Here is a 57,671-nt window from a genome sequence, read left to right on the forward strand (position 1 = left end):
GTAAACAAAGTCAACTTCAATTCCTTGATGGATAGCGTTCACACCTAAGATATTTGCAAAACCAGTTTCATCTTCACTTAACTGAAACGGAATGGTTTCTGTTCTGTCTCTCCAAGAAGTTCTGTATAAGTTAACATTAGCCGATAGTTTTTCACCTCTAAATCCGTAACCTAATTCAAAACTTAAGATTTTTTGATTTTCAGCATCATCATTGATATCTTCATTGTTAAAGTTAGGGAAAACAGCATCAAAATCTGCAGCTTTTTCAAAATATCCTAAATTAACAAAAACATTATGGTTACCTGTAATTCTATAGTTAGCACCACCTTTAGCACCAAAACCGAAGAAGTTATAACGATCTGTTTCTCTTAGAGGATCGTCTGGAGTGTATAGAAAATAATCAACTCTTTTATAAGATGTATTGGAAGCATTTAATGAGATAAACGTATTAAAGTTTTCGTTTACATCGTATTCTAATTGAGCAAAAGCACCTAACCATCCAACTAAACCGTCGTTGTAATAAGATACTTTATCACCAACTCTAGCAATTCCTGTTGGATTGTTTACATTGTCTTCATTAATGATGAATTGACCACCTAATAAATCGGTGACTTCTCTAAAGTGGATTCCTTTATAGTTTCTGTAATCTAATCCTGCAAGGAGTACTAAATCTTCCGATAAATCTGATTTCAATGTCGATAGAACACCGTACCAGTTATGATCATTACGAGACGCTCTTAAAGCGGCGCTAGAACCATTGGCTCCATGCGCAATGTTTTCGTCGACGATACGATCAAAATCTAATGGTCCAAACTCTCCGATTCGGTAATCAGAACTTGTAAATTTAAATCTTCCATCACCTTCAAATCCTGGAGTTTCAGCATCACTACCTAAGGTTCCGCCTCCACCTCCAGAGCCAAACGAAACATAAGCAGCAGTTGAGATGCTTGTGTTTTCATTTAAATCCCAGTAGTGATTTAATGATATTTGAGGTTTGTGGTAGAAGTTATCTTCAATAAAAGTCACTTGACCATTTTTATAACCCCAATCTGAGTTGTACTTGATTCCGTCTTCACTTTGTCTGTACGTTTCAATAAGGTGTCTGTTTTGTCTTTGACCATGACGTTGTTTTGCACCAAATGCTGTAAATGACAATTTGTGCTGGTCATTAATTTGTTTAGAGACATTAAGGAAATAAGAAACTGCATTAAACTGAGTTCCTCTTACATACCCATCTCCATCGGTTTTTGCAGCAGATACAGTTGCAGCAAAACCATTTTTCATAAGACCTGTCGAATAGGTAACTCCAAACTTTCTATAACCATCATTTCCTAAAGTTGTTAGAACATTACCACCCGCTTCGGCATCGGTAGTTTTACTTAAGATGTTAATTGTTCCACCTACAGATGGCACCGCAACTCTAGCAGCACCTAAACCTCTTTGTACTTGCATAGAACTTGTAACGTCTCCTAATCCAGCCCAGTTACTCCAGTAAACCTGACCATTTTCCATGTCGTTTACAGGAACACCGTTAATCATAACAGCAACATTTTCTGAATTAAATCCACGTAAATTGATACGTCCATCTCCAAAACCACCACCAGATTTGGTAGCATATACACCTGGAGTCGATTTTAAAACCTCAGGGAATTCTTGGGTTCCTAATTTTAATTGAATGTCTGCAGCTCTTACTGTAGATACAGCGACAGGTGTTTTTCTGTCTACAGCTACAGAAGCAATAATTTGAACCTCTTGTAGTCCAACCTCACTAGGAGTTAATGTGATTGTGCCTAAATCTTGATCTCCAGAAAAAGCAATAGTTTGCGAATTATAACCCACAAATGTGATTACGATTTCTCCTGAATTAGATTGCGTTTTAAGGGTAAAATTTCCATCAAAGTCGGTATTTGTTCCGTTTGATGTTCCTTTTACAATGATATTAGCGCCAGGTAAAGGTTCGTTCATGTCTGAACCAACAATTTTACCAGTAATTGTGCTTTGAGAAAAAGCAAATGTAGTGCACAACAGAACTACAAATACCAATAAACATTTTGAAATTTTTTTCATTGTTTAAGAATTATTTAGAGTTTTAATTTTCGGCAAAAGTACACCTGAATAAGGGATCCTATATTACCACAATGTTAACTTTTTTTAACATTTAAAATTACTTAAAATTTTCTTAAAATTTGAAAATATAAGGATTTGAAATCCACAAGTATTTAACAAAATCAGCTCAGATTCTTGTAGTATTTAAGAAGGTTTTGGGTGGAATCGTCATGATTGTTGATAACATTGTCGTTTTTTAATTCTTCTAAAATAGAATTCGCCAATTGTTTTCCCAATTCGACTCCAAACTGGTCATAACTGAAGATATTCCAGATGATGCCTTGAACAAAAATTTTATGCTCATACATCGCAATAAGTTTTCCTAGACTTTCTGGCGTTAGTTTTTTAATTAAAATTGTTGTCGTTGGCTTATTCCCTTCAAAGACTTTAAAAGGTGCAATTAGATTGATATCGGCTTCAGAAAGTCCTTGGTCTTGCAATTCTTTGGTTGCTACTTCTAAAGATTTTCCATTCATCAAAGCTTCAGTTTGTGCAAAAAAGTTAGACATGAGTTTATCCTGATGGTCTTGGTTACCATGAAGCGGTTTCGCAAAGCCAATAAAATCAGCAGGAATAAGTTTAGTTCCTTGGTGAATTAACTGAAAAAAGGCATGCTGCGAATTGGTTCCAGGTTCGCCCCAAATAATTGTTCCGGTTTGATAATCAATTGTGTCGCCATTTCGATCAACACTCTTTCCGTTGCTTTCCATAATGCCCTGCTGCAGGTAGGTTGCAAACTGATTTAAATATTGAGAATATGGAATAATTGCTTCTGTTTCAGCATTAAAAAAGTTGTTATACCACACACTTAAAAGTGCTGTAATCACTGGTATATTTTTATCAAAGTCTTCTGTTTTGAAATGCTTATCCATTTGATGAGCACCTGAGAGCAACTTATCAAAATTATCGAAACCTACGGCCAGACTGATTGTTAAACCTACAGCGCTCCAGAGTGAAAATCGGCCACCTACCCAATTCCACATGGGGAAAATATTAGTTTCGTCAATACCAAACTCTTTTACTTTTTCAATATTAGTAGACACTGCAACGAAATGTTTTGAAACGGCTTCTTTAGGTGCACTGTTTAAAAACCAATCCCTTAAGGTATTAGCATTTGATAAGGTTTCTTGAGTTGTAAACGTTTTAGAAACGACTACAAACAGGGTTGTTTCAGGGTTTAACTTTTTAATCACCTCATTAACATGATCACCATCTACGTTACTTACAAAATGTGTATTTAAATGATTTTTGTAATACATTAAAGAGTCTACAACCATTGCCGGACCTAAATCTGAGCCACCAATACCAATGTTTACAATATCTGTAAATGGTTTATTTGTATAACTTTTTAAGTCACCATTAATTACTTGATCTGCAAAGGATTTAATTTTATGCTTGACTTCAAAAATTTCGGGCATTACATTTTCTCCATCCACAAGTATCTGAGCATTTTCAGGGCTTCTAAGCGCTGTATGTAATACTTCTCTGCCTTCGGTCTTATTGATGACATCGCCTTCAAAATATTTACCTATAGCATCTTTTAAATCAACCTCTTGAGCTAAGTCTAAAAGCAAGTCAATCGTTTCTTTAGATATACGGTTTTTAGAATAGTCTACATAAAAATCATCCCATACAAGCGTCATGTCATTTGCTCTGTTTGTATGTTGTGCAAAAAACTCCTTTAGATGCTTATGTTCTATAGATTCAAAATGTGTTTGTAATTTTTGCCAAGCGGCAGTTGTTGTTGGGTTGATTGTTTTTAGTGCCATTATTGTATTTTGGACGTTAACGTTTCCTCTTCTGTTGGTAATTGAATTGCATTATCTTCAAATTGGATATTATCTAACTGCAATTTAAACGGTTTTATAAATTCGGTATAACTTGCTTTTAGTGAATCTGGAATCGATTCAGCAGCAGGTAATTTTTCTTTAAAAGGATCGACTTGCTTACCGTTTTTCCAAAAGCGATAGCAAACATGTGGCCCTCCCGTATTTCCGGTCATACCAACCCATCCAATCACGTCACCTTGTTTTACAAAATCTCCTTTTTTGACATTTTGAGCTTTCATATGTAGGTACTGTGTACTGTAGGTGCCGTTATGTTTGATTTTTACATACTTACCGTTCCCACCTCGTCGCGTAGATTCTGTCACTGTTCCGTTAGCTGTTGCTAAAATTTCGGTACCTATTGGCGCTGCAAAATCGGTGCCTCTATGTGGTCTTAATTTATAACCATAGTATTTGATACGACGATTTAAATTGTAACGGGATGAGATTCGGCTAAACTGAACAGGTGCTTTTAAAAAAGTTCGTCTTAAACTTTTGGTGTTTTCATCAAAATAATCTGAAATATTTTTGGTGCTATCGACTTTAAAATTGAAGGCATAAAACGGTTCGTTTTTATGTTCAAAATAAGCTGCATCAATACTTTCGATTCCGGCATAAATACTATCTTCAATAAAACGTTGATTGTATACAATCTTAAAACGGTCACCTTTTTGAAGTCTGAAAAAATCGATAGTCCACGCATAAATATCAGACATATCGTTAATTAACTGATACGGTAATCCTTGAGACTCCATGGTTTCTGATAAGTTATTCAATACAATCCCTGACGCTTCTTTTTGCACGATACTTATTGGCTTTTTGCCTTTATAAGCCTGAATAGAATCTGCCATTTTAATCACAACATAATCGATACTATTAGGTTGGTAAATAAAACATTCTGGTGTTTGAAGTGAGTCTTTTGCACATAATAAAGTATAAGGCTTACCTGCCTTTAGTTTCGTAATATCGAAACTGTCTTTTGTTTTTTCGGCAATATTGAAAATTTTCGGGTATCCTATATTGTTACGCTCTAATATTTCACCAAAACTATCACCAGCTTTTATGGTGTCTCTTTTAACAATATAATCCTCTAGAACAAAGCCAAATTCGCGAACAGGTTCTGGTTCAACAAATGCTTGTACTGGTGGTAAATCTTGTTTTTTATCATCTTCTTTACATGCGATAAAACCGATGCAAATAAAGAGTGCTATTACTAATTTTTTTGGTTGCATTAAAATTTTAAATTATACGTTTTCTCCCCAATTTTCTAATTCTTTTTCACTCCAAAGTTCTGGAAAAAATATGCGTTTTTGATATTTAGGATGCATGTATTTTTTCCAATCGCTACCTCCTGTAGCTTCTCCATCACCTGTTCCACTTTCAATATAATGTCTCGCTGCATTATAATGCGCCATTACCCAAGTAATATTCACGGTATAATCAAAGTGCCTCATAGCTTTGACTAAGTCTTTATCTTGCTGGTCTTTCTTTGGTAATTCTTTAAATCGCGACCATAAATTTTTGGTATTATAGGTTTGCATAAAACGGATAAAATCACCTTTATAGCGTTTTTCAAAATTGACTAAAAGCGTTGATTTTTTTCCGGTTTTATAATCTTTCCCTGCGGCTTGCCAATAAAGATGCTCAAAAGCGTGTTCAAACGGAGTATTTCTATCTATCGTTTTTCTAAATCTGTAATCTATGAGGTTGATGAGTTCTGTAGAAGCAAACTCAATCATTCTGTATTGCGCACTTTGAAATCCGCTAGCAGGTGTTAATGTGTACCTAAATTTCATGTACTGTTCTATTTCCATGCCTTCTCTCATAATATTAAATGAGGTGGTAAGCATATCAAAATAGCGGCTGACGCGCATGATTTTATTCTCGAAAAATTCGACATTTAAATCCTCTTTTTCTGCAACTTGCTGAATTTCCCATAAAATCATTTTAAAAATAAGTTCATTGATTTGATGGTAAGCAATAAAGACCATCTCATCGGGAAGTGTTGTACGTTGAATTTGAAGGTTCAAAAGTGCATCGGTTTGTATATAGTCCCAATAAGTAATAGGCTTGCTGTAAAGCAAGCCATATAAGTGGTCATCTGTATCTTGATCTATAGCTGTATACTTCTCTTGAAGTTGTTTTATAATAGTGTCAAAATTTTGTGCGTCATTCATGCGTATTAATCAAATTGAATCTGAAAAGAGTGTTTAAGCCCTTTAAAGGCTTCTAAGTTAGCTTGTAATGAGCCAACGGCTAAATCGGCTTTAATTTTTAGTGGAATTTTATTATCGTCTGCACTTACCCAAAGGGTTAAACTTTCTTGTTCTTTAAAGACACGTCCAGCCATAACATAAGGTCTAAACTTTAGAGTCTTGACTTTGCCAAATTCGGTATCTATGGTTTCACGCCCTAAAAACTTTAGTTTAAAGTTATAGTTTTCTTCGTCAAAGAACATATTGAGTGTGACTATTTCACCGACTTTTATCTTTTTGGTGTCGTAATTATTTCTAAGGTAATAAAAGGCAGAGACCATATCCTGAACATCCTTTTCTGTTGCAATGGTCTTTTTTGTTTTGTATTTTTTATTTTCAACAAAAGCCTGTTGTTTTTCGTGATCAAAGTCGATTTCAATATCTTTAGTATGACCGCCTTCATTGATTTTTCTAATGAATTTATAGGGCATTCCTGTTTCCTTATCGATATAACTTTCATACCTGTCTTTCACCTTAAAAAACCATTTAATAGCTCCTGTTGTCCAGCCTTTACCAACAACGTGGTATACAGGTCGGCCGTTTATGGTAGACTCTTTAACCTCGAGTGTTGCATTTCCTGCTTTGAGGAAATTACTGTAACTCATTTCAAATTTAAACCATTCCCCTCCTTGATACGCGCTTTTCTCTTGGGCCAACGAGATTTGCATGCAACATAGAACACCAACTATAAGTAGTAAATTTTTCATTGTTGTAATTATTATAAATGAAACTTTTAGTGTTTCATTTTATTGTTCAATAAGGAGAATTACAATTACTATTCCAAAAATATAAATTTTATTGAAATCATGGTGAATAAAGCTGTTAAGTTCTGTTAGAATTCAAAAAAAACTCCATCAAAATTAGATGGAGTTTATAATGCTTGAAATTAAAGACTTACAATGTGCCGCGTTTGGCTTGTTCTCGTTCTATAGATTCAAACAACGCTTTAAAGTTACCAGCGCCAAACCCTTGAGCGCCCATTCGTTGAATGATCTCAAAAAACAAGGTAGGTCTATCTTCTACTGGCTTTGTAAATATTTGTAGCAGGTAACCTTCTTCGTCTGCATCGACAAGAATAGACAATTTTTGAAGTTCTTTTATATCTTCTTTCATCATATCCATATGAACGCCTAAACGTCTTGGAATATCGTCATAATAGGCTTGCGGTGGTGGTGGTAAAAACTCAACACCACGTGCTTTGAGTTGGTCTACTGTTTTTATAATATCATCAGTAGCTACTGCGATATGTTGTACGCCAGAATCTTCATAAAAATCCAGATACTCTTCAATTTGTGATTTTTTAGCCGCTTTTGCAGGTTCGTTTATAGGAAACTTAATACGACCATTTCCATTACTCATTACCTTACTCATAAGTGCTGAATATTCGGTGTGAATTTGTTTATCATCAAAGGATAGAAAGTTCACAAACCCCATGACATCTTCATACCACTTCACCCATGTATTCATTTGTCCCCAACCAACATTACCAACCATATGGTCTATATATTTTAATCCGACAGGTTCTGGGTTATAATCTGATTCCCATTTTTGAAATCCGGGCATAAACACACCTTTGTAGTTTTTACGTTCTACAAACATATGTACTGTTTCTCCGTAGGTATAGATTCCAGCTCTTACAACTTCTCCAAATTCATCGGTCTCCACCACAGGTTCCATATAAGACTTCGCTCCTCTTTTGGTCGTTTCTTCATACGATTTTCTAGCATCATCAACCCAAAGTGCTACAACTTTTACACCATCACCATGCTTTACAATATGATCGTTTATTGGAGAACTACTGTTAAGTGGTGTTGTTAATACCAATCTAATTTTATCTTGCTTAAGCACATAACTAACTGAATCTTTAGATCCAGTTTCTAGACCTTTATAGGCGTAGGATTGAAATCCGAATGCCGTTTTATAGAAATGAGCCGACTGTTTAGCGTTTCCGACATAAAATTCTACATAATCTGTCCCTAAAAGTGGTAAAAAATCTTGAGCATCTTCAAAGATTTTTTCCAATCCGTAATCGACACTTTTTACTTCTTTTGCCATAATATTTCCTATTTTATTTTAACGTTCTTCCTTAGAAATGACACTTCCGAAGGAATTCTTTTAATATTAATTTATACTGTCTAGAGGCGCTGTTTCTACCTCTATAATTTCGCCATCATCGATTCTGATAGAATCTATACTGATGGTATCATTCCCATATTCATAAGTTTCTTCATCATGATACAGGCTATCACTATCCCATTCATAGTGGTAATCATCTCCATTGCGCTGAATCTCATATACATCCTTAAACATTTGAGATGCCATAACACCATAAAATGCAAAGTAAACGATATAACCAATAATCATTGCTGCTCCCAAAATTAAAGCGATAAGATTTAACACTTTAGCTGTACTCACATTACTTTTACTTTGAGGAGTATACACGTCGGGATTAGAATGGTATTCTCTCAAACTTTTATTACACATAACCAAGCCTATAATCCCCAAGACTAATGGCACAACGGCAAAAATTCCGCAGCAACAACCTGCAAGAGCAATAACTAATCCGATAATTCCTAAAATCATTGCAGTAGGATCTGCAGGTAATTTATTGTATGACATATGTTTTATTTAATGTTCTAACCAAGATTTAAAATAATCTTCGTCTGCTATTTTAAGCGCTTCTTCAGTGACTTGTAAGGGTTTAAAAGTATCAACCATTACAGCCAACTCATCGGTTTTTACTTTTCCAATGCTGCGTTCTGTTGCACCTGGATGCGGTCCATGCGGGATTCCTGCGGGATGCAGACTAATATGACCTGCATCGATATCATTTCTGCTCATAAAATCACCATCAACATAGTATAGCACCTCATCACTATCTATGTTGCTATGGTTATAAGGTGCAGGAATGGCGTCTGGATGGTAATCATATAATCGAGGCACAAAACTACACACAACAAATGCATCGGTCTCAAATGTTTGATGTACTGGTGGCGGTTGATGAACGCGTCCTGTGATAGGTTCAAAATCATGAATTGAAAAAGCATAAGGATAATTGAAGCCGTCATACCCAACCACATCAAAAGGATGAGACGCGTAAACCATATCAAAGATATCGTTTTGCTTTTTGATTTTCATTAAAAACGCTCCGGATTCGTTATGAGTTTCCAACTCATAGGGTTGTCTTAAATCACGTTCACAAAACGGAGAATGTTCTAGTAATTGTCCGAACCAATTTCTGTAGCGTTTAGGCGTGTATATTGGTCGGCGAGACTCGACAATAAAAAGTCTATTGTCTTCGGTATCAAAATCTATTTTGTAGATAATTCCTCGAGGAATAACGAGATAATCACCATATTTAAAATCTAAATTCCCTAGATGTGTTCTTAGTTTTCCTGAGCCCTTATGAATAAATAAAAGTTCGTCGGCATCAGCATTTTTATAAAAATAATCTGTTGTAGATTGCTTTGGAGCCGCTAAAATAATAGTACAATCGCTATTGGTGAGTATGGCTTTTCTACTTTCTAAATAATCGTCTTCTGGCTTTACTTTAAATCCATGTAATCGATAAGATTGAATATGATTTGCTTTAGCAATTTTTGGTGCAACGCTGTATTGTTTTTTAATAGCTTTGACCTGTGTTGGTCGTTGTTCGTGATAACTATTGGTCGACATCCCATCAAAACCTATAGTTCCGAAGAGTTGTTCATAATATAAACTCCCATCGTCTTTACGAAATTGAGTGTGTCTTTTTTGTGGAATTTTTCCTAGTTTATGATAAAAAGGCATCTTTTTTTAAGTTTAAAAATTGATTCGCTTATACGGTTAATACGTATAAAATAAGTGTGTTTTAAAGATACAAAAAATGCTTACTTATTCAGGATTTCTCTTGATAAGAAAATGGAGATGACTTAATAAATCTTTGAAGATGAGATTTGACATGTTTCAAATATCGGGAAAATTTAGATTATGACAACTACAATGATTATAAATTAATAAACAGAGAAATTCAACAATTGGTTGCTTTCACTGTTTTTTTTGAAACAATCAACAATTAAATTCAGACTTTTAAAACCAAAATCCAATATTAAAATACCAAATGCTTTTACGCTGTTCTGGCGAATAGCTAAATTTTGCCTGAATGGGTCCTAAAAATGTTTCAATACCATAACCTAATGCATACCCTCTATAATCTGGCAAGGTAAAAGCTTCAGCAGATTCGAAAATATCATCACCAATATTTGCCCAATTAGCCTCTATCGTTAAGTGATTTTTAGGAAACAATTCATAATCGGCACTCATATAGGCTTTCACAAAATTATTACCTGTTAAGGATAAAAAATCATAGCCTAAAAAAGGCGTAAAATTGTTAATTAAGTTATTCCCATAACCACCAAGAGCAAAATCTAAAGTATTAGTTGATTTATCTCCAATCTTAAAACCACCACTAGTTTGTAAGTTAAAGCTTATTCGTTCAGAAACACTAAAGGCATAGCCTATATCGGCTTTAGCAATAGAAAACTCTTCAAAATCTTTATTAAAATGTGATGCTAATAAATAAGCATGAAAATCGCCATTGAAATAAAACCCGCTTGACGGATAATATTTATCGTCATAAGTATCTAATTTTAAACTACCAAAAGCACTAAAATAATCGGTGTTTTCGAATAAAAATTCATCGGTTTCATCGTCAATGGTGAGCGTTTCAGATTTTATTGTTAATCGTTTATGTTCGGCTCCTATGCTAAAAGCAAAGTCCTTTCTAAAGAGCGTTTGCAAATAAAACTGATTGGTCTGATCTCTTAATTTGACTTCTAATTTATTAATTCCGCTAACCGTCATTTGCGTCTCATCTAACAGTAATTCGGCATTGATATTTTTTTCAAATTGATTATAACGAGAACGCAATCCGACACTCCAATAAAATCCTTTATCGATGAGATACTCAAAATTATAACGCACATTATCACCCAATATCAAGTCTAATGAAGCCATATCGTTATTAAAAAGTAAGCGCTTTTTTGTCAGATTCACCAACGCAGCACTTTTATATAAGTCATCATAGTGTAATCCTAATTTTAAAAATGTGGTAACCGTATTTTCTTTGAGTTTAGCACTAAAATCATAGCCTTCCTTATCTTTAGATTTGACAAAATTATACTGAAACGCATCAAAATTATTGGTAGCCACCAAATTGTTTACGCCTTTGTCAAAATCGGCATAACTTACAGTTTCGTCTCCCTTAAGTTTTAATTTTCCTAAGATATAGGACCTGGTATAACGCTCATTTCCGGTCACACTAATCCCGTTAATTCTGATGCTATCTTTACTTGTTAAATCGAGTTCAGGTCTATTAAAATCAGGAGATGATTTTGAGAGTTGGCTTAATTGTGCTAATTGTTCTAAAGCCGCTTTTTTTCCATTTTCAATAATCTGTCTTCCTTCACTAAATGACACTACAGTAAAATCTTTAATATCTGGTTTGATATATATATCTGTCTTTTTAGACTTCAATTTCATATCATTAATCGTTCTAAAGTTATTGATTTGCAAGAGTACATCTGGTGCAGAAACCATCTCTTCACGAGTAGCCAAACCATCTTGAACATCGACACCAATAATGATGTCCATTCCCTTTGCTTTTAATTCATCTAAAGGATAATTATTAACAACGCCTCCATCAATTAGCAATTGATCGTCAATGTTTACGGGTTGAAACAACGAAGGAAATGCGCCACTAGCCGTTATAGCAAGCGGAAGATTCCCAGAATCCAGCACAACCGCTTTGCCTGTTTCGACATTGGTAGCAATACAAAAAAACGGAATGGGTAATTGCTCAAAATCTTCAATCTGACTTACATGTAAAGTAAGTTTAGATAATAGGTTAAAAACGTTTTGCCCTCTTGATAATGCCGAAGGTAATTTGAGTTTAAAATTGTTAAATGGCAAGGAGACAGCATACTTTTCGGAAATATCACGTTCGTAGAATGTTTTAGCCGAACGCGGTAAATCATCGCTTATCACCTTATCAAAATCTAAACTACTAAAAATAGAATCTAATTGCTTCCCTGAATATCCCGAAGCATATAATGACCCTATGATAGCGCCCATACTTGTCCCTGCAACATAATCGATTTTTATACCAAGACTGTCTATTACTTTAAGCGCGCCAATATGTGCAAAGCCTTTAGCTCCTCCTCCGCTTAATACCAAGCCAATTTTTGGTTGTTGGGTAGGCTGTTCTGTTTGCGCCCGCATTGAAAACGCAGATAAGATAATTACTATGATACAGATTTTATACTTCACTTTTTATTGTAATACTCTATTATTTTTTGTGCTCGGGCTACACCAACCACTTTTTCTAAATCTTCTTTTTTTGCTTCGGAAATACGCTTCACCGATTTAAACGCTTTCATTAAAGCAACAACCGTTTGCTCTCCAATGCCTGGAATGGTTTCAAGCTCTGTGGTTAAAGCACTTTTACTTCTTCTGTTTCTGTGATGTTCAATCCCAAAACGATGGGCCTCATTTCGCAGATGCTGAATCACTTTAAGTGTTTCGCTTTTCTTGTCTAAATATAACGGAATTGGATCATCTGGGTAAAATAACTCTTCCAAACGCTTTGCAATTCCGATGATAGCAATTTTATTCCGAAGATTTAAAGCATCCAAACTCTTTAATGCAGAAGAGAGTTGCCCTTTTCCGCCGTCTATAATAATAAGTTGCGGCAATGGTTGATCTTCATCTAAAAGCCGTTTGTAACGTCGATAAACTACTTCTTCCATAGAAGCAAAATCATCAGGACCTTCAACCGTTTTAATATTAAAATGGCGGTAATCTTTTTTGCTTGGTTTTCCATTTTTAAAAACCACGCATGCCGCAACAGGATTGGTTCCCTGAATATTAGAATTATCAAAACATTCAATATGTCTGGGCTCTTCAGATAGACGCAAATCAGACTTCATTTGTGCCATAATCCGATTGGCATGACGATCAGGATCGATTATTTTTACTTGTTTGAAACGTTCCATACGATAGTATTTTGCATTCCGAAGCGATAAATCTAAGATGTGCTTTTTATCACCAAGTTTTGGTATGGTTACTTTTACAGCTGCTCCTAAGTCAACTTTAAATGGCACGTAAATTTCTTTTGAATTAGAATTAAAGCGTTGTCTAATTTCAGTTATTGACAATTCTAACAGCTCTTTATCTGACTCGTCTAATTTCTTTTTGATTTCTAAGGTATGGGATCTAATAATGCTTCCGTAAGACAATTGTAAAAAGTTAATATAGGCATAGCTTTCGTCACTCATGATGCTAAACACATCTACATTACTAATCTTAGGATTTACAATCGTTGATTTGGCTTGGTAATTTTCTAAAATCTCAATCTTTTCTTTGATACGTTGGGCTGCTTCAAATTGCATCTCTTGCGCCAATTGCTTCATTTGGCTTTTAAACTGAGATAAAGAATCTTTAAAATTTCCTTTTAATAACGCTCTAATGGCAACAATATGCTTTGAATAATCTTCTTCGGTTTGCAAGCCTTCGCAAGGTCCTTTACAATTTCCTAAATGATACTCTAAACAAACTTTATATTTCCCTGCTTCAATATTAGCTTCAGAAAGATTAAAATTGCAAGTCCGCAATGCATACAAGCCTTTTATTAAATCGAGTAAGGTATGAACCGTTTTCATGCTGGTGTAAGGCCCAAAATATTCGGAGCCATCTTTAAAGACACGTCTGGTTGAAAACACTCTAGGAAATCGTTCATTTTTAAGACAAATCCACGGATAGGATTTATCATCTTTAAGCAGCACATTATAACGAGGCTTATACCGTTTTATAAGGTTGTTTTCTAGCAACAACGCATCGTTTTCGGTGTCAACAACAATGTGTTTTATGCTTGCTATCTTTTTTACTAAAACTCTGGTTTTTCCATTGTCATGCGTTTTAGTGAAGTAAGAGCTTACCCTTTTTTTGATATCCTTTGCCTTACCTACATAAATCAACTTTTCATCTGCATCAAAATATTGGTACACACCAGGTTGGTGAGGCAAGGTTTTGATTTGAATATCTAATGTAGGTTTTTCCATTGTTCCAAAGTTACTATTTAGTATTTAAAAGCCTTACTTTATCGCCTAAAAAATAGATGAAAAAAAGTTGTTTTTTAAATCATCTTAATGCGTACCTTGCGCCACTTTTTAAACCAAGTACATGAGCAAAAAAACGATAGGACGTGTTGACAAAGTCGACTTTCCTAAACTTAATTTAAACGCAATAAGCGTAAAAATAGACACAGGTGCTTACACCTCTGCCATCCACTGTTCGAAAATAATTGAACAAGACAACACCTTGATATGTGTTTTTGAAAGTAAAGAGCATCCAAACTTTAAAAGTGAACCTATTGTCTTTGAAAACTATACATTTACAGATGTTAAAAGCAGTAACGGATTCAAAGAAAACCGCTATAAAATTAAATCTGAAGTCATATTCTTTGGTAAAACTTATAAGATTAACTTAACTTTAAGCACTCGAGACGATATGAAATTTCCTGTGTTAATTGGTCGCCAGTTTTTAAGTAAAAAGTTTTTAGTGGATGTCAATCTGGAAAATGTTTCGTTTAACAGCACAAAAGCATAGTTAATGAATATAGTTATTTTATCAAGAAACCCACATTTATATTCTACCCAGCGCCTCATCAAAGAAGGTGAAGCTAGAGGTCATGAAATGGAAGTTATCGATCCGCTTAAATGTGATATAATTATTGAGAAAGAAAAGCCAACCATTTATTATAAAGATCGTTATTTAAACTATGTAGATGCTATCATACCAAGAATTGGCGCTTCGGTGACCTTTTATGGTTGTGCTGTTGTTAGACAGTTTGAAATGATGGGTGTGTTTACTATAGTGACTTCTGATGCTATTCAACGCTCAAGAGACAAACTGCGCAGTTTACAGCGACTAAGTAAAGCAGGAATAGGAATGCCTAAAACCGTATTTACCAATTATTCTCGTGATGTAGAGGAAGTCATCGAGCATGTAGGCGGAACACCCGTGATCATAAAACTCTTAGAAGGTACTCAAGGTCTGGGCGTTGTTTTAGCTGAAACTAAAAATGCTGCAGAATCGGTTCTTGAAGCTTTTAACGGCTTACAAGCACGAGTCATTGTACAAGAATTTATCAAAGAAGCTAAAGGCGCAGATATTAGGGCTTTGGTTGTTGACGGACAAGTAGTAGGTGCTATGAAACGCCAGGGTAAAGAAGGAGAATTTCGATCTAATCTTCATCGTGGTGGAAGTGCAAATATTATCAAACTGGATAGCGACGAACTCAAATTAGCGATGAACGCTTCAAGAGCTTTAAAACTTCCTGTTTGTGGTGTTGATATGCTACAATCGGCAAGAGGTCCTTTACTTTTAGAGGTAAATTCAACCCCAGGATTAGAAGGGATTGAAGGGGCTACCGGAAAGAATATCGCAAGAGCAATTATTACGTTTATAGAACGAAACCGCAATTAAATGAGTGAAAAAGAGGTTTTAGAAATCTTAGGAGAAAAAGTCCCTTTAGGCAAAAGTGCAACTGTAAGTTTTAACGTGGCTAAGTTACACACGCAAAACAGTATTGATGTACCTGTTATCATTGAACGCTCTAAAAAACCTGGACCAACAATTTTAATAACTGCCGGCATTCATGGTGATGAAATTAATGGTGTTGAAATTGTACGACAAATTATTGCTAAAGGTATTAACAAACCTAAAAAAGGAACTATTATTTGTGTCCCAGTAATTAATGTTTTTGGGTTTATAAATTTGAATCGTGAATTTCCTGATGGTCGTGATTTAAATCGTGTGTTTCCAGGTATAAAAGGCGGATCGTTAGCGAGTAGAGTGGCTTTTAAACTGGTGACTGAAATATTACCACATGCCGATTTGGTTATGGATTTTCATACTGGAGGAGCCGATCGTTTTAATGCGGCGCAGATAAGAATTATTAAAGGTGAAAAAAACTTGAAAGAACTCGCAAAAACCTTTGGAGCTCCTTTCGTATTGTATTCAAAAAACCTCAATAAATCCTTTAGAAATACTTGCTATAAACTAGGTATTCCTGTACTACTTTTTGAAGGCGGAAAATCTTTTCATATCGATTCGTCTATCACCAATACAGGCGTGAATGGTGCGAAGCGTATATTGCATCAATTGGGCATGCTTAATCGTAAATTTAAAGTGTCTCAGCCTAAAAAATCATGTGTGTTTATTTCTGAAAGTAAATGGATTCGCGCTAGCTATTCTGGCATGTTTAAATCCACTATAAGCATCAATACCAAAGTTTCAAAAGGCGATGTAATTGGGAATATTACAGATCCTTATGGTAGTTTTAACCACTTTGTTAAAGCACCAAATGACGGCTATATTTTTAATATTAATGAATCACCGATTATCTATCAAGGTGATGCCATTTTTCATATTTCAACTGCCTTAAAAAATGACTAAATCAGAATTACGGAAGGTCTATAAATCACTTCGGAAAACACTTTCTGAAACGCAAATAGAATCCCTTAGTTTAGACATTGCCAACCAGTTGCTTACCTTACCCATTTGGAAACATGAATTTTACCATGTTTTTTTATCAATCACCGAACACAAAGAAGTTAATACCGATTATATTTTGAATATCCTTTCTGGAAAAGACAAACACATCGTTATCTCTAAAAGTGATTTTTCAACACTTAAAATGTCTCATGTCCTTCTTACGGATAGTACAAAAATCAAAAAAAACAAATGGCTAATTCCTGAACCAGTTAACGGTATTCCTATCGCTTCCAGTCAGATTGACGTGGTCTTTATTCCCTTATTAGCCTTTGATGAATCGGGACATCGTGTGGGCTACGGAAAAGGATTTTATGATACATTTTTATCGGAATGTCAACCTGAAACGATTAAAATCGGACTCTCATTTTTTGAAAGTGTCGACCAGATTTCTGATGTATTTGAAGGCGATATCCGTTTAGACTATTGCATTACACCACAACAAGTGTATACGTTTACAAATTAATCGGTACAATTTTCACAATAAGTACTTCTCAAATAATCATCTTCTAACAACTGAAAGGTCACACCGCCTTCTCCAAAAGGATTAAAAAGCTTACAATAACGTGACTTATTCATATTTAGAGCGTTGAGCATAATCGTTCTATAATCTGAAGTTTTCGTTAATTCGGGATTGATAATGGTGAGATTTAAATAATAAAACAATAGATTCTCATCTATATCAATTCGCTTTGCTTTATCCTTTAAAAGCGCCACAGACAATTCTGTATTGGCATAATAACTAAAAAACTGAGCGAGGCTCAAATAGTCATAATCTGAGAGTTCAAATTTTTTGTAATTAGCTTCAATAAACGTCACCGCTTTATCCTTGTTGTCATAATCACGTTGACGCATTAAATCTTCGGCAATAATGATATGGTAATTTACCAGTAATCGTGCTATTAACTGATCATTAATCCCATAGTTTTTCAAAGCTTTTAATTCGGCTTTGAGTTTATTTTTATCGACATCTAGTGCTTTGTATCGCCATAATTTTAATTTAGTAACTACGATGTTATACTTGACACGCTTATCTTTTGGCGCTAATTTTTCTAGCTCAAGCAGTTCGTTGTAAACAATTAATATTTTAGGTGCTTCAAGCAGGTATTTATAGGCCGAAGTTTTATTTAAAAAAGCTACATATTTAAGCTGATTAGGGACTTCCATTTTGTTAAGCAAATCTGGAGAAACCTCTTTGTTTTTAAGCTTTTCAAACAACGAATTTTGAATCTTTTGAGCTTCATCTAATTCATCAGAAACTATAGATGCATTAAATTTATTTAAAAGTTCAGTAGCACTTAAATCTTTATAAACGTCTTTCTTTTCGAGTTCTAAAGTGACTAATGCTTTTCTGTGCTGTTTGAGAATCGGTTCCATTTCCGTAGCTAAAGCACCCACAAGTTTTGCCTTAATTTGCGCTTTACTTAAGTGTTTTAAATCTTCGTGTTTTGTGTTTTCAATAGCATTTAAAAATTCGACCCAATTCTCAGACGATGAGATAACGTTTGTAATAGAAGGTTTTTGAAACGCTTGTATTGCCGTAACAATACTTGACGCTCTTTGCTCTTGAAGCTTGATGTTGCGTTCTAAACTTCCTTCAACAGAAGAATAAGCTTTAATATGAATCGATTTGATATTAAAATCGGTTAAACGCAAGGAGTCATAAAGTGGTTTGATATCGTCTTGGGAATATTCCGATTTATTTTTCTCAAAAGGAATTTTAAACTTCAGCGTTTTATTTTTTAAGACGTAGCTTTCTTCTGAATTTGCTTTGATTTCTTTGGCATTATAAGTTATCGAATCCAGATACATCCCCATATCCAGCAAATCCCAAGGATAAGCTTCCAAATCATAAATTACATAATATTGACAGAGCGTTCTATCACTAAGGAAAAGGGTATTAAATTCGAGTTCTTTGTTAAGCAAATTGGCAGGAATACGTCCAACTAACACACGATAAAGGGTATTACCTGATTTTTTTAATCCGCTTTTAAGTCGTTTAGAAAATACTGGTGGTAATAGCTTCCCTTTAATTTGAACAGGTTCAATTTGACTCACATCACAGGCATAACGATCTTTAGCTACAATATCGATGGCAACCCCGTCATAAGCATTTACAAAAAGACTATTAAACCAGTCTTTGTCGTTGGTTTCAAAATACAAATTGGCATTATCGCGTTTAATTCCAAACTTAACTTCTTTAGGTCGGTTATAAAATGCCTGATTAAACTTTTGGCAACGTTCACTGTCATAATTAGTAAAATCAATACCATACAGATTTTGAGCCTCGGTTACATTTAAAAACGTAAAAGCAAGAAGCAAACTAAGCAGGTATTTAATTTTCATAATTTTAGAATTAAGCATTTTTAAATGCACGTTTATTGAAAAAGATTAGAATCCCAATACCTGTACTTATGGCCATATCTGCAATATTAAATACAGGATCAAAAAAGCTAAATGCTTTGCCGCCAACAAAAGGGACCCAACTGGGTAAATTGCCTTCCCAGATTGGGAAATGTAACATATCTACAACTTTACCATGAAATAAAGTATCATAGCCTTGTTCTGGTAAAAATGTTGCAACTTGCCCCGAACTGGAATCGAAAATAATTCCGTAGAAAACAGAATCGATAATATTTCCTAAAGCACCAGCGAGAATCAGAGCTATAGCAAATATTAATGTTTTTGAGCTTTTATTTCTAATAGAGATATTGAGCCAATAACCGATGCCAAAAACAGCTAAAATTCTAAAGACAGTCAGACATACTTTTGCTGTTCTATCGGAAATAAAAGACACAAAATCACTGAGTTTTGTTCCCCAAGCCATGCCTTCATTTTCTACAAAAGCTATATGAAACCAATCAAAAACAATGGTTTTATCGTTTAATGCAAAATGAGTTTTGATGTAAAATTTACTTATTTGATCAACGAGTAAAATAAGAAGTATTAGAAACGTAGCTTTTTTTAAGGACATCATTTTGTATTAGACCTCACAAAAATAGGATTATTATTGCAAACATTACTGTAAAGTTAGGGAACAAAAAAACGCCTCGTTGGAGACGTTTTAGATATCGTATTTATTGTCACTTAGACAATGTCAAGTACTGTTAATTATTTATTTCTGCATGTTTTTTGCTTCAATACTTAATGTGGCATGAGGCACAAGCTCTAAACGTTTTTTGTTAATGAGCTTACCTGTAACACGGCAAATACCATAGGTTTTATTTTCAATACGAATCAAGGCATTTTTAAGGTCACGAATAAACTTCTCCTGGCGGATTGCCAACTGAGAATTAGATTCTTTACTCATCACAGCACTGCCTTCGTCAAACGCTTTAAACGTAGGAGAGGTATCGTCTGTTCCGTTGTTGTGATCGTTCATATATGCACTTTTGATTAATTCTAAATCATGTTGTGCTTTGTCGATTTTTTCTTGAATCAATATTTTAAATTCATTTAAATCTTTGTCTGAATATCTTACTGTATTATCACTTGCCATAGTTCTATAATTTTTGAATAAATAATTTGGTATTTACATCATCAAAAGCAATTTCTATACCATTATTTAAGGTTTCTAAAATCTCTAATTCGTCGGTTAAAGTTTCGGTTTTAATATAGTCAATATTTGTTTCAATTGCATTTTCAATATGAACATCTTTTTGAAATTGAACCGCAATACGATCTGTTAATTCAAAACCAGAATCTTTACGCAAGTTTTGAATTCGGTTTACCAATTCTCTTGCGATTCCTTCTTTCTTTAAATCATCTGTTAATGTCACGTCTAAGGCAACTGTTAAAGCACCCGAACTTGCGACAAGCCATCCCTCAATATCCTTGGAAGTTATCTCAACATCTGATTGTTCTAAAGTAATGTTTTTTCCATTAACTTCAACGTCTAAACTACCATTTTGCTCGATTATTTTAATGTCTTCAGCTTTAAAACCGTTAATCACCTGAGCAACAGCTTTCATATCCTGTCCAAAACGTGGTCCTAAGACTTTAAAATTCGGCTTAATTTGTTTGACTAAAATATCGGAAGCATCTTCTAAAACCTCAACAACTTTGACATTGACTTCTGATTTAATTAAATCTGAAACGGCTAATATTTCTTCCTTTTGTTCTTTTGAATCAATAGGAATCATGATTTTTTGTAGAGGCTGGCGGACTTTAATTTTTTCTTTAGCTCTTAACGATAAGACCAATGATGAAATGGTTTGAGCACTTTCCATTTTACGTTCCAAACGCTTATCTACATAACGAGCATCAAAGGTTGGGAAATCTGCCAGATGTACACTTTCAAACCCTTCTTTTTGACTTACTGAATTTAAATCCATATATAAGCGTTCCATAAAGAAAGGTGCAATTGGAGCGCCTAACTTTGCGATGGTTTCCATACAGGTATATAAAGTCTGATAGGCTGAAATTTTATCGGTTTGATAATCGCCTTTCCAGAAACGCCTTCTGCTTAAACGCACATACCAGTTACTCAGATAATCTTGTGTGAAATCTGAAATCGCCCTGGCGGCTTTTGTTGGTTCATATTCGGCATAATACGCATCAACTTTTTGAATAAGTGTGTGCAATTCTGATAAAATCCAACGGTCAATTTCTGGGCGTTCGGCTAATGGAATATCAGCTTCAGCATAAGTAAATTTATCTAAATTGGTATATAATGTAAAGAAAGAATAGGTGTTGTAAAGTGTTCCGAAGAATTTACGTTTCACCTCTTCAATACCGTCTAAATCAAATTTTAGGTTATCCCAAGGATTCGCATTCATAATCATATACCAGCGTGTGGCATCGGCACCATAGGTTGCAAGCGTTTCAAAAGGATCGGTTGCATTCCCCAAACGTTTCGACATTTTTTGTCCGTTCTTATCCAAAACCAAACCATTAGACACGACGTTTTTATAAGCTACAGAATCGAACACCATCGTACCAATAGCGTGCAATGTATAAAACCAGCCACGGGTTTGATCGACACCTTCAGCAATAAAGTCGGCAGGAAATGACTTGTGATCGTCAATTAAATCTTTATTTTCAAATGGATAATGCCATTGCGCATACGGCATAGAGCCCGAATCGAACCAAACATCAATTAAATCGCTTTCACGTTTCATTGGCTGACCGCTTTGAGAAACTAAAACAATTTCATCAACGATATTTTTATGCAAATCGATTTTAGCATAGTTTTCTTCGGAATTGTTTCCTACTTCAAAATCTTCAAATATATCTTTTGAAAGCATACCAGCTTTAACGGCTTTTGCCATTTCTTGTTTTAGTTCTTCAACCGAACCGATACAAATTTCTTCTTTACCATCTTCGGTTCTCCAGATAGGCAATGGGATTCCCCAGTATCGAGAACGCGATAAATTCCAGTCGTTAGCATTGGCGAGCCAGTTTCCGAAGCGACCTGTTCCTGTAGATTCAGGCTTCCAGTTAATGGTATTATTTAAAGCTACCATTCGTTCTTTTACATCGGTTACTTTAATAAACCACGAATCTAACGGATAGTATAAAATTGGCTTATCGGTTCGCCAGCAATTTGGATAACTGTGTTTGTATTTTTCAACCTTAAAGGCTTTGTTTTCTTCTTTTAACTTGATCGCAAGTTCTACATCAACCGAACGTTCTGGTGCTTCACCATCTGCATAGTATTCATTTTTCACATACTTCCCAGCAAATTCTCCCAATTCTGGTCTAAAGCGACCTTGAAGGTCTACCAAAGGGACTAAGTTGCCGTTTTCATCTTTGACCAACATAGGTGGCACTTCGGGCGTGGCTTGTTTGGCTACCAACGCATCATCGGCTCCAAAAGTAGGTGCAGTATGAACAATACCTGTTCCATCTTCAGTGGTGACGAAATCTCCCGAAATGACTCTAAAAGCATCTTGCGGATTGTCGTTAGGTAAGGCATAAGGTAATAATTGTTCGTAGGTAATTCCGACTAAATCGGCACCTTTAAACTCTTTAACTACATAGTAAGGAATCTTTTTATCTCCCGAATTATAGGCTAATAATTCAGATTTATCTTCCACCAAATGAAACTTTCCGGAGAATTGGTAGTTCACTAATTTCTTAGCCAGAATCACATTCATAGGCTGAAACGTGTATTGGTTATAGGTTTCTACCAACACATAATCAATCTTTGGCCCAACGGTTAATGCCGTATTACTAGGAAGTGTCCAAGGCGTTGTCGTCCAAGCTAAGAAGAAAATAGTGCCTTCATTTTGTAAAAAGTCGGGCAATGAATTTTCGTTTGCTTTAAACTGGGCAACGACTGTGGTATCGGTTACATCCTGATAAGTCCCTGGTTGATTGAGCTCATGAGAACTTAAGCCTGTTCCTGCTTTAGGAGAATAAGGCTGGATAGTATATCCTTTATATAGTAAGCTTTTATTGTAAATTTGTTTAAGCAACCACCAAACACTTTCCATGTATTTTGGATCGTAGGTGATGTAAGGATCATCCATATTGACCCAGTAGCCCATTTTTTGTGTGAGATCATTCCAAACATCTGTATAACGCATGACCGCTTTGCGACAAGCAGCGTTATAATCTTCGACAGAAATGGTTTTTCCGATATCCTCTTTGGTGATTCCTAATTCTTTTTCGACACCTAATTCAATAGGCAAACCATGCGTATCCCAACCTGCTTTACGCTTCACCTGGAAGCCTTTCATCGTTTTATATCGCGGAAAAATATCTTTAATAGCACGCGCTAAAACGTGATGTACACCAGGTAATCCATTTGCTGAAGGAGGTCCTTCAAAAAACACAAAGGGCTCATTACCTTCTCGCGTGGAAATACTTTTTTCAAAGATGTTGTTTTCTTGCCAGTAGTTAAGAATGTCTTCTGCAACTTTTGGTAAGTCAAGTCCTTTATATTCAGGAAATTTCATCTGATAATTTTTATTTTGTTATTATGGACAGATGTAAACTTTAATCTTAGATATAATGCGAAATGCAAGTATCGTTAAACCAAAGTTTTAACGCTCATGATATCCTAGTTCTAATCGAGTCGCGAAATTAATGAATTTTGATAAATTTATCAGGATGTAGGCACAAAAAAGCGTGGAAAACTATGCAATGAAACCTGATGAAATGCACTATTTGAATTTCATTAGAAAAACACCAACTTAAAAACCAGTAGCAGTGCAATTAATAATAAGATTCGTTTTGTGTTTTTCATTTGAAACAGGATGACATAAGGTACTAGTATTAAGACCCTTAAATTTCTAAAAAGTCACACCTATTAAAATCTGCATTGATTATTTATGCGCTCAGATTAAGACGTCAATAAAAAAAAGCAAGGTTAAAAAACACTTGCTTCTTTTAGCGGTTTGTAGGTATCTAAACGATTATTAATTAATAATAACCTTTTTCGTTTTTATAGTTGTTGCCGTTTTGATATAGATCACATAGGTTCCTGTACTAAGGTTTGACACTTCTAATCCGTTGTCTAAACGTTGCGCACTAACATCGGCAAATTCTCTAACAGTTTGTCCTAAAATATTAATAACCATTAACTGTTCTGCATTGGTTTGAAGACCTTTGACAAACAACTTATCGGTATCGTTATTAAAATAAATTAAGTTGAATTGATACGTATCGTCTTCAGTTGATAAAGAGGCTTCTTCTTGAAATACAATTTCAAACCTATTGCTAAACGAACCTGCTTCAGAGCTGAACTCATAAGCTTGTTCATTTTTTAAATCAAAATAAGCACCCGTTAAATTATCCTTTAGATAAATGGCTTGATTTTCATCAAAATCTTCAAATTGAGTTGCTCTAATCTTGTAATTAAAGTTCCCTGAAGTTTGCAACGTTAATGGCACTATTTTTTCTGGAGTAATTGCAGCATAAGCTTGCATGGTCATTAATTTATCTTCAAAGTTAAGGTTAAGATCATCGGCATAGGCCTCTACATTTAAGGCATCATATCCATAATCGTAAGCATCTGAGGTAAACTCGCTAAAGCCTAAAAGAAGTTCGCGTCGTGTGGAAGGACCATCTACTGAACTAAATTCTAAACGTACTTTTTGCATGAGTTGTTCATCGATAGGATCTTCGGAAGTCGTTTCAGCTTCAGAAGTAGTTGCCGCAGTTCTAAAAAATGTTGAACCATCTTTATAGCTTCCATTCGCATCAGACTCTTTAATAAAGATACGTTGGTCATTTTCAAATACAATGGTGCCATCGGCCACAATTTCAACCATAAAACCTTGTCCGACAGGCAAGTATTTAGTAGGTGATTTGGTGCCATCTTGATTTCCGTTAGTAGCGCCTTCAATACCAACAAACTGGTAGGCTCTTACCGAACCTAATTTATTAACCTGAGCATAGCCACCATCGTATTCATTTAGGTTATGAGAAGTTCCACTCCATTGTTGCCACAATTGTAATGTTCCGTCAATAACACCTTCATTAGCATCGATAAATGCATGCACATCTAAAGCAGATGCATAAGGATTTCCTAATAAATAATCTGTTTTTGACTGGGCTGGTACAGATCCATTTCCACCTGTATCGGTAACGTTTATAGCAATAGTACCGTTATTTGGCTTGCCTTCAAATATAAACTGCTGGCTAGAAGCTGAAGTACCCGTTCCTTTTTGGGTATACCCAATACCAGGTTCTATAGCTGAGTTTTGGTTGAGCGCTTCATAATCGTAATAAGTTACTCCGTTTTTATAAGTGTATAACCATCGCGTACTTACTTTACCTGTTTCGTTATAGGCATTCGTAAATTGCACCTGACTTCCATCTCCTTTTTTCAGCATATTTAGCTTGTAAATAGAGTTGTTGGTATTGGTCGTATTGAGGTTGTTATCTGTTAGTGATGTTGCCTGAAGCGCTCCCACTGGAGATCCCCAATAATTATACCAATACACACTAGAATTACCCTCTTGGCGTCTTAAAATTTTACCTGTAGCTGACGTTACCAGATCACTTTTTGAGCCTTGAATTAGTTGAGAATCATTTAAAAGATCTATTGTTCCGTCAAGTTGTAAATATTTTGAAATATTGAGTTGTAGATCTATAGTTGAAGTTCCAACTGAAAGCACAGCATTGCTATCAACGATAACACCTAGTGCCAATAAACCTTCATAAAACCCTGGACTATTTGGCTTTGACAGTGATGTAGTAAATTCTACATCATGTTTAATATGATAAATTCCCCAGGTAACCACTTCATCATTACCAAAAGTTGCAGCTTGTGTAACCTCATCTGCAGGCACATACCAAACTGACCCATGTAACCAAGTCGATTTATCTTTCCAGTTTCCGTTTTGTTTGGTTTGAAATGGCATAGGAGCCGTTTGTTCTTCAATGGTTGTGATGTTAAACATTTTGGCATCATTCGCTTTTGAAGATTGGTCTAAAATGATATTAGTTTTGACATCAGTAAGCGGATAATATAATTCTAAGTCAGACCAATTTACAGCATCCATATTATTTTTAATTACAGATCCTCGAACCTGACTTGCATTGTTTTCAATCTCTTGATATACTATTGTTTTAATTTCATCTTCGGATAAATGCAGGTTAAAAACTCTAACCTCATCTATGGCACCTTTAAAAAATTCTGTAGCTAAAAGCGATTTAGAATTCCCCATTCTAAACAGTTCTTCTTCAGGAGTTATTGAACTTTCAAAGGCGACGGCATCAATCAAACTTACCGAAAACACTTCTTCACCATCTAAAAGTAAATAGGCTCTATTTTCAGAGAAAGACACGCTAACTGTAATATGTCTCCATATATGACGTGCAATTCCGGTTGTACTTCTATACACATTCTTACTTGATGTGGTATTATTAGAACTAACGTAGCTTATTTTAGCTCTAATTGCTTCATCGGTAATAAAAACTTCGATGGCATTATCTTCTCCTAAAACAAACTTTTTGTTTAAATCTGAGGTATCAGAATCACTTTTAACCCAAGCCATTAGCGTAACACCATTGGTATTAGATTGAGACACTGATGAAAATATTGAAGTCCCAACCACATGATCATTAATCCCATCAAAATCTAATGTTGCGGAAGCTGGCGGGTTTATATTGAATAAATCGCGATAATCTAAGTCACCTCCTGAATATAAATCGCCATCCGTATCAGGTAACGTAGATAAATCTGAAGGATTTTCAATCGCTTCATTGACGTCTAGAAAGCTATCATTAACATCATTGGTTTCAAAATTATTATCTAAACCATCAGCATCAGTATCATTTCCAGAAAGGGTGTTTGCCATGCCATTTTCCTGAATATCAGGAATAGTATCATTATCTGAATCTAGATCTAGATAATCAAAAACAGCATCAAAATCGGTGTCTTCAGGTTTTAGTGTGGTTCCGTAATTATCATCAACTCCATCACCATTGCTATCGGTCATAGAAGTACCAATTCCACTTGGTGAGATATAAGTTAATGTTGGTTGCGCTTCGATATTATCTGGAATCCCATCATCATCTGCATCAATATCGAGATAATCATCATTTCCAGTACCATCTGTATTGGTAGGAATTGTACCTGTACCAGCAGTAGCAGGAACCCCAAAAGTAATTGCAGATTTTCCAATAACACCATCGGCATGTCCATCATTATCTTTATCAGTTCCACCTGATTCGAGTACATCGGTGATACCATCATTATCACTATCTAAATCTAAGTGGTTTGGTATTCCATCTGAATCGAAATCAAGATGAGCACAAACTCCCGAACTATTTAAAGTACAAAAATCGGCATCTTTATAATTTGGGATGCCATCAATATCATGATCTGCAGAAGGGTCAATACCACCAGATTCAACAACGTCTAGTATCCCATCGTTGTCATCATCTAAATCGTCAATATCACTTAAAGAATCTTGATCGACATCTGGAAATGTCATAATGAAAAGTTTTCCGTCACCATCATCAACAGTAGATGATGTTAATTGTACTTTAGTAATTGTAGAACCAAAAGGCGCAATATCATCAAGATAAAACAGCGCAATACCAATAGTTCCACCTGTATCTACAACACGGTCACTCAACCAATAATCTGATCCAGCAATTGGCGGATTTACAGCTCCAGGTGTTCCTAAGTTATTAGATGATCCTGTGCCACCAAAACCGTATTCGGTATTTCCTTGATTAACAAAAGTTTCACCAAGCGATTGTTCGGTTGTGCCTCCAAATGGAATTCCAAAAAACTCAAGGTGGTAACAGTTATTAGAATTACGCTCAGTAATTGCAATTAAACCACTAGAGTTTGATTTAATCCCTGCGCCATAAAATAAAGTTTGACGTTGGGCATCTGTTGAGTTTTCGGCATCATAATCATCACAAATATTATCGCCATTTCCATTCGTCTCAAAGTAGTTGTTTAAGTTCAAAGATTGATAAGCAGTTAATGCCGAAACACCCCAAGTTGCACTTGAACTCGTGCTTTCTACGACCGTACCATTTAATCTAATTTTGTTCTTGTTATGTCCTCCGGGTCCCAATTGCGTTAATTCATAAGCTGAAGGCACTCCAAAGTTATAGTATAAAGTACCATTAACCGTTATGCTTTCTATGGTTGCAGAATGATTTTTATGAGTTTGATTATCACTCCACTGGAAAGTAACTCCAGATTGAATACTTGGCGAATTGGTTTGCGACCTCCCAGAATAACCTAAGCTCAAGAATATTAAACAAAGAAAAAGTAATTTTATTTTCATAACATAAAGTATTGATAGTTTGGGACTATACGTTTTATGTTCTAAAATAAAATCTTTAGTTAAATGGATTTACTCTGAGGGAAGTGTTGATACATACGATAAAACTCATGATGTAGTTTTATTATATCTCATACAATATTAATGCATAGAAAAATAAGCACAAAAAGAAGCATTATACTATTCGTCAAAACACCAATTAGTGTCGACTAACTGAAAGCACCCTAAAATGAAGCACAAAAAACATCGATAAACGACATTCTTAAAACACCTGAAATATACTTATTAATGAATTATAATTTTTTTCGTTTTGACAGCTTGATTTGTTTTTAAACACACCACATAAGCTCCTAAATTCAAGCCTTTTAATTCTAAACCTTGTTCTAAATCTTGAGCCGAAAGCTCTTTAAAATCTCTAACAGTTTGACCAAGCATATTAACGATCACGAGTTCTTGAACATTCGCTTGAAGTCCTTTAGCAAATAAAGTCTTTGTGCTATTATTAAAATAAATTAGAGTTGCATCAATATCTGTCACTTCTGTAGACAAAGTGCTTTCAGTTTGAAATACTATTTCAAATCTATTATAGAACGTTCCTTCTTCAGAATTAAACTCATAGGCTTCTCCACTTTTCAAATCAAAATAAGTGCCTGTCCAATTATCTTTTAAAAATATAGCTTGATCTTCTGCAATGTGCTCTAATACTGTCGCTTTAATCCTGTAGTTAAAATCACCCGATGTACGAAGCGCTAATGCTACTGCTTTATCTTCTGAAATCGGTCCATAAGATTGAATCATCATCAATTCGTCATTCAAAATGAGGTTTAAATCATCGTCGTTTTCATTTGAATTCTTGGCATCATAACCATAGTCATAGCCATCTGAAGTCCATGTACTAAACCCTAATAATAATTCGCGACGTGACGATGGTCCATCTACAGATGAAAACTCCAGACGAATTTTTTGCATCACTTCATTTTCTTCGGAAGTCGTATCATTTACATTTGAACTTGCTGCTGTTCTTAAAAATACCGATCCTGTATCTGACGTTCCGTTTGCATCTTCTTCCTTAACAAAAACTCTTTGACTATTTTTAAAAACAACGGTTCCGTTTGAAACAATTTCAGTAAGAAACCCTTGCGCTACTGGCAGATATCGTGTTGGTAATTTTGTGCCTTCCTGCGCACCACTATTCCCTCCGTCGAGACCAACAAATTGCGATGCTCTTACAGAGCCAATCTTATTAACAACAGCGTAACCACCATTGTAATCGTTTAAAGCATGTGAATTTCCACTCCATTGTTGCCAAAGCTGAATTGAGCCTCCAATAACACCTGCATTATCATCAATAAAGGCATGAATATCTAAAGCTGAAGGATAAGGGTTTCCTAACAAATAATCTGTTCTTGAAACTGCTGGTACTGAACCATTTCCGCCCGTATCTGTAACATTAATGGCTATGGTTCCGTTATTTGGTTTACCTTGAAATAAGTACTGTTGCTCTGAAGCTGTTGTTCCGGTTCCTTTTTGAGTGTAACCAATACCTGGCTGAAGGTCTGTATGTTGATTGATCGCTGTGTAATCATTATATGTGACACCATTTTTGTAAGTGTACAACCAACGCGTACTCACATGTCCTGTTTGATGGTGAGCCGTTGTAAACTGCACATTAGACCCATCATTTTCTTTGAGTAAATTCAATCTATAACTACTGTTATTGGCATTGTTTAGACCTGTATTATTATCACTTAAAGTCGTTGCGGCTTGGGTTCCTACTGGTGACGCCCAATAGTTATACCAATAGACATTAGCAGTTCCTTCTTGGCGTCTTAAAATCTGACCTTGAGAGGAGGTAACCAAATCGCTTTTAGCACCTTGAATAAGCTGTGAATCATCGCTGAGATCTAACGTTCCATTAAGTTCAAAATACCACGCATTTTCAACTTTATGATTCCCTTGAATTGTAAGTTTTTTATTGGTGTCAATCATCAGTCCTAAATGCATATGTGAATTTGCAGATGTGACGTCATTTTTAATATGTACAATACTCCAATCTTTATTTGTAGTTGCATCTTCAATATCCCAAACGGCTCCATGTAACCAGGTTGCTGTTTGACTCCAATCATTATCAGAAATCGTTTCAAAAGGCATTGGCGCTGTTTGCGCTTGCAACGACCTAATATTAGTAATCGTAAGCGCTCTCGAATAAAGCGAAAAATCACTTAAGGTATTTCCTTTGACATCAGACATAGGATAGTAAGCCAAAAGGCTTGTCCAAGCGACCTTAGACGCATTTGTAAAATCTACAATATCTTTATCGATAAGTGTTCCTTTTACGTTGCCTGAATTGTTGGTAATTTCCTGAAACACCATTTGCTGAATCTGATCTACAGACAAAGCTTTATCAAATACTCTTAGTTCATCTATTTCACCATTAAAATATTCTTTATTAGCAATATGACTTGAACGTCGTCCCACTTCAAAAGCACCATTACTAGCTGAAGTAACATCAATATTTGCTCCTGTTGTTACGGTATTAAATCCAAACAATTCACCATCAATATACAATTCAATACGTCCAGTTACAGACGAATACACGCCTGTGACATGGTGCCATTCATTAGTATTGATAACAGCACCTGTTACTGAACGGGTTATATTTCCATCGATTTTAGTCTGAAATCCTAATGTATTTCCGTGTTCGATAAATAAGCGACAACTTTGATCTTCACCAGCAATAGTCATGGTTCCTGATGCTGAAGGATCAATTTTAATCCAAGCCATAAGGCTTATCTGGCTCAAGCCATCAACAAAGCCTCTACACGTTAAATAATCGTTGATTCCATCAAAATCTAAAGCTGCAGTTATAGGCGGATTGGTATCAAACAAATCACGATAATCTACATCACCTCCACTAAGTAAATCGCTATCAGAATCAGGTAAAGTTGACGGATTATCAAGATCTTCATTCACATCAAAAATGGCATCATTTATACCGTTCGTTTCAAAAATATCATCTAAACCATCATTATCGGCATCTAATCCAGAAAGTGTATTTCCCATTCCGTTTTCGAAAATATCTAAAGTCCCATCATTATCTGAATCGTGATCAAGATAATCTGGAATACCATCACCATCTGTATCTACAGGCACGAGACCTGTTCCATAATTACTTGGAATTCCTGAAGCATTTACAGTTGCTGAAGGTGGTAAGTAACCCGTTGTTGTTTGTGCTTCAACATTATCTGGAATACCATCATTATCTGAATCGATATCTAAATAATTTGCAATACCATCACCATCAGAATCGGCTAACACCACCTGCGGATTAAAAAAATTGGTCACACACGAAAACTCTAAACTGTAATTTCTAACCACATAATTAATATTATTATGAGCTAAAATCCCCAAGCGCACAGTATAACTAGACAAGTCATAGTAACGTGCCGCAATATTTATATTGGGATTCGCATTAGAGGTTCCTGGGTAATTGATATTTCCTGATGTTGCTACTAAAAAGTTTTCTTCTTCGGTTATGGTTACATTGGTCGGACTATCAATAGCGTAACTTGTTGGAGTTTGTACTTTATCTTTTTCAGACAAGGTTGTATTTCCATCAATATCATTAAGGTTAATAAATACTTCGGGTACAACCACTGGCGTTGTGGTTCCTGATTCTACAAATTGCAAATTAAACTCTACATAGGCTTCCTGGCTAGGCACCATATTTAAAAACTGAACACCTGGTTTAAAATACGTAGGATTACTAGAGTTATCGTCTAAGGTGGTAACTGTAGCACCAACAAAATCAACAAGGGTTACTAAAATATCAACTCCGGTGCCAACATTTGCAAATCGAAACACTTCCCCTTCTAATAAAGTGGCTGCGTTTCCATCGCCAGACTCTTCTGTAGGAATCGCATTAAAATCAAAATTGACTTCTCCTCCACATTCTGGTCCGCTAGGAATAGCGCTACCTTGCTCTTCAATATCAGGAATACCGTCGTTATCAGCATCGGCATCCGAGGCATTTACATAGCCATCGTTATCGGTATCTTGAGACAAAGAAAATTGCGGTACAGCAAAGAGTATTAGAAAAAATACTGTATGTAGTAGTTTTAGCTTCATAGCACAATGGTTAATTTTAGACTTTTGTTGTCTGATAGATTTGTTTAGAGGGACATCTATTCGTTTATGCTGTAAATCAAACATTTCAATTCACCTCATATACAGTACAATAGTACGATTTATAGGCAATTGGACAATGCACTCACAGTGCTATTTAGATGAAGTGTTTGAGAAATTAGATGAAATGTAATTCGCAAACTATAAACGACTTAAAACAACGTTGATTTGTGAGTGGAATCGACTAAAAACAGAGATTTAAACGATATAATCTACTAAATCTTCTATCTTAGAAATAAGCTGAATCTTGATTCCTGTGTTCTTTAATGAAATCTTGTTGTATTTAGACACAAAAATGGTTGAAAACCCAAGTTTTTCGGCCTCCAAAATACGTTGTTCAACACGTTGAACAGGACGTACTTCGCCAGACAGACCGATTTCGGCAGCAAAACAAAAATCCTTTTGAATTGCGGCATCTTCATTGGAAGATAAAATGGCAGCAACAACGGCCAAATCAATTGCCGGATCGTCAACAGTGATGCCACCTGTAATGTTTAAAAAGACATCTTTGGCACCCAACCTAAATCCTGCCCGCTTTTCTAAAACTGCAAGTAACATATTAAGTCGTTTAGCATTAAAACCTGTTGCACTTCGTTGTGGTGTTCCGTAAACAGCAGTGCTTACCAAGGCTTGCACCTCAATGAGCAATGGACGCATTCCTTCTAAAGTTGCTGCAACAGCATTACCCGACAATTCTTCATCTTTTTGAGAAATCAATATTTCTGAAGGATTAGACACTTCCCGTAAGCCAGAGCCTTGCATTTCATAAATACCCAATTCGTTGGTAGATCCAAATCGGTTTTTATTGGCTCGGAGTATTCTAAACACATGATTACGATCGCCTTCAAACTGAAGTACGGTATCGACCATATGTTCTAAAATTTTTGGTCCGGCAATAGTGCCATCTTTGGTGATGTGACCAATGAGAATCACAGGTGTTGCCGTTTCTTTAGCAAATTTAATGAGCTCTGTGGTGCATTCTTTGATTTGAGAAATGCTTCCAGAAGACGATTCGATATAATCACTATGAAGTGTTTGAATAGAATCTATCACAACAATATCTGGTTCTAGTGCTTCAATTTGCTTAAAAATAAGCTGTGTTTTTGTTTCGGTAAGAATATAGCAATTGTTGGTCTCAGGTTGAATACGTTCGGCACGCATTTTTATTTGTTTTTGACTCTCTTCTCCTGAAACATATAAGGTTTTATAAGGTAATTTTAACGCTATTTGAAGCAACAATGTACTTTTTCCAATGCCTGGCTCACCTCCTAAAAGTGTTAGAGATCCTGGCACTAAACCACCACCAAGCACACGATTAAACTCCTGATCGATGGCATTTAATCTGGCTTCTTGAGAGGTGTCAATTTCATTAATTTTAAGCGGTTTAGACACTTGTTTTTTTGCCGAAGACGAAGTTTTCCAATCACTTTTTTCCGGTTTTTGAATCACCTCTTCGGTAATGGTATTCCATGCTTTACAAGCAGTACATTGTCCTTGCCATTTAGAGTATTGAGAACCGCAATTTTGACAAAAAAAAGTTGTTTTAAGTTTAGCCATATTCATCTTCCACGACTGTGGAAATCTTGAATTAAATTTCAGCTAAATTAAGATTTTTTAATTGATATCTTTAAACCAACTCATGATCGCTATTATTTTAAGCGTTACAATTTTTGAATGGAGATTTGAAAATATAAATCGCTTGGCTTTACGATAGAGCCATTCAAAAAAATAGTCGGTCGAATATATGCTAAGTTTAGTTTTCTTCATCATCCTCATCTTCTATTTCGGTGTCATCTTCAACCACTTTCAAGCCTTCAACATGCGACATAATAAATTCTCTATCGATATGTGCCATATCTTCTAAGCCCAATGCCGTTTCATATAACTTAAGGGCTTTTTTAGTCTTACCTAGTTTTTCTGCATAAAGCGCCATATAGTAAGTTCCGAAGGAAGAATTAGGGTTCAATTTATTGGCAAGCTTTCCTATTTTATAAACCGATTCAAGGTCTTCGCGTTTTTCGGCCACAGTAATTAATTGCTCCAGTTCTTTTTCAGAAATGGGTTTAAAGATTCCGAAGAGATCATCAATACGCTTGTAACGGTCTACAATATAATCGTCTAAAGTACCTTCATAAGGAACTACTTTTTCATTGAGTTCTTTATCATCCAATGGTTTATACAATTCAAAAATTTTATCCAAAGCCTTAGACAAAGCACCTGTAACCAACTGGTAATGCGTATCACCTTTTAATTCATCATAATAATAGGTCAAGTGCTGATTATCAATGGTTTTTAGCTGCTCATTTGTGGTTCTAACGGTTTCTCTAATGGATTTGATATCTTTATCTGAAGTTGCCATATAGTAGAAAATATCGTCTTCTAACCATTGTAAACGGGTTGCAACATTTTCATGCATAGTCCCTTTAAAATCTGGACTCAAATTTATATAAGCCTGAAAAACAGGTTCTTCATGAAATAAAAAGGCATTCATAAAATTGCCCATAAGGTTATGACCAACTGCAACTTTAAATTTACTGGTATTATAGTTGGCATCTATATGCGGAATTAATTCTTGCTCGACAAACTTATAAAAGCGGTCACCAGATTCAAACGGCAACCCAGAAACCTCATCAAAATAGCTGTCATAAAAACGTTCTTCACCTTGAATAATACCGACTATTATTGACTCTGGCATTTCATCAAAATGCGTTTGAAAACTCACTTGACCACTAACAGGTTCAAATAAATATTCGCCATCAAAAACAATGATAACAGGATGTTTTAATTCTGATTCTGGGTCGTAGTTTTTAGGGAGCTTAATCTTTAATTGTCGTGTAGAGTTAAGCTTTCGGGATTCAAATTTCTCATAGGTTACTTGCGCCGAAACTTGTAAGCACAACAACAAAGAGAAGATAAAAAGGTAGGTATTTTTCATCTTTAAGTAGGTTAATTTAGGGACAGTAAATATACCTAAAATAAGTTAAACTACTAATTTATTCGATGAAATGCACAATTTTGTTAATCCTGATCCTGAATATCGTAAATTAAATCTAATAACATGTCTTTAGAAATAAACTCAGATGCTTCCAACAATAAGCCAGATTGATAGCTTTGAAGTGCCTTTTTTGTATTGCCTATAAAGTCGTAATACTGCCCTGAATAATAAGCACTTATCATAGATTCCGAATATTCTTTTCGTGCAAGTTTTGACAAATTCTTGAGTGACTCTTCGTCATTTTTCTTTTTACTAGCGGCTAAAACAGCTCTAAGATCATTTTCGACGACCTTTTTTTCAAATCCATAGAAAAACTCAATGTCTTCATACTTTTTCATAAGATACTCATAAGGACTTCCTTCAAAAGTGAGCATTTTATCTTGATATTCTTTTCGGCTAATGGGTTTATATAATCCAAATATTTCATTGATCGCTTTAGGAATCCCCAAACCAACTAAAGAGTAATGATCGGCATCGGTAAAATCGTCAAATCTGTAATGCAATTTAGAATTATCAATCGCACTTAAACCTGTATGAAAGGCTAAAATATCTTCTCTTAAGCTTTTCACGTCATTATCGGCTGTAGCTAAGTAATAAAAGGTGTCTTCAGTGGTAGTCGACAGTTTTTCCTGTAATCGCGTAGCCATTTCTGGAGATAAATCGGGGCTAAAAGCAATATAACCTCTAAACAACGGCTTATCTTTAAAGAGCCAGTAATTAAGGAAATTAGCACTTTGATCATGCCCAACAACAATTCTGAACTCTGAGGTTAGATAATTACTATTAAGATACGGGATCAACTCCATTCCTATAAACTCAAAAAATTGTGATCCTCCTTCGTCTGAAGGGAAATTAGTTTCATCGCTATAAGACAAATCGGCATCTCTCGTTTTTGCTTGATTAACTCCAACAACTATGGCTCTAGGCATATCTCCCCAATAGGAGTGATAATCGGCATTTCCAATCATTGGTTCAAATAAATAATCGCCATCCAAGACAATAATTAATGGATACAAAATATCCCCTTCGGCATCATAGTTTCTAGGCAATTGGATTTTAATCTCTCTAGAGGTCCCTATTTTAGAAGACTCAATTGTTTCGTAAATAACCTGAGATGTAGCGCTTTGAAAAAACAGACTACATAAAATAAATAAGATAATTTTATTCATAACAAGCAAGGTTTATAATGTGGACAAGGTAAAAAATTATTTAATTCTATTGTAAATTGGCAAGTATATAAACGATAAACTACCAGCGATTATAATCATAATGGTTTGTGAAGACCACATAATCCACCCAAAGGCATAACTAGGATCTTTAGCAATTTGAAATGTTGTAAAAGCCGCCATGACAGCAGCTGGATAAACAAAAACACCTCCATTTGTTGCTGCAATCGTAAAGCTCGCCGATATAAACGCTACCAAAATAGCACCAATACTAACGTTGTCTAAATCTGGCAATGCGAAAGTGGTAACATAAAACATCAATACATACATCCCCCAAATAAATAAGGTATGTGCTATAAATGACCATTTATGTTTCATTTTGAAAATACTCAAAACACCTTCCTTTAGACCTTTTATAAATGTTTTGACTTTTACAGCAAACTTCGACTGGCTTCGCTTTATAAACACATACAAAACTATTAAAGCGAAAACGCCTAAAGCTCCTAACAGGAATAGTTTTTCAGGATGAAAAGATTGTTGCAGAAGATTTAGAATAAAATCAAACTCTAAAATCAATGTTATTGTAATGATACCAAGCATGACGATTAAATCGGCCATACGCTCTGCTACAATAGTCCCAAAACCCTTTTCAAAAGGCACATCTTCATAATTAGTTAATACAGCTGCTCTTAATACTTCACCAGATCTTGGGATGCCATAGTTTGCCAGATAAGTGATAAATACAGCCATGATACTGTTGGGCAGTTGGATGTGATAACCCATAGGTTCTAAGAGGTATTTCCAGCGATAAGCTCTGGACAAATGACTCAGAAAACCAAAAAAAACACCTAAGCCAATCCACCAATAATTAGCAGACTTAACATAAGGTATAATTTCATCAACAGGTAATTTGGAAAAGGTAAACCAACCAAAAAACACAGCTAAAGCTAGCGGAATTATTAACCTTAGACGTTTTTTAAGTTTAGGACTCAAAGTTTATTTTAAAAGATTAGTGGCTTCATCAGGAAAAACTAGAGAAGGCTTGAAGACTTTAGCTTCTTCAATATCCATAAACGCATAAGTAATTAAAATAAGTGTATCGCCAACGGCAACTTTACGGGCAGCAGCACCATTTAAAGTGATTTCACCACTTTGTCTTGGTCCAGGAATGCAATAGGTTTCTAAGCGTTCACCATTATTATTATTTACAATTTGAACTTTCTCTCCTTGAATAATATTGGCTGCATCCATTAAATCTTCATCAATAGTTATACTACCAATGTAATTTAGTTCGGCTCCGGTTACTTTTACTCTGTGAATTTTAGATTTTACTACTTGAATTTGCATGTGGCAAAGATAATTAATTTAGTGCGATATTGTCTATAAGTCTAATATCATCTGCATATACGGCTATAAATGCCCTATAGGTCTTTTTGTTTGATTTTCGTTTTACTGTTTTGAGTGTTTCAGTATCTGCTATGATAAAATATTCTAATACTAATAAGTCGTTTTTTGCAAATTGCTTTGTCACCCAATCTGTCACTTTATTAGCACTTTTTGTGCCAAATTTTTCTTTGGCAGCTGTTAATGTTTTGTAGATAAAAGGCGCTGCGGATCTATACGCTGGTTTTAATCTGGCATTACGAGAACTCATGGCTAACCCATCCTTGGCTCTATGTATTTTACAACCAATAACTTTTACAGGAAGCTTATGTTTTTCAACTAACTTTTTTATAATCATTAACTGTTGAAAATCTTTTTCTCCAAAATAGGCGGTATCTGGCCTTACAATTTCAAAAAGGCGTTTCACAATCGTACCGACACCATCAAAATGACCTGCTCTAAACTTTCCTTCCATTTCATGTTCTAAACCATCGTAAGAAAAAGATGTCGATTTTACATTGTCTCCATAGATATCTTCTACCGTTGGCGCATAAATTAGGATGCTGTCTTCAGAAATTTCCGAAAGCAATGCAACGTCACTATTTAAAGTTCTGGGATATTTCTCTAAATCCTTTTTGTTATCAAACTGCGTCGGGTTAACAAAAATACTTACGACAACATAATCATTGTTTTCTAAACCCTTGATAATTAAAGACGCGTGCCCTTGGTGCAAAGCTCCCATAGTGGGTACAAAACCAAGTGTTTTTTTTTCAGACTTTAAGTGGTCTACATGAGCCATTAAGTCTGTTTTGTTTTTAAATATCATCATTTCATAACAAAAGTTTAACGCCTGCAAACTTAATATTTTACTAGCAATCTGCATAAATTTTTGTAATTTTGCATGTTTTTTATTTTTAATTCCAAAAACGACAGATTTATGAAAGATAAGCGAATATTGTATGTGTCATCTGAGGTTGTACCCTATTTACCAGAAACTGAGATTTCTTCAATGTCATTTGAAGCTCCAAAAATGGTAAACAAACAAGGAGGGCAAATACGAATATTTATGCCTCGTTATGGAAATATTAATGAACGAAGACACCAACTTCATGAAGTAATCAGACTTTCCGGAATTAACCTCGTTATAAACGACTTAGACATGCCCTTAATTATCAAAGTTGCGTCGATTCCGAAGGAAAGAATACAAGTCTACTTTATTGATAATGAAGAATATTTCAAAAGGAAAGCAACACTTACCGATGAAGACGGAAAATTATTTCCAGATAATGACGAACGCGCCATTTTCTTTGCCAAAGGTGTTATAGAAACTGTTAAAAAATTAAACTGGTCTCCAGATATTATACACGTTAATGGCTGGCTAGCGTCCTTGCTTCCGCTTTACCTTAAAGAGTTTTATAAAAACGAACCTTTATTTACTGAAAGTAAAATTGTGACTTCTGTATACAATCAAAGTTTTGAAGGTGCGTTAGATAAGAACATGATTAACAAAGTGAAATTTGATAATGTTGAAGAGAGTAAAATTGAATCTCTAGCTGATCCAACTTATAACAATCTTATGAAGATTGCGATAGATCACTCTGATGCTTTAATTAAGGGATCCAATGAATTACCTAAAGAACTTGACACTTATTTAGATGCTATTGATAAACCAGTGTTAGAGTATTTTCCTTTAGAAGATTTTGCCGATCAGTATACCGAATTTTACAATACTAAAGTTTTAGATTAGTAAACACATTTATGAAAAAAAGAAAAATTGCCCTAAAAAACCTTGCGGTTTTATCTCTTATTATTAGTTCTTTTATTGCTTGTGATAAAGATTTTGCAAATATCGATTCTGATATCATTAATAATGATAATGCCACGCATTTTGATACCGATTCAAGAGATTTTAATGTAATCGCTTACACCAAAGCTTTAAGCCCTGTTCAAACCAATAACCTTCCGGTTAATTTACTTGGTGTTTATAAGGACGATATTTATGGCATGACAACTGCAAGTATTGTAGCCGAAGTTGCCTCATCAATCATTAACCCTACTTTTGGAGAGAATGTCGTTATGGATTCGGTGGTTTTAAGCATCCCGTATTTTAGTACTGCTACTGAAGTCACTGAAGATGGTGAAACCATTTACGAATTGGACTCTGTGTTTGGTGGTGACCCCATCAAATTATCACTATTTGAAAGCAATTACTTTTTAAGAGATTTTGATCCTTCAGGAGACATTAATGATTCGCAAAATTACTATGCGAATATGAGCACTGGAATCGATTTTATAAGCGCAAGCCAATTAGAAGCAGTTCCGCTAAACCTAGAAGGTGACGGTGAAAATAATGTTATTGAAGAGTTTACACCTAGTAATGTTCAAATACGCCTACTCGATGAGGATGGGGAACTAAGCTCCAGACTTATTCCTGGCTTGAGAGTCAAACTTGACACAACTTACTGGCGTACTAAAATCATAGACAAAGAAGGTCAACCCGAATTAAGTAATCAAAACAACTTTAATGATTACTTTAGAGGTATCTATTTTAAAGCTGAGGCCATCGGTATGGATGGTAATTTATCCGTTCTAAATTTAGCAGCATCTACTACCAATATTACCATTTATTACACCAGAGATAGTGACGTTGAAGGTGCAGATCCTTTTCAATCTACATATACTATCAGTTTTACCGGAAATCGTGTGAATTTTATTTCCAATGAGTTTGACATTCAAAATGGAAATGAAACGACAGGTGATGAGCTTCTCCGTTTAAAAGGCGGACAAGGTTCTATTGCTGAAATAAAATTATTTAATGGCGACGATATTGATGATGACGATACAACCGACAACCTTTTTGAAACCTTTAAAAATGAGTTTGTTGAAACGGATGAAGATGGCAATTTTGTAAGCAGCAAAAAATTAATCAACGAAGCCAACCTGGTGTTCTATGTTAATCAGGAATTGTTAGAAAATAATGGGCCTGATAGATTGTACATTTATGATATTGAAAATCAAACACCACTAACAGACTATTTTCAAGATATCGCCAATACCGTATTCCCAACATTTTCTAGAATTAGTCACTTAGGCAGACTTCAACGTGTTGATGACGATCCTTCAGGAAATGGGATTAAATACAAAATCAAAATTACTGAACATATCAATAATTTGTTATTAAGAGATTCTACAAATGTAAAACTCGGACTCGCAGTTTCAGGAAATATAAACCTCGAAAATAATACTTTACAATACGACATTCTTACAGGTACAGACCAAGAAGAAACGGTTCCTGTTAGCTCTATTATTTCGCCTAGAGGAACTATCTTATATGGTAATAATACTGGAGACGAAGAAAAAAAGCTATATTTAGAAATATTTTTTACTGAACCAAACAACTAAATCAATATGTGCGGAATTGTCGGCTACATTGGACACAGAGAAGCTTATCCAATTATTATTAAAGGCCTTAAACGTTTAGAATATAGAGGCTATGATAGTGCTGGAATAGCCCTTTATGATGGCAACGATATTAAATTATCAAAAACCAAAGGTAAAGTTGCCGATCTAGAATCGAAACTTGAAAAAGAAATTAGCACAAATGGTTCTTTAGGTATTGGACATACCCGCTGGGCAACTCACGGTGTTCCTAACGATGTGAACTCGCATCCTCATTATTCTAATTCAGGAAACCTCGTCATTATTCACAATGGAATTATTGAAAACTACGAATCCTTAAAAAAGGAATTAATTAAACGAGGATATACGTTTAAATCTGATACCGATACCGAAGTCTTAGTTAATTTAATTGAAGACGTTAAAAAAAATGAAAACATTAAACTTGGTAAGGCGGTTCAAATTGCTTTAAATCAAGTGATAGGTGCTTATGCCATAGCTGTATTTGACAAAAACAAACCTAACGAAATTGTAGTTGCCCGTTTAGGAAGTCCATTAGCTATCGGTATTGGAGATGATGAATTTTTTATTGCTAGTGACGCTTCTCCTTTTATTGAATATACTAAAAACGCCATATACTTAGAAGACGAAGAAATGGCAATTGTACGTCGCAACAAAGGCGTAAAAATAAGAAAGATAAAAGATGATTCATTAGTAGATCCTTATGTACAAGAACTACAATTAAATCTTGAACAAATTGAAAAAGGTGGTTACGATCACTTTATGCTTAAAGAAATTTACGAACAACCTAGTGCCATATTAGATACATTTAGAGGACGATTACTGTCTAATGAAGCCATCATAAAAATGGCTGGTGTTGAAGATAATATGAAAAAGTTCCTCAATGCTGATAGAATTATCGTTGTTGCTTGTGGAACTTCTTGGCATGCAGGCTTAGTTTCTGAATATATTTTTGAAGATTTGGCACGTATTCCTGTTGAAGTAGAATACGCATCAGAGTTTCGGTACAGAAATCCAATCATTACCGAAAAAGATGTCGTGATTGCCATTTCGCAATCGGGTGAAACTGCCGATACACTTGCAGCTATTAAGCTAGCAAAATCTAAAGGTGCTTTTGTTTTTGGTGTGTGTAATGTTGTAGGATCCTCTATTGCCAGAGAAACTCATGCTGGAGCTTATACGCATGCTGGACCAGAAATTGGTGTAGCATCAACAAAAGCTTTTACGACTCAAATTACAGTATTAACCTTAATCGCTCTTCGTTTAGCCAGAGCAAAAGGAACAATTTCGAGTTCAGATTACAGACATCATTTAATTGAACTGGAACTTATTCCTGAAAAGGTAAAAAAGGCTCTAGAATCGGATGATTACGTCAAAACGATTGCAGCTATTTACAAAGATGTCAATAACTTTTTATACCTAGGAAGAGGCTATAATTTCCCTGTAGCTTTAGAAGGCGCATTAAAACTAAAAGAGATTTCTTATATCCATGCTGAAGGTTATCCTGCAGCAGAAATGAAACATGGTCCTATTGCACTTATTGACGAAAATATGCCAATCGTTGTTATTGCAACAAAGAAAGGACATTATGAAAAAGTAGTGAGCAATATTCAGGAAATAAAATCTCGTAAAGGAAAAATTATAGGCATCGTAACTAAAGGTGATAAGCAAGTTAAAGAACTTGCCGATCATGTTATCGAAGTTCCTGAAACTCTAGAATCCTTAACACCTTTATTAACTACAATTCCTTTACAATTATTATCCTACCATATCGCTCTAATGCTCGGTAAAAATGTGGATCAACCACGAAATCTTGCTAAAGCTGTTACTGTAGAATAAAGTATATCCTACTACGCATATTAAAGGCTGAAAATGAATATTTTACATTTTCAGCCTTATTTTTTGTAAAATACGCATTATTATGGTGTGTTTTTTGTTAAAAACTATTATGCACGCATAATTTTTTTCGATTTTTTCATTTCAGTATCATTTAATTATTTATATTGCTTTATAAAATTTAACTAATTCCCTAAAATGAAGACAATTTTCAAGATTATGATGCTGTTTTGTTGTGCATTTACTTTTGCGCAAACAACAGTTAAAGGTAAAATTACAGACAATAATGGCGTTCCTCTACCTGGTGCCAACATTATTATTGTAGGAACAACTTCAGGTACAATTTCAGATTTTGATGGAAATTACACCTTAACCGTAGACCAAGAGCCTCCTTTCTCCATTCAAGTGAGTAGTGTTGGTTTTGATACGGTTACAAAAGAAGTGACTACCAACCCTCAAACCTTAGACTTCACCTTAGTTGAAGGAACCTCTTTAGATGAGGTGGTTATTTCGGCATCAAGAACTCCAGAACGTATTTTTGAATCTCCTGTAACGGTAGAACGTTTCGGACTTAAAGACATTAAGAATACAGCCTCTGCCGATTTTTACGATGGTTTAGAAAACTTAAAAGGTGTTGACATCAATACCAACAGTTTAACCTTTAAATCGATTAACACAAGAGGTTTCGCAACTTTTGCAAATACACGATTTATGCAATTAGTTGATGGTATGGATAATTCTGCTCCTGTTCTTAACTTCCCTTTGGGTAATTTATTAGGGATGACAGAAACCGATATTCATAGCGTCGAACTACTTCCTGGAGCTTCGTCTGCACTTTATGGTGCAAATGCTTTTAACGGTATTTTATTTATGCGTAGTAAAAACCCTTTTGACTTCCCTGGAATTAGTGGTTACGTTAAAAGAGGAATCACATCTCAGGAAGCTGCCGGAGATAATGCATATACCGATTTAGGTATTAGAATGGCTTATAAGTTTAGTGAAAAATTTGCTGCTAAAGTTAACTTCGGATACCTAAAAGGTACCGATTGGTTTGCTACAGATACTTCAGGTAAAGACACAGACAACCTTATCAATCCTAACAGCACCAGAGAAAACGATATTAATTACAACGGAATTAATGTCTATGGTGATGAAGTAAGTACCAATATTAGAACAGCTTCTGGCCTCGGAATTATTCCTAATGTAAATGTAAGCCGAACGGGTTATGAAGAAAGAGATCTTACAGATTATGAAGCCGAAAGTATTAAAGCTGACTGGGGCTTATATTTCCGCCCATGGGAAAATGATTTTGAAATTCAATATGTTGGTAAAATTGGATCTGGATCAACGATATATCAAGGTGGTAACAGATACTCTATCAGAAACTTCTTTTTACAACAACATAAATTAGAAATTAAAAACGATAATTTCTTTGTTAGAGGTTATGTAACTGAAGATAAAGCGGGCGATTCTTATGACATGTTTTTCACAGGAATTAACATAAACCGTGCTTGGAAAAGTGATGAAGATTGGTTTGGAGAGTATATCGCAACTTATGCTGGTATCGAATTATCTGGAAACCCTCAAGGTTTAACTACTGCCGAAAAACACGCTGCCGCTAGAGCTGTTGCTGATACAGGTCGTTTAATTCCGGGAACACCAGAATTTGAACAAACCTTTAATAGAATTACGAGCGATCCAGATTTAAATACAGGGTCTAGGTTTTCTGATAACTCTAAAATTTACCATGCAGATGCTAACTATAACTTTACACACCTTTGGGATGTTGCCGAAATCCAAGTTGGAGGATCTTACAGACAGTATAGTTTAAATTCATCGGGTACCATTTTTACAGATGCTGATGCTCCTATTAATTATTCTGAAGTTGGGGTATACACTCAAGTTCAAAAATCACTGGAACTTTCTGAAAGCGTAGATTTAAAATTAACCGGATCGGTAAGATATGACAAATCAGAATTGTTTGATGGTTTCTTTTCTCCTAGACTTTCTGCAGGTTTCACAATTGATGACAATCATAATATTAGAGCGTCTTACCAAACTGGTTTTAGAAACCCTACAACACAAGATCTTTATATTGGTCTTAACTTAGGAGTTATCAACCTTGTTGGTGGTGCCATCGATAATCCAGAACGTTTTGTAAGAAATTATGCTTTAAGTCCAACAGGTGCTGCCATATTAGGACAAAGTACAATCGACGTTAGTGGTCAAGGTGCATATACCAATTCATTCTTCTCAAGTTCTGTAAGTGATTTTAGTGGATCTGGAAACCCAGCAGACTTAGAAATTGCTAATTCTAATTTTGCTAAACCAGAACAAGTAAAATCTTTTGAGCTTGGTTATCGTGGAAAAATAGATAAAATTATTATTGATGCTTCGGCCTATTATAATGCTTACACAGATTTCTTATCAACCGAGCAAGTTATCGCTCCTTTCTATGGCGATGTACAATTACAACAAACAGCTCCAGATGGTGTAACGCCTCTAGCTGTTGCGGCTATTGCTAATGGTGATTTTGACGTTTACAGAACGTACACCAACTCTGAAGTTAAAGTTAACTCTTATGGTGCTGCAATTGGTTTAACTACTAAAGTCCTTAATGGGTTTGATCTCGGACTTAATTATACTTATGCTAAATTAGATTTTGACCAAGAAGCTAATCCTGATTTCCAAACGAACTTTAATACTCCAGAACATAAGGTAAAAGCCTCTTTTGGTAATACTGATTTATTTAAAAACTTTGGTTTCAATGTTGCTTGGAGATGGAGTGACACCTATTTCTGGGAAGCTGGTTTTGGAGACGGTCAAATTCCAGCATTTCATGTGGTAGATGCTCAACTAAATTATAGAGTTCCTAGCTTAAAATCATCATTTAAAGTTGGAGCGTCTAACTTATTACAAGACGAATACAGAACAGCAATTGGTACAGGTAATGTTGGATCAATCTACTATGTATCTTGGGTGATTAACAACTTATAAGAATTAAAAAAATACACTATAAAATGAAACATATTAAATATATACTAATGTCTGCCATTCTTATAGGCTTTACCGCTTGTAGTGATGATGACACAACAGAAATGACGGAAGAACCATTACCAGAACTAACCGCTGGTAATGCCAATTTTTCAACTTACGTCTCTTTAGGAAATTCGTTAACCGCAGGATTTACAGATAATGCCTTATTTATTGCAGGTCAACAAAACTCATTTCCAAATACTTTATCTCAAAAATTTGCTTTAGTTGGTGGTGGTAGTTTTACACAACCGCTAACTAGTGACAATGTTGGAGGTCTTATTTTAGCAGGAAACCCAGTGATTAATCCAGTTACTGGTGCAAGACTATTTGCCCCAAGATTGGTGTTTAACGGTTCGGGTCCTGCTCCGTTACAAAGTTTAAACCCAGCAGCCATGTCTACTACAGATTTTGCTTTAAACAATCCTTCAGGTCCATTTAATAACCTAGGAGTGCCTGGTGCTTTAAGTTTTCACCTTATCGCTCCTGGATATGGTAATTTAGCAAACTTTCCGGCTGCAGCCAATCCTTATGCCATTAGAATAACTGGAAGTACAGATGATACGATACTAGGATTAGCAATGGATCAATCACCATCATTTTTCTCTTTATGGATTGGTAACAATGATGTTTTAGGTTATGCAACTTCGGGAGGTGCTTCTGGTGCATTAACAGATCAAGCCACTTTTGATTTTGCCTATAGTACTTTAATTTCAACATTAACGTCTCAAGGTGCTCAAGGTGTTGTAGCTAACATTCCAGATGTAACTTCAATACCATACTTTACCACTGTACCTTTCGCTCCGCTGGACCCTACAAATCCAAGTTTTGGTCCACAAATACCAACTCTTAACGGTATTTTCGGACAATTAAATCAAGTCTTTGCATTTTTAGAAAGTCAAGGCGTTCCTAACGCTACAGATCGTCAGATTGTTTTTTCTGAAACCTCAGCTAGTGCAGTTGTAATTCAAGATGAAAGCTTAATGAATTTATCAACTCAAATTAGCAATGTATTGATGGGAAGTCCAACCTTTCCTGCTTTTGTAGAATCTTTCGGTCTACCAGCTGCTGCTGCTCAACAGGTAGCAGACTTATTAGGTTTAGTGTATGGACAAGCCAGACAAGCAACTGCCGATGATTTATTAGTACTACCTAGTTCTGCTGTCATTGGAACAGTTAATCAAGATTTCGCAGCATTTTTAGGAACACAAGGACTCCCACCAACTTTAGCCGCTCAATTTGCTGTTGAAGGTGTATCTTTACCTTTAGCCGATAATTGGGTATTATTACCTACTGAACAAGCTGAGATTGCACAAGCCACAACAGGGTTTAATGCTACTATTGCTGCTAGTGCCAGTCAGGCTGGTTTAGCTTTTGTAGATGCTAATGCTCTACTAAATCAATTAGATAATGGCGGCATTCCAACTGGAGAACATATTTTAACGTCTAGCTTAGTCACTGGAGGTGCATTTTCTTTAGATGGTGTTCATCCAACTGCTAGAGGTTATGCACTAATTGCTAACGAATTTATGAGAGCAATTGACGCTACTTATGGCTCTAATTTTGAAGCTTCAGGTAATTTTGTAGATGTTGGTGATTATCCAACAAATTACTCTCCTGCCTTACAATAGAATACCACAAATTAGAAACGAAAAACACCTTCAAACTGTACTTCAGAATGAAGGTGTTTTTTTATACACAAAAAAGCATTAAAAATTACTTTAGTTTTAAATTAAAAGACATATCTTTGCAGCGCGAAAAACGAATGTTTTTTCAATCGAAATATCTAAACATTAAACACATAAGTAATGTCAAAAGTTACAGGTAAAGTTGCACAAATAGTAGGTCCAGTTATCGATGTTGAATTCGGAGCTGGTGCTGAACTTCCAAAAATCTATGATTCTTTAGAAATTAAAAATGCTGATGGTTCTATCTTAGTACTAGAAGTACAATCTCACATTGGTGAAGATACTGTACGTACAATCGCGATGGATTCGTCGGATGGTTTAAGTAGAGGAACTGAAGTTACTGCAACTGGTGCTCCTATTCAAATGCCAATTGGAGGCGATATCTACGGACGTCTTTTTAACGTTATTGGTGATGCCATTGATGGTATTGGTGATTTGCCAAAATCTGGTGAAAACGGTTTACCAATCCACAGACAAGCACCAAAATTTGAAGATTTATCAACATCTACGGAGGTTTTATATACTGGAATTAAAGTTATCGATTTAATTGAGCCTTATGCAAAAGGTGGTAAAATTGGTTTATTTGGTGGTGCTGGTGTAGGTAAAACCGTATTAATTCAAGAGTTGATTAATAACATTGCAAAAGGACACGGTGGACTTTCGGTATTTGCTGGTGTAGGTGAACGTACTCGTGAAGGGAACGATTTACTTCGTGAAATGTTAGAATCAGGAATTATCAAGTATGGTGATGACTTCATGCATTCTATGGAAGAAGGTGGATGGGATTTATCTAAAGTTGATAAAACAGCAATGAAAGATTCTAAAGCAACTTTCGTGTTCGGACAAATGAATGAGCCTCCTGGAGCTCGTGCTCGTGTAGCACTTTCAGGATTAACGATAGCAGAATACTTCCGTGATGGTGCTGGTGAAGGTCAAGGTAAAGACGTTCTTTTCTTCGTCGATAATATCTTCCGTTTTACACAAGCGGGTTCTGAGGTATCTGCATTATTAGGTCGTATGCCTTCTGCGGTAGGTTACCAACCAACATTAGCAACCGAAATGGGTGCCATGCAAGAGCGTATTACCTCAACAAAAAGAGGTTCGATTACTTCTGTACAAGCGGTTTACGTACCTGCAGATGATTTAACCGATCCTGCGCCTGCAACAACCTTTGCTCACTTAGATGCAACAACAGTATTATCTCGTAAAATTGCTGAGTTAGGTATTTATCCTGCTGTGGATCCTTTAGATTCTACATCAAGAATTTTAACTGCTGATATTTTAGGTGACGAACATTATGATTGTGCACAACGTGTAAAAGAGTTATTACAACGCTATAAAGAATTACAAGATATTATTGCCATCTTAGGTATGGAAGAATTATCTGAAGAAGATAAAATGGCTGTAGGTAGAGCAAGACGTGTACAACGTTTCTTATCACAACCTTTCCACGTAGCTGAGCAATTTACAGGAATTCCTGGTGTCTTAGTTGATATTAAAGAAACAATCAAAGGATTTAACATGATTATGGATGGTGAATTAGATCGCCTACCAGAAGCAGCGTTTAACCTTAAAGGAACTATTGAAGAAGCTATTGAAGCTGGAGAAAAAATGCTTGCTGAAGCATAAAACTAGTAGACAGTTTACAGTCTCAGTTTAAACTGAATACTGCATCCTGAATACGCAATACTGAATAAATTATGTATTTAGAAATTGTATCACCAGAAGCTACATTGTTTAGTAGTGAAGTAGACTCTGTTGTTGTGCCTGGCGTTAACGGCGAGTTTCAAATGTTAAACAATCACGCTCCTATTGTTTCGCTATTATCATCTGGTACTGTAAAAATTCATACACATACGCAATCGCATTTAGTGTTTGATGAATTACACGCCTCTATTATTCCTCATATTGATGATGATAAGGTTTTGACAGTGAAAATCAATTCTGGAACTATTGAAATGAAAGATAATAAAGTCATTGTTTTAGCCGACTAAAGCAAGACTTCAATTAATAATAAAAAACGCCAAACTTAATGTTTGGCGTTTTTTATTTCTAAAATCACAATAGCGTATTATACCTTTTTAATCACATTCGTTACAATACCCCAAATTAAAAAATTATTGTCTGCTGTTATATTGATAATAGGATAGTTGGGATTTTCGGGCTGTAACCACACTTCTCCATCAGACACACGCAAACGCTTTACTGTAAACTCACCATCTAAAAAACATACGGCTATTTTATTATTTGAAGGTTCAAGACTTCGATCTATAACCAACAAATCATTATCTTCTAATCCTGCACCAATCATAGATTGCCCACTCACACGTGCATAAAATGTAGCTTCTCTGTTTTTAACAAGTTCTTCATCTAATGACAAGCGTTGCTCTTTAAAATCATCTGCTGGAGATGGAAAACCTGCAGAAATTCCTGCATCAAAAAATCGGGCATCTGCACCTTCGACAGATTCTGGTGTGAAGAAGCTTAGGCTTCCTGAATTTTGTGTGATCATAGTTTTAATTTATTTTACAACAATAATATCATTAATATTCGTGGTATATCGTGGTGATAATCGTTCTTGACGCATTTTCCAAGTGCGCTTTAAATCTTGATTAGCTAATTTAATTTTATGGCTTTTATACTTTCTGTTTAAGGTATCTATAGATTGCATTAAAGGTTGGTGTTTAGGATTTTCGGCATCAAACAAATGCAGTTGATGATTATCGGTTGACACCAAACCCGTAACAATAACACCTGCTCTTTTATACTTAATTCCGCTTTTAAAGATAGCCATTACGGCGTCAACTGCACAATGACTTATAATTAAAGATGAGTTTGTTGGATACGATAAACTCACACTTTTACTCGCACGATGTTGCTCTAACTCTTTTTTATGCCGATCACTGCTTAACATCACAATAATCATATGGCAACTCGAGCCTTGTTTTCGTAGTTTTTCAGCACAGGTTGTTGCAAACGTAGAAATACGTTCTTTAATATTATCGATATCCGAATAGGTGTATTCAAAACTTCTGGTGGTCGCAATGGCTTTCTTATTTTTAGGTTCGTCTAATAAAATTTTAGACTGCCCTTCTAAATCCTTTTTTAATTTCCATTCGGTAATCGAAAAGGTTTTGCGAACCCAATCATCAGATAACTGAACAAAATCATAAGCCGTTTTGCAGCCTTTAGCTTTTAGCCGCTTTTGTAAACCACGACCAATACCCCAAACGTCTTCAATTTTAATCCATTTTAAAGCTTTGATCCGCTTCTCTTCAGAATTGATCACATAAACACCATTGGTTTCCTTCGGAAATTTTCGTGCCACTTTATTAGCCACTTTAGATAAGGCTTTAGTTGGAGCAATCCCAACACAAGTCGGAATGCCTGTCCATTTCAAAATACGCAGTCGCATCTCATTTCCGTAGGCATCAAAATTATAACGATCAAAGCCTTTAAACTCCAAAAAAGCCTCATCAATACTGTACACTTCAACGTCTGGTGTAAACTGTCTCAAAATAGTCATCACACGACTGCTCATATCGCCATACAAAGGATAGTTTGATGATAGCACAAAAATTCCGTTCGCCTTACAAAAGCCTTCCCATTTAAAAATAGGAGCTCCCATTGGCAGGTTTAATGCTTTTGCTTCATCGCTACGTGAAATTACACAACCATCATTATTACTAAGAATAGCGACTGGTTGTCCTTGTAAATTAGGATTAAAAACACGTTCGCAAGACGCATAAAAATTATTACAATCTACAAGTGCAAACATATGTGTAAATATATAACAAATGTTTGAATTTTAAATTCTAAAACAGCTTTAGAATACTAAAAATTTAAGCTTCAACATACTCTAATATATCTGCAGGCTGACAGTCTAACGCTTCACAAATGGCTTCCAGCGTCGAAAACCGAATAGCTTTGGCCTTACCTGTTTTTAAGATTGAAAGGTTTGCAGTAGTAATACCAACAATGTCTGCGAGCTCATTACTTTTCATTTTCCGCTTGGCGAGCATAACGTCAAGATTGATAATTATTGGCATACTTATATGGTTAGTTCGTTGTCTTCTTCAGCTTGTTTTCCGCGCTTAAAAATTTCAGCTAAAATATAAAAAGCTAATCCTGCTGGAATTAAAAACGTAAATTCTGTCTTGAGTTCATTAAAAAAGTTAAAGGTAGAGTTCTCAATAGCAGCAAGTAAAAACCTTAATACTAAAACGCTAATTGTATACTGAATAAAAATATGGCCAATCTTTTCAAAATACTTAATATTCTTGTCACTAAAGTAATGCCCATTTTCTATTTCTTTCAGAATGGATAAAAAATAGGAAAACCCATAAATGAGATAGCCTTTCAAAAAAAACAAACCTATACTAATAATATAGTAACTCCATTGAATCACATTTTTTGACGTGAACCAGGATTCATTTTTATCTGCCGATTTTGCCCAATTTTGAAATTCCTTGAATTGATTAAAGTCAAATTCACGTAGATCATTCAGTAATATGGATACCGAAGATAACAAGACCACCCATGTAATGATGCTTAAAATAGTTGTTTTGTCTTTCATGATTATATTGTTAATTCGTTTTCTGATTGAATTTCGGCAGCACGCTTAAATAATGAAGCAATAATAAATACAACACCTGCCATAAATAAATAAGCTGCTGTATCTATATTAATTCGTGTAAAGCTCACTTTTGAATTGAGCCATGTGATATACGAATTTGCAATAACACCTATCACACCCACACTTATGGCGACATAACTTATCTTAAAAATTAAATCAATTACAACTGTTTTAAAAGGTTTGTTGTAATCTATGATTTTAAAAATCTTTATTAATAGGTAAAAAATATAGGCCTTTAAACAGGTAATTACTATCAAAAATAAGATTGTTACTGTATAATGACTTAAACTAAATCTATAGAGATTAGAAAAGTCTATTCCCATGTATAAGTTCTCTGTAGCCTTTTGAGTCACAAAAAAACTAAGTAACGATACAATGATGATCGCTCCTACCTTTATACAATAACCAATAAACACAATCCACGATATGATGTTCATTGCATTAAAAATTTGTTTTGTTTGCATTTTTATTATTGTTTAACGATAACAAATATATAAAAATTATTGATAAACAATAATTTTTTATCTAAAAAAGATAATTATATTGAGTTTAAAATCGTGATATATTCCATATTTCATTATTTATATTTGTAACCATGGATACACCCATTATTGTCTCAGAGCGCGAAAAATCTCTTTGGAAACTAGTATTCGCCGCTTTATGTTTCACCATATCTTTGGCGCTACTAGCCATTTTTATAATGCAATTTTATAGTGATAATCATCTTATCAAAAAATTAGCTTCTCAAGCATTCTATTTTTTTTACCTAACACCAATAGGCATTTCATTATGCGCACAGAAAAAAATTTATGTCGATTTAAAAAACACCAGATTTAAATCTTCATACGAGATTGGACCTTTAAAATTTGGGAAATGGGTGACGATTAAAAATTACGAATATGTATCGGTTTTCTTTGAGTTACTTTCAAATGGAACTCCTAAATTTAAAGTCAATTTATGGTGTGACAACAATCGTCATTTTAACCTATACAATAGAGACAATTATTTAGATGCATTTACCGTTGGCTACTATTTATCTGAAGAATTAAGCATAGATTTACTAGATGCTACAGTGCCAAATGATTATAAATGGATTGATAAAGCAGATTGGAAACGACAAATGAATGCAGATGCTTCCTAAAAAACTACAACATAAACTCGATACACGAAAGCAGGAAAACGCTTTCAGACAATTAGGACAACCTAATACGCTCACCGACTTCGCGTCAAATGATTACCTTGGTTTTTCGCAATCTAAAGAGCTATTTGATAAAACACATGCTATTTTAAAGAACTGTAATAAGGCTCAAAATGGAGCAACTGGATCACGATTATTATCTGGAAACCACAGCTTATTTCAAATTGTAGAACAACAAATAAGCGCCTTTCATAATTCTGAAACTGCTTTGGTTTTTAATTCTGGTTACGATGCAAACTTAGGTGTTTTCTCATGCGTTCCTCAACGACATGACATTGTATTATATGACGAATATTGCCACGCTTCTATTCGCGACGGCATAAACATGAGCAATGCCAAAGCCTTTAAGTTTAAACATAACGATGTAACAGCCATCGAGCAGTTAATGCTTCGTCACGCCCTACCTAATGCTGCATCAAATCAGAATATTTATGTGGTGACAGAGTCTGTCTTCTCAATGGATGGTGATTCTCCAGATTTAAAAACACTGGCACAACTCTGTAAAAAATACAAGGCCAATCTCATTATTGACGAAGCTCATGCCATTGGTGTTTTTGGAGACCATGGCTGCGGAAAAGTTCAAGAATTAAACCTAGAAAGTGCTGTTTTTGCACGAATTATAACCTTCGGAAAAGCCTTAGGTTGTCATGGCGCTGCACTACTAAGCCATAACGATCTTAGAGATTATATTATCAATTTTTCGAGACCCTTTATTTATACGACTGCACTGCCTCCTCATAGCTTAGCCTCTGTAAAAGTGGCTTATGATGAGCTGCTGAATCAAATGAAGCAGAATGTTAGTAAGCTTCGGCAAAATATTACTGTTTTTTGTTCCGAAATTGAGCGCTTACAACTTCAATCCTTATTCATAACAAGTGATTCGGCAATACACTGTTGTACCATTTCGGGAAATGACAAAGTCAAGACTATTTCCGAAGCATTAAAACACAAAGGCTTTGATGTAAAAGCCATTCTCTCTCCTACTGTTCCTAAAGGAAAAGAACGTTTACGATTTTGTGTTCACAGCTATAATTCTCCAGACGATATAACGAAAGTTTTAGAGTTGTTAGCTACTTTTGTACGCGTATGAGTTCGACATTTACTACCATAGCAAGATTTCAATACACTACTGAAGCCCAAATCATAAAAGGGCGTTTAGAATCTGAAGGAATTGACGTCTTTTTAAAAGATCATCTCACTATAGACACCGATCCTTTAGTGAGCAATGCAATTGGTGGTGTTAAACTTCAGGTGCTTTCTAAAGACGCATTGAAAGCACAACATATTTTGAGTACAGTCAAAGCGTACACCATAGATGATGATGGGAATCCGGTTAATTGCCCAGATTGCAATAGCGAACAGATAGAATTATTTTCTACGATAACCGATTTTAAATCGTTTTTTTCGTTTTTAATTGGCTTTCTATTGGGTATATTTCCGTTTTATACACGCTACAAGTACAAATGTGAAAACTGCCGAAAAGAATTTAAACTAAAATGAACACCTATTTTATCACAGGAATTGGAACAGATGTAGGAAAAACAGTTGCTGCTGCAATAGTTACCGAAGCCTTAAAAGCCGACTATTGGAAACCTATTCAGGCTGGAGACCTGAAACATTGTGACACCAAAAAAGTAAAACAACTCGTTTCAAATACCACCTCTGTATTTCATAAAAACACTTATGCTTTACACACGCCTATGAGTCCGCATGCTGCAGCCGATATTGACGGCATCACCATAGATGTAAAAAAAATAAAAGCGCCTCAAACCAAAAACCACTTAGTCGTTGAAGGCGCTGGTGGCTTGCTCGTTCCTATCAATCACAAGCAGACTATAATCGACATAATACAACCCAATTATAAAGTTATTGTGGTTTCCAGACATTATTTAGGAAGCATTAATCATTCCTTATTAACCATTAATTTACTCAAAGACAAAGGCTACAATGTCTCTGTTATTTTTAGTGGAAACGCACATAAAACAACTGAAGACATTATCTCAACCATGACCAATGTAAACATTATTGGACGCATCGATGAAGAACCCTATTTTGATAAGAATGTGGTCAAGGAATATGCAGAGAAATTCAGAAAAAATTTAAAATAACCGTCACCCTAAACTTGTTTCAGGGTCACACAAATAATGAGATGCTGAAACGAGTTCAGCATGACGACTAAGGCATTACAAACACGCGATATGACATTAAGAGAACGCGATAAAAAACACCTGTGGCATCCCCTAACACAGCACAAAACACACCCAGATACCATTGCGATTGTAAATGCCAAAGGCTGTGTGTTAACCGATGAAGATGGCAACAGCTATATTGATGCAATTGCCTCCTGGTATACTTGTATGTATGGCCATTGTAATCCCTATATTACCAAACGTGTTTCAGACCAGATGCAGCATTTAGATCAGGTCGTGTTTTCAGGATTTACACATGAGCCTGCAATTAAACTTTCTGAAGCCTTAATGGCAATCCTTCCCAAGAACCAAAACAAAATTTTCTTTAGCGACAACGGTTCAACAAGTGTCGAAATTGGTATTAAAATGGCACTGCAATACCATTTTAATAAGGCTGATAAACGCAATACCTTGCTCGCTTTTGAAGATGGCTTCCACGGCGATACCTTTGGCGCTATGAGTGTGTCTGGCTTATCGGTTTATAACGGTCCGTTTGAAGATTTCTTTTTAGAGGTTAAACGCATCCCAACACCCAATGGAAAAAACCACGATAGCATTTTAAACCTGCTCCAAGATATCGTATCACAACATAAGGTTGCAGGTTTTGTTTATGAACCTTTAGTGCAAGGTGCTGCTGCTATGAAAATGCACGACGCTCAAGGCTTAAATAGCATTTTAAAATTCTGCAAAGCCAATAACATCATAACTGTTGCCGACGAGGTTATGACTGGTTTCGGAAAAACAGGCAGGCATTTCGCCTCAGATCATCTCGAACAAAAACCCGATATCATCTGTTTAAGCAAAGCTCTAACGGCTGGCTTAGTTCCCATGGCAATTACAAGTTGTTCCCAGGATATTTATGACGCCTTTTATAGTGACGATATGCACAAAGGCTTGTTTCATGGGCATACCTACTCTGCAAATCCCTTAGCTTGTACTGCTGCTTTAGCAGGTATAGAATTACTAACATCTAATGAGATTCAAAACAATATCAAACGTATTATACATTCGCATCAGGAATTTGGTAAGCAAATTAAAGCCCATCCCAAAGTAGCTTCGATTCGTCAAACCGGAATTATTTTCGCCTTAGATTTAAATCTCAAAATGGAGCGTTATGGCAATTTGCGCGACAAGCTCTTTAACTATTTTATGAGTCAAGGTGTCTGTTTGAGACCTCTAGGCAATACCATCTACATTTTGGCGCCCTACGTCATTACTAAAGAACAACTTCAAAAGGTGTATCAAGTAATTATAGAGGCTTTAGATAATATGTAGGGCGTTACCACAAGGGTCAGGCTATCCGCTATATCTTTTTAATTCAAAAATTAAAAAGGATGCCGCTTCTATCCTTAACGCATAAGTAGTACTTTTGCTAAACCATCATCTATTTAGATGACATTATTAGATTCAAATCAAAATGTTATGAGATGCTGAACTCAGTTCAGCAGGACCAACACCGTGAAACA

Annotated in this window: 44 protein-coding genes (2 of these 44 only partly in view); 17 read left to right on the plus strand and 27 right to left on the minus strand. The window is 35.3% G+C overall.

Annotation, left to right across the window (positions count from 1 at the left end):
- The 10 genes from N4270_RS02800 to uvrC all read right to left on the minus strand — a co-directional run.
- Nucleotides 1-2,067, minus strand: the 5' portion of a protein-coding gene (locus N4270_RS02800) for a TonB-dependent receptor (protein ID WP_260095276.1). Its footprint begins 507 nt before the window's first position; only the first 2,067 of its 2,574 coding nucleotides appear in the window; the start codon lies at nucleotides 2,065-2,067; the stop codon falls past the left edge of the window.
- A 161-nt stretch (nucleotides 2,068-2,228) separates the two neighbouring features.
- Nucleotides 2,229-3,875, minus strand: a complete 1,647-nt coding sequence (pgi, locus tag N4270_RS02805) for a glucose-6-phosphate isomerase (protein ID WP_260095277.1) — start codon at nucleotides 3,873-3,875, stop codon at nucleotides 2,229-2,231.
- Nucleotides 3,875-5,164: a peptidoglycan DD-metalloendopeptidase family protein gene (locus tag N4270_RS02810; RefSeq protein WP_260095278.1), complete on the minus strand. Its 1,290-nt coding sequence runs from the start codon at nucleotides 5,162-5,164 to the stop codon at nucleotides 3,875-3,877. The genes pgi and N4270_RS02810 overlap by 1 nt, the downstream gene beginning before the upstream one ends.
- A 12-nt stretch (nucleotides 5,165-5,176) precedes the next feature.
- Nucleotides 5,177-6,109 carry a tryptophan 2,3-dioxygenase family protein gene (locus N4270_RS02815; protein WP_260095279.1) on the minus strand — a complete coding sequence of 311 codons (933 nt, stop codon included), beginning with the start codon at nucleotides 6,107-6,109 and terminating at the stop codon, nucleotides 5,177-5,179.
- 5 nt (nucleotides 6,110-6,114) lie between these two features.
- Entirely contained in the window at nucleotides 6,115-6,894 is a 780-nt protein-coding gene (locus N4270_RS02820; RefSeq protein WP_260095280.1) for a DUF3108 domain-containing protein, read from the minus strand.
- A gap of 187 nt (nucleotides 6,895-7,081) precedes the next feature.
- Complete coding sequence (gene hppD, locus N4270_RS02825) at nucleotides 7,082-8,242, minus strand: 4-hydroxyphenylpyruvate dioxygenase (protein ID WP_260095281.1); 1,161 nt, start codon at nucleotides 8,240-8,242, stop codon at nucleotides 7,082-7,084.
- Between the two features lie 66 nt (nucleotides 8,243-8,308).
- Nucleotides 8,309-8,806 carry a CCC motif membrane protein gene (locus N4270_RS02830; protein ID WP_260095282.1) on the minus strand — a complete coding sequence of 166 codons (498 nt, stop codon included), beginning with the start codon at nucleotides 8,804-8,806 and terminating at the stop codon, nucleotides 8,309-8,311.
- 9 nt (nucleotides 8,807-8,815) lie between these two features.
- Nucleotides 8,816-9,976 carry a homogentisate 1,2-dioxygenase gene (locus N4270_RS02835; protein ID WP_260095283.1) on the minus strand — a complete coding sequence of 387 codons (1,161 nt, stop codon included), beginning with the start codon at nucleotides 9,974-9,976 and terminating at the stop codon, nucleotides 8,816-8,818.
- A 279-nt stretch (nucleotides 9,977-10,255) separates the two neighbouring features.
- A complete protein-coding gene (locus N4270_RS02840; protein WP_260095284.1) occupies nucleotides 10,256-12,445 on the minus strand; it encodes a patatin-like phospholipase family protein in 2,190 nt (729 codons plus the stop codon).
- Between the two features lie 44 nt (nucleotides 12,446-12,489).
- On the minus strand, nucleotides 12,490-14,283 hold the full coding sequence (gene uvrC, locus N4270_RS02845) for an excinuclease ABC subunit UvrC (RefSeq protein ID WP_260095285.1): 1,794 nt from the start codon (nucleotides 14,281-14,283) through the stop codon (nucleotides 12,490-12,492).
- Between the two features lie 121 nt (nucleotides 14,284-14,404).
- Here uvrC and N4270_RS02850 point away from each other — a divergent pair, with 121 nt between their 5' ends.
- The 4 genes from N4270_RS02850 to N4270_RS02865 are packed head-to-tail and all read left to right on the plus strand — an operon-like array spanning nucleotide 14,405 to nucleotide 17,243.
- Nucleotides 14,405-14,830 carry a RimK/LysX family protein gene (locus N4270_RS02850; protein ID WP_260095286.1) on the plus strand — a complete coding sequence of 142 codons (426 nt, stop codon included), beginning with the start codon at nucleotides 14,405-14,407 and terminating at the stop codon, nucleotides 14,828-14,830.
- Nucleotides 14,831-14,833: 3 nt separating this feature from the next.
- Entirely contained in the window at nucleotides 14,834-15,709 is an 876-nt protein-coding gene (gene rimK / locus N4270_RS02855) for a 30S ribosomal protein S6--L-glutamate ligase (RefSeq protein ID WP_260095287.1), read from the plus strand.
- Nucleotides 15,710-16,681 (plus strand): succinylglutamate desuccinylase/aspartoacylase family protein, encoded by a 972-nt coding sequence (locus N4270_RS02860; RefSeq protein ID WP_260095288.1) that lies wholly within the window; start codon nucleotides 15,710-15,712, stop codon nucleotides 16,679-16,681.
- Nucleotides 16,674-17,243 (plus strand): 5-formyltetrahydrofolate cyclo-ligase, encoded by a 570-nt coding sequence (locus N4270_RS02865; RefSeq protein ID WP_260095289.1) that lies wholly within the window; start codon nucleotides 16,674-16,676, stop codon nucleotides 17,241-17,243. Before N4270_RS02860 ends, N4270_RS02865 begins: the two co-directional genes overlap by 8 nt.
- Here the strand turns inward: N4270_RS02865 and N4270_RS02870 are convergent.
- The 12 genes from N4270_RS02870 to panC form a co-directional block, all read right to left on the minus strand.
- Nucleotides 17,240-19,123, minus strand: coding sequence for a hypothetical protein (locus N4270_RS02870; protein ID WP_260095290.1), 1,884 nt, complete (start codon nucleotides 19,121-19,123; stop codon nucleotides 17,240-17,242). The two genes, N4270_RS02865 and N4270_RS02870, sit on opposite strands and share 4 nt — an antisense overlap.
- 10 nt (nucleotides 19,124-19,133) lie before the next feature.
- On the minus strand, nucleotides 19,134-19,751 hold the full coding sequence (locus N4270_RS02875; RefSeq protein WP_260095559.1) for a lipoprotein signal peptidase: 618 nt from the start codon (nucleotides 19,749-19,751) through the stop codon (nucleotides 19,134-19,136).
- Nucleotides 19,752-19,892: 141 nt separating this feature from the next.
- A complete protein-coding gene (locus N4270_RS02880; RefSeq protein ID WP_260095291.1) occupies nucleotides 19,893-20,276 on the minus strand; it encodes a TraR/DksA C4-type zinc finger protein in 384 nt (127 codons plus the stop codon).
- 4 nt (nucleotides 20,277-20,280) lie between these two features.
- Nucleotides 20,281-23,679 carry an isoleucine--tRNA ligase gene (gene ileS, locus N4270_RS02885; protein ID WP_260095292.1) on the minus strand — a complete coding sequence of 1,133 codons (3,399 nt, stop codon included), beginning with the start codon at nucleotides 23,677-23,679 and terminating at the stop codon, nucleotides 20,281-20,283.
- Between the two features lie 462 nt (nucleotides 23,680-24,141).
- On the minus strand, nucleotides 24,142-28,482 hold the full coding sequence (locus N4270_RS02890) for a LamG-like jellyroll fold domain-containing protein (protein ID WP_260095293.1): 4,341 nt from the start codon (nucleotides 28,480-28,482) through the stop codon (nucleotides 24,142-24,144).
- Nucleotides 28,483-28,764: 282 nt separating this feature from the next.
- Nucleotides 28,765-32,607 carry a LamG-like jellyroll fold domain-containing protein gene (locus tag N4270_RS02895; protein WP_260095294.1) on the minus strand — a complete coding sequence of 1,281 codons (3,843 nt, stop codon included), beginning with the start codon at nucleotides 32,605-32,607 and terminating at the stop codon, nucleotides 28,765-28,767.
- 255 nt (nucleotides 32,608-32,862) lie between these two features.
- Complete coding sequence (gene radA, locus N4270_RS02900) at nucleotides 32,863-34,221, minus strand: DNA repair protein RadA (protein WP_260095295.1); 1,359 nt, start codon at nucleotides 34,219-34,221, stop codon at nucleotides 32,863-32,865.
- 196 nt (nucleotides 34,222-34,417) lie between these two features.
- The gene (locus N4270_RS02905) at nucleotides 34,418-35,599 is read right to left on the minus strand and encodes an esterase family protein (protein ID WP_260095296.1); all 1,182 of its coding nucleotides are present in this window, start codon (nucleotides 35,597-35,599) and stop codon (nucleotides 34,418-34,420) included.
- 83 nt (nucleotides 35,600-35,682) lie between these two features.
- Complete coding sequence (locus N4270_RS02910; RefSeq protein ID WP_260095297.1) at nucleotides 35,683-36,828, minus strand: alpha/beta hydrolase; 1,146 nt, start codon at nucleotides 36,826-36,828, stop codon at nucleotides 35,683-35,685.
- Between the two features lie 36 nt (nucleotides 36,829-36,864).
- Nucleotides 36,865-37,818, minus strand: a complete 954-nt coding sequence (locus tag N4270_RS02915; RefSeq protein WP_260095298.1) for a lysylphosphatidylglycerol synthase transmembrane domain-containing protein — start codon at nucleotides 37,816-37,818, stop codon at nucleotides 36,865-36,867.
- A gap of 3 nt (nucleotides 37,819-37,821) precedes the next feature.
- Nucleotides 37,822-38,172, minus strand: a complete 351-nt coding sequence (gene panD, locus N4270_RS02920) for an aspartate 1-decarboxylase (RefSeq protein ID WP_260095299.1) — start codon at nucleotides 38,170-38,172, stop codon at nucleotides 37,822-37,824.
- Nucleotides 38,173-38,185: 13 nt separating this feature from the next.
- A complete protein-coding gene (panC, locus tag N4270_RS02925) occupies nucleotides 38,186-39,037 on the minus strand; it encodes a pantoate--beta-alanine ligase (protein WP_260095300.1) in 852 nt (283 codons plus the stop codon).
- A gap of 108 nt (nucleotides 39,038-39,145) precedes the next feature.
- On the opposite strand from panC, the gene N4270_RS02930 reads away from it, so the two are divergent.
- From N4270_RS02930 to N4270_RS02960, 7 genes are all read left to right on the plus strand, one after another.
- Complete coding sequence (locus tag N4270_RS02930; protein ID WP_260095301.1) at nucleotides 39,146-39,955, plus strand: glycogen/starch synthase; 810 nt, start codon at nucleotides 39,146-39,148, stop codon at nucleotides 39,953-39,955.
- Nucleotides 39,956-39,966: 11 nt separating this feature from the next.
- Nucleotides 39,967-41,610 carry a DUF4270 domain-containing protein gene (locus N4270_RS02935; protein WP_260095302.1) on the plus strand — a complete coding sequence of 548 codons (1,644 nt, stop codon included), beginning with the start codon at nucleotides 39,967-39,969 and terminating at the stop codon, nucleotides 41,608-41,610.
- 6 nt (nucleotides 41,611-41,616) lie between these two features.
- A complete protein-coding gene (gene glmS, locus N4270_RS02940) occupies nucleotides 41,617-43,464 on the plus strand; it encodes a glutamine--fructose-6-phosphate transaminase (isomerizing) (protein ID WP_260095303.1) in 1,848 nt (615 codons plus the stop codon).
- Nucleotides 43,465-43,659: 195 nt separating this feature from the next.
- The gene (locus N4270_RS02945) at nucleotides 43,660-46,458 is read left to right on the plus strand and encodes a TonB-dependent receptor (RefSeq protein WP_260095304.1); all 2,799 of its coding nucleotides are present in this window, start codon (nucleotides 43,660-43,662) and stop codon (nucleotides 46,456-46,458) included.
- Between the two features lie 23 nt (nucleotides 46,459-46,481).
- A complete protein-coding gene (locus tag N4270_RS02950; RefSeq protein ID WP_260095305.1) occupies nucleotides 46,482-48,125 on the plus strand; it encodes a G-D-S-L family lipolytic protein in 1,644 nt (547 codons plus the stop codon).
- Between the two features lie 177 nt (nucleotides 48,126-48,302).
- Nucleotides 48,303-49,811 carry a F0F1 ATP synthase subunit beta gene (atpD, locus tag N4270_RS02955; protein WP_260095306.1) on the plus strand — a complete coding sequence of 503 codons (1,509 nt, stop codon included), beginning with the start codon at nucleotides 48,303-48,305 and terminating at the stop codon, nucleotides 49,809-49,811.
- Between the two features lie 71 nt (nucleotides 49,812-49,882).
- Entirely contained in the window at nucleotides 49,883-50,176 is a 294-nt protein-coding gene (locus tag N4270_RS02960; RefSeq protein WP_260095307.1) for a F0F1 ATP synthase subunit epsilon, read from the plus strand.
- 77 nt (nucleotides 50,177-50,253) lie between these two features.
- On the opposite strand, the gene N4270_RS02965 is transcribed toward N4270_RS02960, so the two are convergent.
- From N4270_RS02965 to N4270_RS02985, 5 genes are all read right to left on the minus strand, one after another.
- On the minus strand, nucleotides 50,254-50,694 hold the full coding sequence (locus N4270_RS02965; RefSeq protein WP_260095308.1) for a LexA family transcriptional regulator: 441 nt from the start codon (nucleotides 50,692-50,694) through the stop codon (nucleotides 50,254-50,256).
- A gap of 9 nt (nucleotides 50,695-50,703) precedes the next feature.
- The gene (locus tag N4270_RS02970; protein ID WP_260095310.1) at nucleotides 50,704-51,960 is read right to left on the minus strand and encodes a Y-family DNA polymerase; all 1,257 of its coding nucleotides are present in this window, start codon (nucleotides 51,958-51,960) and stop codon (nucleotides 50,704-50,706) included.
- A 64-nt stretch (nucleotides 51,961-52,024) separates the two neighbouring features.
- Complete coding sequence (locus N4270_RS02975) at nucleotides 52,025-52,231, minus strand: helix-turn-helix transcriptional regulator (RefSeq protein ID WP_260095311.1); 207 nt, start codon at nucleotides 52,229-52,231, stop codon at nucleotides 52,025-52,027.
- 2 nt (nucleotides 52,232-52,233) lie between these two features.
- Complete coding sequence (locus tag N4270_RS02980; protein WP_260095312.1) at nucleotides 52,234-52,758, minus strand: DUF2975 domain-containing protein; 525 nt, start codon at nucleotides 52,756-52,758, stop codon at nucleotides 52,234-52,236.
- 2 nt (nucleotides 52,759-52,760) lie between these two features.
- On the minus strand, nucleotides 52,761-53,282 hold the full coding sequence (locus N4270_RS02985) for a DUF2975 domain-containing protein (protein WP_260095313.1): 522 nt from the start codon (nucleotides 53,280-53,282) through the stop codon (nucleotides 52,761-52,763).
- Nucleotides 53,283-53,413: 131 nt separating this feature from the next.
- On the opposite strand from N4270_RS02985, the gene N4270_RS02990 reads away from it, so the two are divergent.
- From N4270_RS02990 to N4270_RS03015, 6 genes are all read left to right on the plus strand, one after another.
- Nucleotides 53,414-53,959, plus strand: coding sequence for a hypothetical protein (locus N4270_RS02990; RefSeq protein ID WP_260095314.1), 546 nt, complete (start codon nucleotides 53,414-53,416; stop codon nucleotides 53,957-53,959).
- On the plus strand, nucleotides 53,949-55,106 hold the full coding sequence (locus N4270_RS02995) for an 8-amino-7-oxononanoate synthase (RefSeq protein WP_260095315.1): 1,158 nt from the start codon (nucleotides 53,949-53,951) through the stop codon (nucleotides 55,104-55,106). Before N4270_RS02990 ends, N4270_RS02995 begins: the two co-directional genes overlap by 11 nt.
- The gene (locus N4270_RS03000; RefSeq protein ID WP_260095316.1) at nucleotides 55,103-55,516 is read left to right on the plus strand and encodes a DUF2007 domain-containing protein; all 414 of its coding nucleotides are present in this window, start codon (nucleotides 55,103-55,105) and stop codon (nucleotides 55,514-55,516) included. The genes N4270_RS02995 and N4270_RS03000 overlap by 4 nt, the downstream gene beginning before the upstream one ends.
- Complete coding sequence (gene bioD, locus N4270_RS03005) at nucleotides 55,513-56,124, plus strand: dethiobiotin synthase (RefSeq protein WP_260095317.1); 612 nt, start codon at nucleotides 55,513-55,515, stop codon at nucleotides 56,122-56,124. Before N4270_RS03000 ends, bioD begins: the two co-directional genes overlap by 4 nt.
- 90 nt (nucleotides 56,125-56,214) lie before the next feature.
- The gene (gene bioA / locus N4270_RS03010; RefSeq protein WP_260095561.1) at nucleotides 56,215-57,480 is read left to right on the plus strand and encodes an adenosylmethionine--8-amino-7-oxononanoate transaminase; all 1,266 of its coding nucleotides are present in this window, start codon (nucleotides 56,215-56,217) and stop codon (nucleotides 57,478-57,480) included.
- 183 nt (nucleotides 57,481-57,663) lie between these two features.
- On the plus strand, nucleotides 57,664-57,671 hold the 5' end (the start) of the coding sequence (locus tag N4270_RS03015; RefSeq protein WP_260095318.1) for a beta-ketoacyl synthase N-terminal-like domain-containing protein. 1,156 nt of this gene lie beyond the right edge of the window; the window shows 8 of its 1,164 coding nt (coding positions 1-8); the start codon lies at nucleotides 57,664-57,666; its stop codon lies beyond the right edge, outside the window.

Source organism: Psychroserpens sp. SPM9 (genome assembly GCF_025153525.1).
Taxonomy (GTDB): domain Bacteria; phylum Bacteroidota; class Bacteroidia; order Flavobacteriales; family Flavobacteriaceae; genus Psychroserpens.

What these genes read in the sequence shown, in the direction of transcription:
- pgi (WP_260095277.1), bottom strand. Translation starts at nt 3,875, where the DNA reads ATGGCACTAAAAACAATCAACCCAACAACAACTGCCGCTTGGCAAAAA.
- N4270_RS02810 (WP_260095278.1), bottom strand. Translation starts at nt 5,164, where the DNA reads ATGCAACCAAAAAAATTAGTAATAGCACTCTTTATTTGCATCGGTTTT.
- N4270_RS02815 (WP_260095279.1), bottom strand. Translation starts at nt 6,109, where the DNA reads ATGAATGACGCACAAAATTTTGACACTATTATAAAACAACTTCAAGAG.
- N4270_RS02820 (WP_260095280.1), bottom strand. Translation starts at nt 6,894, where the DNA reads ATGAAAAATTTACTACTTATAGTTGGTGTTCTATGTTGCATGCAAATC.
- hppD (WP_260095281.1), bottom strand. Translation starts at nt 8,242, where the DNA reads ATGGCAAAAGAAGTAAAAAGTGTCGATTACGGATTGGAAAAAATCTTT.
- N4270_RS02830 (WP_260095282.1), bottom strand. Translation starts at nt 8,806, where the DNA reads ATGTCATACAATAAATTACCTGCAGATCCTACTGCAATGATTTTAGGA.
- N4270_RS02835 (WP_260095283.1), bottom strand. Translation starts at nt 9,976, where the DNA reads ATGCCTTTTTATCATAAACTAGGAAAAATTCCACAAAAAAGACACACT.
- N4270_RS02840 (WP_260095284.1), bottom strand. Translation starts at nt 12,445, where the DNA reads ATGCGGGCGCAAACAGAACAGCCTACCCAACAACCAAAAATTGGCTTG.
- uvrC (WP_260095285.1), bottom strand. Translation starts at nt 14,283, where the DNA reads ATGGAAAAACCTACATTAGATATTCAAATCAAAACCTTGCCTCACCAA.
- N4270_RS02850 (WP_260095286.1), top strand. Translation starts at nt 14,405, where the DNA reads ATGAGCAAAAAAACGATAGGACGTGTTGACAAAGTCGACTTTCCTAAA.
- rimK (WP_260095287.1), top strand. Translation starts at nt 14,834, where the DNA reads ATGAATATAGTTATTTTATCAAGAAACCCACATTTATATTCTACCCAG.
- N4270_RS02860 (WP_260095288.1), top strand. Translation starts at nt 15,710, where the DNA reads ATGAGTGAAAAAGAGGTTTTAGAAATCTTAGGAGAAAAAGTCCCTTTA.
- N4270_RS02865 (WP_260095289.1), top strand. Translation starts at nt 16,674, where the DNA reads ATGACTAAATCAGAATTACGGAAGGTCTATAAATCACTTCGGAAAACA.
- N4270_RS02870 (WP_260095290.1), bottom strand. Translation starts at nt 19,123, where the DNA reads ATGAAAATTAAATACCTGCTTAGTTTGCTTCTTGCTTTTACGTTTTTA.
- N4270_RS02875 (WP_260095559.1), bottom strand. Translation starts at nt 19,751, where the DNA reads ATGTCCTTAAAAAAAGCTACGTTTCTAATACTTCTTATTTTACTCGTT.
- N4270_RS02880 (WP_260095291.1), bottom strand. Translation starts at nt 20,276, where the DNA reads ATGGCAAGTGATAATACAGTAAGATATTCAGACAAAGATTTAAATGAA.
- ileS (WP_260095292.1), bottom strand. Translation starts at nt 23,679, where the DNA reads ATGAAATTTCCTGAATATAAAGGACTTGACTTACCAAAAGTTGCAGAA.
- N4270_RS02890 (WP_260095293.1), bottom strand. Translation starts at nt 28,482, where the DNA reads ATGAAAATAAAATTACTTTTTCTTTGTTTAATATTCTTGAGCTTAGGT.
- N4270_RS02895 (WP_260095294.1), bottom strand. Translation starts at nt 32,607, where the DNA reads ATGAAGCTAAAACTACTACATACAGTATTTTTTCTAATACTCTTTGCT.
- radA (WP_260095295.1), bottom strand. Translation starts at nt 34,221, where the DNA reads ATGGCTAAACTTAAAACAACTTTTTTTTGTCAAAATTGCGGTTCTCAA.
- N4270_RS02905 (WP_260095296.1), bottom strand. Translation starts at nt 35,599, where the DNA reads ATGAAAAATACCTACCTTTTTATCTTCTCTTTGTTGTTGTGCTTACAA.
- N4270_RS02910 (WP_260095297.1), bottom strand. Translation starts at nt 36,828, where the DNA reads ATGAATAAAATTATCTTATTTATTTTATGTAGTCTGTTTTTTCAAAGC.
- panD (WP_260095299.1), bottom strand. Translation starts at nt 38,172, where the DNA reads ATGCAAATTCAAGTAGTAAAATCTAAAATTCACAGAGTAAAAGTAACC.
- panC (WP_260095300.1), bottom strand. Translation starts at nt 39,037, where the DNA reads ATGATGATATTTAAAAACAAAACAGACTTAATGGCTCATGTAGACCAC.
- N4270_RS02930 (WP_260095301.1), top strand. Translation starts at nt 39,146, where the DNA reads ATGAAAGATAAGCGAATATTGTATGTGTCATCTGAGGTTGTACCCTAT.
- N4270_RS02935 (WP_260095302.1), top strand. Translation starts at nt 39,967, where the DNA reads ATGAAAAAAAGAAAAATTGCCCTAAAAAACCTTGCGGTTTTATCTCTT.
- glmS (WP_260095303.1), top strand. Translation starts at nt 41,617, where the DNA reads ATGTGCGGAATTGTCGGCTACATTGGACACAGAGAAGCTTATCCAATT.
- N4270_RS02945 (WP_260095304.1), top strand. Translation starts at nt 43,660, where the DNA reads ATGAAGACAATTTTCAAGATTATGATGCTGTTTTGTTGTGCATTTACT.
- N4270_RS02950 (WP_260095305.1), top strand. Translation starts at nt 46,482, where the DNA reads ATGAAACATATTAAATATATACTAATGTCTGCCATTCTTATAGGCTTT.
- atpD (WP_260095306.1), top strand. Translation starts at nt 48,303, where the DNA reads ATGTCAAAAGTTACAGGTAAAGTTGCACAAATAGTAGGTCCAGTTATC.
- N4270_RS02960 (WP_260095307.1), top strand. Translation starts at nt 49,883, where the DNA reads ATGTATTTAGAAATTGTATCACCAGAAGCTACATTGTTTAGTAGTGAA.
- N4270_RS02965 (WP_260095308.1), bottom strand. Translation starts at nt 50,694, where the DNA reads ATGATCACACAAAATTCAGGAAGCCTAAGCTTCTTCACACCAGAATCT.
- N4270_RS02970 (WP_260095310.1), bottom strand. Translation starts at nt 51,960, where the DNA reads ATGTTTGCACTTGTAGATTGTAATAATTTTTATGCGTCTTGCGAACGT.
- N4270_RS02975 (WP_260095311.1), bottom strand. Translation starts at nt 52,231, where the DNA reads ATGCCAATAATTATCAATCTTGACGTTATGCTCGCCAAGCGGAAAATG.
- N4270_RS02980 (WP_260095312.1), bottom strand. Translation starts at nt 52,758, where the DNA reads ATGAAAGACAAAACAACTATTTTAAGCATCATTACATGGGTGGTCTTG.
- N4270_RS02985 (WP_260095313.1), bottom strand. Translation starts at nt 53,282, where the DNA reads ATGCAAACAAAACAAATTTTTAATGCAATGAACATCATATCGTGGATT.
- N4270_RS02990 (WP_260095314.1), top strand. Translation starts at nt 53,414, where the DNA reads ATGGATACACCCATTATTGTCTCAGAGCGCGAAAAATCTCTTTGGAAA.
- N4270_RS02995 (WP_260095315.1), top strand. Translation starts at nt 53,949, where the DNA reads ATGCTTCCTAAAAAACTACAACATAAACTCGATACACGAAAGCAGGAA.
- N4270_RS03000 (WP_260095316.1), top strand. Translation starts at nt 55,103, where the DNA reads ATGAGTTCGACATTTACTACCATAGCAAGATTTCAATACACTACTGAA.
- bioD (WP_260095317.1), top strand. Translation starts at nt 55,513, where the DNA reads ATGAACACCTATTTTATCACAGGAATTGGAACAGATGTAGGAAAAACA.
- bioA (WP_260095561.1), top strand. Translation starts at nt 56,215, where the DNA reads ATGACATTAAGAGAACGCGATAAAAAACACCTGTGGCATCCCCTAACA.